Annotated in this window: 59 protein-coding genes and 1 tRNA gene (1 of these 60 only partly in view); 47 read left to right on the top strand and 13 right to left on the bottom strand. The window is 61.3% G+C overall.

What is annotated here, in order from left to right; genetic code table 11:
• Positions 1 to 227 (top strand): hypothetical protein (locus ACP7DW_RS14285; RefSeq protein ID WP_426055502.1); only part of this gene is annotated, 227 nt, incomplete at its 5' end.
• The gene (locus ACP7DW_RS14290) at positions 224 to 982 is read left to right on the top strand and encodes an rRNA pseudouridine synthase (RefSeq protein ID WP_426055501.1); all 759 of its coding nucleotides are present in this window, start codon (positions 224 to 226) and stop codon (positions 980 to 982) included. The genes ACP7DW_RS14285 and ACP7DW_RS14290, both read left to right, overlap by 4 nt.
• 87 nt (positions 983 to 1,069) lie before the next feature.
• On the opposite strand, the gene ACP7DW_RS14295 is transcribed toward ACP7DW_RS14290, so the two are convergent.
• The 5 genes from ACP7DW_RS14295 to ACP7DW_RS14315 form a co-directional block, all read right to left on the bottom strand.
• Positions 1,070 to 1,546: a group III truncated hemoglobin gene (locus ACP7DW_RS14295; protein ID WP_426055500.1), complete on the bottom strand. Its 477-nt coding sequence runs from the start codon at positions 1,544 to 1,546 to the stop codon at positions 1,070 to 1,072.
• Positions 1,547 to 1,609: 63 nt separating this feature from the next.
• Positions 1,610 to 2,155: an RDD family protein gene (locus tag ACP7DW_RS14300; protein ID WP_426055499.1), complete on the bottom strand. Its 546-nt coding sequence runs from the start codon at positions 2,153 to 2,155 to the stop codon at positions 1,610 to 1,612.
• Entirely contained in the window at positions 2,145 to 2,906 is a 762-nt protein-coding gene (locus tag ACP7DW_RS14305) for a DUF3106 domain-containing protein (protein WP_426055498.1), read from the bottom strand. The genes ACP7DW_RS14300 and ACP7DW_RS14305 overlap by 11 nt, the downstream gene beginning before the upstream one ends.
• Before the next feature lie 2 nt (positions 2,907 to 2,908).
• Positions 2,909 to 3,313 carry a DUF3619 family protein gene (locus ACP7DW_RS14310; RefSeq protein ID WP_035820561.1) on the bottom strand — a complete coding sequence of 135 codons (405 nt, stop codon included), beginning with the start codon at positions 3,311 to 3,313 and terminating at the stop codon, positions 2,909 to 2,911.
• Positions 3,310 to 3,879: an RNA polymerase sigma factor gene (locus ACP7DW_RS14315; RefSeq protein WP_034750048.1), complete on the bottom strand. Its 570-nt coding sequence runs from the start codon at positions 3,877 to 3,879 to the stop codon at positions 3,310 to 3,312. The genes ACP7DW_RS14310 and ACP7DW_RS14315 overlap by 4 nt, the downstream gene beginning before the upstream one ends.
• Positions 3,880 to 4,375: 496 nt before the next feature.
• Between ACP7DW_RS14315 and ACP7DW_RS14320 the strand changes: the two genes are divergently transcribed.
• The 9 genes from ACP7DW_RS14320 (at position 4,376) to ACP7DW_RS14360 (ending at position 14,050) form a co-directional block, all read left to right on the top strand.
• A complete protein-coding gene (locus ACP7DW_RS14320) occupies positions 4,376 to 6,106 on the top strand; it encodes an acetolactate synthase 3 catalytic subunit (protein WP_099763013.1) in 1,731 nt (576 codons plus the stop codon).
• Positions 6,107 to 6,108: 2 nt separating this feature from the next.
• Positions 6,109 to 6,600, top strand: coding sequence for an acetolactate synthase small subunit (gene ilvN / locus ACP7DW_RS14325; protein WP_010399754.1), 492 nt, complete (start codon positions 6,109 to 6,111; stop codon positions 6,598 to 6,600).
• Between the two features lie 74 nt (positions 6,601 to 6,674).
• Positions 6,675 to 7,691, top strand: a complete 1,017-nt coding sequence (gene ilvC / locus ACP7DW_RS14330; protein ID WP_096236700.1) for a ketol-acid reductoisomerase — start codon at positions 6,675 to 6,677, stop codon at positions 7,689 to 7,691.
• An 83-nt stretch (positions 7,692 to 7,774) separates the two neighbouring features.
• Entirely contained in the window at positions 7,775 to 8,224 is a 450-nt protein-coding gene (locus tag ACP7DW_RS14335) for a hypothetical protein (RefSeq protein WP_426055497.1), read from the top strand.
• Between the two features lie 178 nt (positions 8,225 to 8,402).
• Positions 8,403 to 9,629, top strand: coding sequence for an MFS transporter (locus ACP7DW_RS14340; RefSeq protein WP_426055496.1), 1,227 nt, complete (start codon positions 8,403 to 8,405; stop codon positions 9,627 to 9,629).
• A 207-nt stretch (positions 9,630 to 9,836) separates the two neighbouring features.
• The gene (locus ACP7DW_RS14345; RefSeq protein ID WP_426055495.1) at positions 9,837 to 10,592 is read left to right on the top strand and encodes an SIMPL domain-containing protein; all 756 of its coding nucleotides are present in this window, start codon (positions 9,837 to 9,839) and stop codon (positions 10,590 to 10,592) included.
• 100 nt (positions 10,593 to 10,692) lie between these two features.
• Positions 10,693 to 11,448: an SIMPL domain-containing protein gene (locus ACP7DW_RS14350; RefSeq protein ID WP_426055494.1), complete on the top strand. Its 756-nt coding sequence runs from the start codon at positions 10,693 to 10,695 to the stop codon at positions 11,446 to 11,448.
• Positions 11,449 to 11,605: 157 nt separating this feature from the next.
• On the top strand, positions 11,606 to 12,457 hold the full coding sequence (pssA, locus tag ACP7DW_RS14355; RefSeq protein WP_426055493.1) for a CDP-diacylglycerol--serine O-phosphatidyltransferase: 852 nt from the start codon (positions 11,606 to 11,608) through the stop codon (positions 12,455 to 12,457).
• A gap of 48 nt (positions 12,458 to 12,505) precedes the next feature.
• Entirely contained in the window at positions 12,506 to 14,050 is a 1,545-nt protein-coding gene (locus tag ACP7DW_RS14360; protein WP_426055492.1) for a 2-isopropylmalate synthase, read from the top strand.
• An 11-nt stretch (positions 14,051 to 14,061) separates the two neighbouring features.
• Here ACP7DW_RS14360 and bamE read toward each other — a convergent pair whose 3' ends face one another.
• Positions 14,062 to 14,559 (bottom strand): outer membrane protein assembly factor BamE domain-containing protein, encoded by a 498-nt coding sequence (gene bamE, locus ACP7DW_RS14365; protein ID WP_426055491.1) that lies wholly within the window; start codon positions 14,557 to 14,559, stop codon positions 14,062 to 14,064.
• Between the two features lie 185 nt (positions 14,560 to 14,744).
• Here bamE and rpsO point away from each other — a divergent pair, with 185 nt between their 5' ends.
• The 31 genes from rpsO to ispF all read left to right on the top strand — a co-directional run bounded on the left by rpsO (position 14,745) and on the right by ispF (position 42,959).
• Complete coding sequence (rpsO, locus tag ACP7DW_RS14370; protein ID WP_071076969.1) at positions 14,745 to 15,014, top strand: 30S ribosomal protein S15; 270 nt, start codon at positions 14,745 to 14,747, stop codon at positions 15,012 to 15,014.
• 221 nt (positions 15,015 to 15,235) lie between these two features.
• Positions 15,236 to 17,353 (top strand): polyribonucleotide nucleotidyltransferase, encoded by a 2,118-nt coding sequence (pnp, locus tag ACP7DW_RS14375; RefSeq protein WP_071076349.1) that lies wholly within the window; start codon positions 15,236 to 15,238, stop codon positions 17,351 to 17,353.
• Between the two features lie 204 nt (positions 17,354 to 17,557).
• The gene (locus ACP7DW_RS14380; RefSeq protein WP_426055490.1) at positions 17,558 to 18,253 is read left to right on the top strand and encodes a hypothetical protein; all 696 of its coding nucleotides are present in this window, start codon (positions 17,558 to 17,560) and stop codon (positions 18,251 to 18,253) included.
• Positions 18,254 to 18,262: 9 nt separating this feature from the next.
• The gene (locus ACP7DW_RS14385; RefSeq protein WP_426085159.1) at positions 18,263 to 18,559 is read left to right on the top strand and encodes a hypothetical protein; all 297 of its coding nucleotides are present in this window, start codon (positions 18,263 to 18,265) and stop codon (positions 18,557 to 18,559) included.
• A 121-nt stretch (positions 18,560 to 18,680) separates the two neighbouring features.
• Entirely contained in the window at positions 18,681 to 20,627 is a 1,947-nt protein-coding gene (locus tag ACP7DW_RS14390; RefSeq protein WP_426055488.1) for a methyl-accepting chemotaxis protein, read from the top strand.
• A 162-nt stretch (positions 20,628 to 20,789) separates the two neighbouring features.
• Positions 20,790 to 20,999, top strand: coding sequence for a hypothetical protein (locus ACP7DW_RS14395; protein ID WP_426055487.1), 210 nt, complete (start codon positions 20,790 to 20,792; stop codon positions 20,997 to 20,999).
• A gap of 230 nt (positions 21,000 to 21,229) precedes the next feature.
• Positions 21,230 to 21,991 carry a GIN domain-containing protein gene (locus tag ACP7DW_RS14400; protein ID WP_282406389.1) on the top strand — a complete coding sequence of 254 codons (762 nt, stop codon included), beginning with the start codon at positions 21,230 to 21,232 and terminating at the stop codon, positions 21,989 to 21,991.
• A gap of 62 nt (positions 21,992 to 22,053) precedes the next feature.
• Complete coding sequence (locus ACP7DW_RS14405) at positions 22,054 to 22,662, top strand: tetratricopeptide repeat protein (RefSeq protein ID WP_071076354.1); 609 nt, start codon at positions 22,054 to 22,056, stop codon at positions 22,660 to 22,662.
• Between the two features lie 71 nt (positions 22,663 to 22,733).
• Positions 22,734 to 23,714, top strand: a complete 981-nt coding sequence (locus tag ACP7DW_RS14410; protein ID WP_426055486.1) for an NAD(P)H-quinone oxidoreductase — start codon at positions 22,734 to 22,736, stop codon at positions 23,712 to 23,714.
• A 72-nt stretch (positions 23,715 to 23,786) separates the two neighbouring features.
• Entirely contained in the window at positions 23,787 to 24,536 is a 750-nt protein-coding gene (tpiA, locus tag ACP7DW_RS14415) for a triose-phosphate isomerase (protein WP_426055485.1), read from the top strand.
• Between the two features lie 28 nt (positions 24,537 to 24,564).
• Entirely contained in the window at positions 24,565 to 24,966 is a 402-nt protein-coding gene (secG, locus tag ACP7DW_RS14420) for a preprotein translocase subunit SecG (RefSeq protein ID WP_010399735.1), read from the top strand.
• A gap of 191 nt (positions 24,967 to 25,157) precedes the next feature.
• A tRNA-Leu gene (locus tag ACP7DW_RS14425) sits at positions 25,158 to 25,242 on the top strand.
• Positions 25,243 to 25,419: 177 nt separating this feature from the next.
• Entirely contained in the window at positions 25,420 to 25,779 is a 360-nt protein-coding gene (locus tag ACP7DW_RS14430; RefSeq protein ID WP_071076971.1) for an NADH-quinone oxidoreductase subunit A, read from the top strand.
• A gap of 3 nt (positions 25,780 to 25,782) precedes the next feature.
• On the top strand, positions 25,783 to 26,259 hold the full coding sequence (locus tag ACP7DW_RS14435) for a NuoB/complex I 20 kDa subunit family protein (protein ID WP_010399733.1): 477 nt from the start codon (positions 25,783 to 25,785) through the stop codon (positions 26,257 to 26,259).
• A 17-nt stretch (positions 26,260 to 26,276) separates the two neighbouring features.
• Entirely contained in the window at positions 26,277 to 26,870 is a 594-nt protein-coding gene (locus tag ACP7DW_RS14440; RefSeq protein ID WP_101482092.1) for an NADH-quinone oxidoreductase subunit C, read from the top strand.
• Positions 26,870 to 28,123: an NADH-quinone oxidoreductase subunit D gene (locus ACP7DW_RS14445; RefSeq protein WP_141170145.1), complete on the top strand. Its 1,254-nt coding sequence runs from the start codon at positions 26,870 to 26,872 to the stop codon at positions 28,121 to 28,123. Before ACP7DW_RS14440 ends, ACP7DW_RS14445 begins: the two co-directional genes overlap by 1 nt.
• Positions 28,124 to 28,135: 12 nt before the next feature.
• Positions 28,136 to 28,615, top strand: a complete 480-nt coding sequence (gene nuoE, locus ACP7DW_RS14450) for an NADH-quinone oxidoreductase subunit NuoE (RefSeq protein ID WP_071076360.1) — start codon at positions 28,136 to 28,138, stop codon at positions 28,613 to 28,615.
• On the top strand, positions 28,612 to 29,907 hold the full coding sequence (gene nuoF / locus ACP7DW_RS14455; RefSeq protein ID WP_071076361.1) for an NADH-quinone oxidoreductase subunit NuoF: 1,296 nt from the start codon (positions 28,612 to 28,614) through the stop codon (positions 29,905 to 29,907). Before nuoE ends, nuoF begins: the two co-directional genes overlap by 4 nt.
• 22 nt (positions 29,908 to 29,929) lie before the next feature.
• On the top strand, positions 29,930 to 32,263 hold the full coding sequence (gene nuoG, locus ACP7DW_RS14460; protein WP_426055484.1) for an NADH-quinone oxidoreductase subunit NuoG: 2,334 nt from the start codon (positions 29,930 to 29,932) through the stop codon (positions 32,261 to 32,263).
• Positions 32,263 to 33,345 (top strand): NADH-quinone oxidoreductase subunit NuoH, encoded by a 1,083-nt coding sequence (gene nuoH, locus ACP7DW_RS14465; RefSeq protein ID WP_071076363.1) that lies wholly within the window; start codon positions 32,263 to 32,265, stop codon positions 33,343 to 33,345. The genes nuoG and nuoH overlap by 1 nt, the downstream gene beginning before the upstream one ends.
• A 14-nt stretch (positions 33,346 to 33,359) precedes the next feature.
• The gene (gene nuoI, locus ACP7DW_RS14470; RefSeq protein WP_010399726.1) at positions 33,360 to 33,848 is read left to right on the top strand and encodes an NADH-quinone oxidoreductase subunit NuoI; all 489 of its coding nucleotides are present in this window, start codon (positions 33,360 to 33,362) and stop codon (positions 33,846 to 33,848) included.
• Positions 33,849 to 33,913: 65 nt separating this feature from the next.
• Complete coding sequence (locus ACP7DW_RS14475; RefSeq protein ID WP_071076364.1) at positions 33,914 to 34,546, top strand: NADH-quinone oxidoreductase subunit J; 633 nt, start codon at positions 33,914 to 33,916, stop codon at positions 34,544 to 34,546.
• Positions 34,543 to 34,851 carry an NADH-quinone oxidoreductase subunit NuoK gene (gene nuoK / locus ACP7DW_RS14480; protein WP_010399724.1) on the top strand — a complete coding sequence of 103 codons (309 nt, stop codon included), beginning with the start codon at positions 34,543 to 34,545 and terminating at the stop codon, positions 34,849 to 34,851. Before ACP7DW_RS14475 ends, nuoK begins: the two co-directional genes overlap by 4 nt.
• A 46-nt stretch (positions 34,852 to 34,897) precedes the next feature.
• On the top strand, positions 34,898 to 36,997 hold the full coding sequence (gene nuoL / locus ACP7DW_RS14485) for an NADH-quinone oxidoreductase subunit L (protein WP_426055483.1): 2,100 nt from the start codon (positions 34,898 to 34,900) through the stop codon (positions 36,995 to 36,997).
• A gap of 29 nt (positions 36,998 to 37,026) precedes the next feature.
• A complete protein-coding gene (locus ACP7DW_RS14490) occupies positions 37,027 to 38,526 on the top strand; it encodes an NADH-quinone oxidoreductase subunit M (RefSeq protein ID WP_426055482.1) in 1,500 nt (499 codons plus the stop codon).
• Between the two features lie 16 nt (positions 38,527 to 38,542).
• On the top strand, positions 38,543 to 40,045 hold the full coding sequence (gene nuoN / locus ACP7DW_RS14495; RefSeq protein ID WP_426055481.1) for an NADH-quinone oxidoreductase subunit NuoN: 1,503 nt from the start codon (positions 38,543 to 38,545) through the stop codon (positions 40,043 to 40,045).
• Positions 40,046 to 40,048: 3 nt separating this feature from the next.
• Positions 40,049 to 40,372, top strand: coding sequence for a DUF2818 family protein (locus ACP7DW_RS14500; protein WP_070288753.1), 324 nt, complete (start codon positions 40,049 to 40,051; stop codon positions 40,370 to 40,372).
• A 59-nt stretch (positions 40,373 to 40,431) separates the two neighbouring features.
• The gene (locus ACP7DW_RS14505) at positions 40,432 to 40,989 is read left to right on the top strand and encodes an NUDIX domain-containing protein (RefSeq protein WP_426055479.1); all 558 of its coding nucleotides are present in this window, start codon (positions 40,432 to 40,434) and stop codon (positions 40,987 to 40,989) included.
• Positions 40,990 to 40,997: 8 nt separating this feature from the next.
• Entirely contained in the window at positions 40,998 to 41,696 is a 699-nt protein-coding gene (locus ACP7DW_RS14510) for a hypothetical protein (RefSeq protein WP_426055478.1), read from the top strand.
• A 16-nt stretch (positions 41,697 to 41,712) separates the two neighbouring features.
• Positions 41,713 to 42,426: a 2-C-methyl-D-erythritol 4-phosphate cytidylyltransferase gene (ispD, locus tag ACP7DW_RS14515; protein WP_426055477.1), complete on the top strand. Its 714-nt coding sequence runs from the start codon at positions 41,713 to 41,715 to the stop codon at positions 42,424 to 42,426.
• A gap of 20 nt (positions 42,427 to 42,446) precedes the next feature.
• Entirely contained in the window at positions 42,447 to 42,959 is a 513-nt protein-coding gene (gene ispF / locus ACP7DW_RS14520) for a 2-C-methyl-D-erythritol 2,4-cyclodiphosphate synthase (RefSeq protein WP_426055476.1), read from the top strand.
• 187 nt (positions 42,960 to 43,146) lie between these two features.
• Here the strand turns inward: ispF and ACP7DW_RS14525 are convergent, their stop codons facing one another.
• The gene (locus tag ACP7DW_RS14525; RefSeq protein ID WP_426085217.1) at positions 43,147 to 44,004 is read right to left on the bottom strand and encodes a hypothetical protein; all 858 of its coding nucleotides are present in this window, start codon (positions 44,002 to 44,004) and stop codon (positions 43,147 to 43,149) included.
• Positions 44,005 to 44,771: 767 nt separating this feature from the next.
• Here ACP7DW_RS14525 and ACP7DW_RS14530 point away from each other — a divergent pair.
• Both ACP7DW_RS14530 and ACP7DW_RS14535 read left to right on the top strand, forming a co-directional pair.
• Positions 44,772 to 45,947, top strand: coding sequence for a PQQ-dependent sugar dehydrogenase (locus ACP7DW_RS14530; RefSeq protein WP_426055474.1), 1,176 nt, complete (start codon positions 44,772 to 44,774; stop codon positions 45,945 to 45,947).
• Positions 45,948 to 46,004: 57 nt separating this feature from the next.
• Positions 46,005 to 46,307, top strand: coding sequence for a hypothetical protein (locus tag ACP7DW_RS14535; protein WP_165829510.1), 303 nt, complete (start codon positions 46,005 to 46,007; stop codon positions 46,305 to 46,307).
• Between the two features lie 3 nt (positions 46,308 to 46,310).
• Here the strand turns inward: ACP7DW_RS14535 and ACP7DW_RS14540 are convergent, their stop codons facing one another.
• The gene (locus ACP7DW_RS14540) at positions 46,311 to 47,525 is read right to left on the bottom strand and encodes an MFS transporter (protein WP_426055473.1); all 1,215 of its coding nucleotides are present in this window, start codon (positions 47,523 to 47,525) and stop codon (positions 46,311 to 46,313) included.
• Positions 47,526 to 47,616: 91 nt separating this feature from the next.
• Between ACP7DW_RS14540 and ACP7DW_RS14545 the strand changes: the two genes are divergently transcribed.
• Positions 47,617 to 48,237, top strand: a complete 621-nt coding sequence (locus tag ACP7DW_RS14545; protein ID WP_152249853.1) for a TetR/AcrR family transcriptional regulator — start codon at positions 47,617 to 47,619, stop codon at positions 48,235 to 48,237.
• Here the strand turns inward: ACP7DW_RS14545 and ACP7DW_RS14550 are convergent, their stop codons facing one another.
• Complete coding sequence (locus ACP7DW_RS14550; protein WP_071076375.1) at positions 48,238 to 48,576, bottom strand: MmcQ/YjbR family DNA-binding protein; 339 nt, start codon at positions 48,574 to 48,576, stop codon at positions 48,238 to 48,240.
• A gap of 37 nt (positions 48,577 to 48,613) precedes the next feature.
• Here ACP7DW_RS14550 and ACP7DW_RS14555 point away from each other — a divergent pair, with 37 nt between their 5' ends.
• Positions 48,614 to 48,793 (top strand): hypothetical protein, encoded by a 180-nt coding sequence (locus ACP7DW_RS14555; RefSeq protein ID WP_426085218.1) that lies wholly within the window; start codon positions 48,614 to 48,616, stop codon positions 48,791 to 48,793.
• Positions 48,794 to 49,037: 244 nt separating this feature from the next.
• On the top strand, positions 49,038 to 49,694 hold the full coding sequence (locus ACP7DW_RS14560; protein ID WP_426055471.1) for a CCXG family PEP-CTERM protein: 657 nt from the start codon (positions 49,038 to 49,040) through the stop codon (positions 49,692 to 49,694).
• A gap of 96 nt (positions 49,695 to 49,790) precedes the next feature.
• Here ACP7DW_RS14560 and ACP7DW_RS14565 read toward each other — a convergent pair whose 3' ends face one another.
• The 4 genes from ACP7DW_RS14565 to ACP7DW_RS14580 all read right to left on the bottom strand — a co-directional run.
• Positions 49,791 to 50,768, bottom strand: a complete 978-nt coding sequence (locus ACP7DW_RS14565) for an FHA domain-containing protein (RefSeq protein WP_426055470.1) — start codon at positions 50,766 to 50,768, stop codon at positions 49,791 to 49,793.
• Positions 50,765 to 52,174: a S1 family peptidase gene (locus ACP7DW_RS14570; protein ID WP_426055469.1), complete on the bottom strand. Its 1,410-nt coding sequence runs from the start codon at positions 52,172 to 52,174 to the stop codon at positions 50,765 to 50,767. The genes ACP7DW_RS14565 and ACP7DW_RS14570 overlap by 4 nt, the downstream gene beginning before the upstream one ends.
• 69 nt (positions 52,175 to 52,243) lie before the next feature.
• Positions 52,244 to 52,897 (bottom strand): GTP cyclohydrolase II, encoded by a 654-nt coding sequence (ribA, locus tag ACP7DW_RS14575; RefSeq protein ID WP_298411538.1) that lies wholly within the window; start codon positions 52,895 to 52,897, stop codon positions 52,244 to 52,246.
• 219 nt (positions 52,898 to 53,116) lie between these two features.
• A protein-coding gene (locus ACP7DW_RS14580; protein ID WP_426055468.1) for a PhoX family protein crosses the window boundary here: on the bottom strand, positions 53,117 to 55,062 show its 3' portion. 292 nt of this gene lie beyond the right edge of the window; only the last 1,946 of its 2,238 coding nucleotides appear in the window; its start codon lies off the right edge, out of view; the stop codon is at positions 53,117 to 53,119.

Consider the following 55,062-nt stretch of genomic DNA (forward strand, 5'->3'; position numbering starts at 1 on the left):
AGGGCGGATACGGCATCCAGTTACCCGGTCTTGATATGCCTACCAAGATTTTGACAGCGGTCGATACCGTTCGCAATATCGCGAACGGCATGAAGGGAATAATACAAGGTCGGATTAGCGCGCAAGCGCGTAATCCGACAACCACTAGCGCACTCAACAAGAGGGGAGGAGCGGGTCGGTTACAATACCGGCTTTCTCCTCCTCTTGCTTTTTGCGCCTCCCCATGACCACACCAATTGAAATGCCCACCGTCCGCCTGGCCAAGCGCCTGTCCGAAGACGTGCCCTGTTCGCGCCGCGAGGCCGAGCTGTATATCGAGGGCGGGTGGGTCACGGTCGATGGCGTGCTGGTGGAAGAGTCGGGCGCGCGCGTGGCCGACAATCAGGCGGTGGTGCTGCTGCCGAACGCCACCCTGGAAGAAATGCCGCCCGTGACGATCCTGCTGCACAAGCCGGCCGGCGTCAACGGCGGTGTCGGCGCGGAAGGCAAGCCCGCATTGAGCTGCCTGCGTCCCGAAGAGATCTTCACGCCGGAAAACGTGCTACCCAGCTCCGTCACGCGCTTCCTCAAGCGCCACCTGATCGGCCTGACCATCACCAATCCGCTCGATACCATGGCGTCCGGCCTGCTGGTATTCACGCAGGATTTCCGCGTGGCCCGCAAGCTGGTCGACGAAGCGAAAACGGTGGAGCAGGAATTCATCGTGGAAGTGTCGGGCGACATCATGGAAAACGGCCTGGCGCTGCTCAATCACGGCTTGCCCTTCAATGGCAAGCCTTTGCCGCCGATCAAGGTCAGCTGGCAGAACGAGACGCGTTTGCGCTTCGCCCTGAAAAACGTGCAGCCGGGCCAGATCGCTCACATGTGCAAGATGGTGGGGCTGGACGTGGTCGCCATGAAGCGCTTGCGCATCGGGCGCATCCCGATGGGCGCCATGCCGTCAGGTCAGTGGCGCTATCTGCAAGGTTACGAACGATTCTAGGAACGCCTGAGCAAACCTACTGCGCGTCGCTATTTGCGGCCTGCGATGCTCACTGTACTAGAGTACAGTTGCGCTTCTTAGCCACAACTAGCTTCCGCTCGCTACGGTTTTCTCAGGCGTCGTGAGGCTGGCTGTTTCTTGCGGACTGCATTTGCTCGCGTGGCTTTCTGCAAAGCTTTTCCATAGCCGTTCGGCAATATTCAGAGCGATGGTGTCGGCCTTCTCTTGCAGGGCCACATTGCCCATGCTCTCGGTCGTGGCGAAAAACAGGGTCAGCCAGCGGCGGAACATGCACGGCGTCAGGTGTTCCATTTGCGCGTGCTGGGCCAGCGGTTTGCCGTGGTAGCGCATGGTGCCGCGCAGCAAGCCTGACCAGAAGTCGACCAGTGTTGCCAGGTGGGCATCCCAATCCTTGACCTCGGCGGCAAAGATGGGGCCCAGCATGGCGTCATCGCGCGCGGCCGCATAAAAGGTGTGGACGAGGTGCTTGACGTCGTCTTCGCTGCAGACTTCCTCGCGGTAGGGCGCGAAGCGTGTGTGGGGGAGGGGGGCGGTATTATTCATGGCATGCCATGATCGCAGAGCCCCCGCGGCGCTTCAATGACCCAGGTCAAGCCGCGTCAAAACTCAGGCGGCGACTTTCTTCGACTTCTTCACGGGGGCGGGCAATTGCACGATCTGCGTGCCCGCCAGCTTGTCGTGCAGGAATTGTCCATTGCCCGTGAACAGGGCCGTGGCCGACCAGGCCAGAATGCCCACGCCGATGGCGCCCAGGGCAGTCCAGTGCTGCAAATCGAATGCATACGACACCAGCAGGGCCGGCAGCAGCCACATCCATGAAAGGATGTAGCGGCAGGCGGCCACGCGCAGCGGCACGTGGGCGTGGCCGGGCAGAACGACTTTCAGGCGCCACGTCTTCATGGCCAGGGTTTGCCCTTCGCGGCTCCATTGATGGATGAAGTAAGCGCCCATGATGAGGAAGGCCAGGCACTGGCGCATGTGTTCCGTCAACGGCGTATGCGCGCCTTGCACGGCCAGTTCAAACAGCAGGAAGGGCAAGAACAGCACGGCCAGGGCCAGCAGCGACTCGTACACCATGGAAATCAGGCGGCGCTTGATCGTGGGATGGGAAGTGATGCTGGCGGCAGGCGTGCTATTGGTGCTATTTGGCATTGGTAGTCAGTGGGGCGGGCGTGGCAGGTGGCGTGACGGGCACGGTGGCGGGGGCCGCGGCGGGGTCGCTGGCCGGCACGGCGGTCGCTGCGGGAGCGGGCGGCAGGACGGGCGCGGCCACGGCAGGGGCGGCCGGCATGGCCGGTGGCACGATCACGGGCGGCTTGCTCGTGGTCGAATTGATTGCAGGCACTTTCTCCAGCGGTTTTTTCGGCACCAGTTCCGTCGCCAGCTTTTTCTTTTGATCTTCCGGCAATTGCTGGTACTGCTCCCACTGCGCGGTTTTTTGACCAGGATCAATCTTCTTCGTGCGCGTATAGTTTTCGCGCACCAGGCGGCGCTGTTCCGGCGTCAGCTTGATCCATTCGCGCATGCGTTCATGCACGCGGTTTTGTTCGTCGGGCGACATGGACGCAAAGCGGCTGGCGATATCGAGCCATTTCTGCTTGCGCAGCGGTTCGAGCTTGTTCCATTCGCCCGCCAGCGGCTGCAGGGCTTGCTGCTGCGCGTGCGACAGCTTGTTCCAGGAAGGGTTGTCGCTGGCCTTGGGCGGCGTGCCGCCCTTGCCGGCCGTGCGCGGAGAGCCTGGCTTGACGGCCGGGGCCGGCGCCACCACGGACGCTGCCGCCACGGCAGGGGCGGCGGGCGCGGCATGTTGTTGCGCGCCTACCCAGGCGGCGCCAGCCAGGGCGCAGGCGCCCAGACCGATGCCGCCAGCCAGCCAGGCTTTGCGTACGCTCAAGCGTGCCATGCTTATTGCTCGCGTTTCGTCAGGTAGGCGTTGAAGCCATGGTCCATATAGGCCGAGAGCGGCAATTCGTCCGACAGCACGGCGGCGTCGATTTCTGCCAGTTCGGCAATATGTTGTTCCTGCTCAAACTGATAGATGCCCACCAGGCCGCCGACCAGCAGCAGCAGCGGAATGATCACGCTCATGCGGCCCAACCACGACAGCGGCTCGACAAACAGGCTGCTGGCGATGCCGGCGAACACGTCCTTGCGCACGGCAACCGCGGCGGGCGCGTCCGCCTTCTTGCGCGACAGGGCCAGCTTGCGTGCCGCTGCCAGGCGATCGGTGGCCGATGCGGGCAGGTCGTCGAGTTTTTCGTTCAGTGCATGGCGCACTTTGTAAGCGAAATTGAGATCGTCGGTGTTCATAATTTTATTCCCTTGGCTTTCAGCGATTCGGCGAGCGTGTGGGTAGCTCTAGAGCAATGTGTTTTCACGCTACCTTCGGAGCAACCCATCGCTTCCGCTGTTTCAGCCACATCCATGTCCTGCCAGTAACGCATGAGGAAGGCTTCGCGTTGACGTGACGGCAGTTTTTGTACCTCTGCATCAATCAAATCAAGCATTTGCGCGCGTTCGACCTGGTCGGCCGACGATTCGGCGGCGCTGCTGCCCTGTTCCGATTCATACGTGTCAAGTATATCAAAATCTTCATGCTCGTCGCCCGAGGGCTTCATGCCGGAAAACAGGCTGACCCAGGTGTTGCGAACTTTTTCTCGGCGGAAATAATCAAGGATGGTGTTTTGCAAGATGCGCTGGAACAGCATCGGCAGCTCGGCGGCCGGCTTGTCGCCGTACTTCTCGGCCAGCTTGATCATGGCATCCTGCACGATGTCGAGTGCCGATTCTTCCTTGCGGACCGCGTACGCGGCCTGCTTGAAAGCGCGCCGCTCGACATTTTCTAGAAAGTCGGATAATTCTTTGTCTGTTGCCATGCGGTATGGAGATCTTAGCGGGCTGCGGGTGCGGTGGGCGAAATGGGGGCGGGTATGCTTTTTGCAACCCCGTGCATGCTAGCAAAAAATGTGCGTTTCCGCAGGGTTTTTGCACGTGGTGCGAGCAAAAATGCAGCGAGGCTGACATTTTCCTTGACCATAATGGTGCAACGCGATAACGTATGGGACGCTTTGAACACCCCAAAGCCCTATGGTCAGGTCGCGACCGGCACACAAGGCCATCCGCGGCAAGACGCGCTTTCATTTGTAGGCAGTTTGTTCTAACCCGTGCCACAAGCGCGAGCGGTTCGTACAGGCGCCACAGAAACTCCGGCCAAACGAGTTGCGTTAAGCGTTGTTTTGTAAGGTATCTATGGGTGCCCAAAGAAATGGCGTGACCGCATGAAAAGGGAAGCAGGAGCACTGTCGCGCACAGCGAACTTCGTCAGGAAAGAACATCCGATCAATCTCCAATGGACCTTGAAAGGAATGTTTCATGAATACCGAAGCAGCAGCAGGACCTATCACCGGCGCAGAAATTGTCGTGCGCTGTCTGGCTGAAGAGGGCGTCGAGCACGTCTTTGGATACCCGGGCGGAGCCGTACTCTACATCTACGACGCCATCTTCCAGCAAAACAAATTCCAGCATATCCTGGTACGCCACGAGCAGGCCGCGATCCACGCCGCCGATGCCTATTCGCGCAGCTCGAACAAAGTCGGTGTCGCCATCGTCACGTCCGGTCCGGGCGTCACGAATGCCGTCACTGGCCTGTCGACCGCGTACATGGACTCGATTCCCATGGTGGTGATCTCCGGCCAGGTGCCGAGCCACGCCATCGGACAGGATGCGTTCCAAGAATGCGACACGGTCGGCATCACCCGCCCCGTGGTCAAGCACAACTTCCTCGTCAAGGACGTCAAGGACCTGGCAGCGACGATCAAGAAAGCCTTCTTCATCGCCCGTACCGGCCGTCCGGGACCCGTGCTGGTCGATATCCCCAAGGATATCAGCATGCACAAATGCCATTTCGACTATCCGAAGGAAGTCGAGATGCGTTCCTACCGTCCCGTCGACAAGGGCCACTCGGGCCAGATCCGCAAGGCCGTGCAGCTGTTGCTGCAAGCCGAACGCCCGATGATCTACACGGGCGGCGGCGTGATCCTGGCGAATGCGGCTCCCGAGCTGAACAAGCTGGTCGACCGCCTGGGTTTCCCGTGCACCAACACCTTGATGGGCCTGGGCGGCTACCGCGCCTCGAGCGAGCAGTATGTCGGCATGCCCGGCATGCACGGCACCTACGAAGCGAACATGGCGATGCAGAATTGCGACGTGCTGATCGCCATCGGCGCCCGTTTCGATGACCGCGTGATCGGCAACCCGAAACATTTCGCCTCGCATCCGCGCAAGATCATCCACGTGGACATCGATCCCTCGTCGATTTCCAAGCGCGTCAAGGTCGATATTCCCATCGTCGGCAACGTCAAGGACGTGCTGATCGAGTTCCTCGCGCAACTCGACGCGGCCGAAGCCAAGCCGAACGTCAATGCGCTGAGTAACTGGTGGAAGCAGATCGCCGAATGGCGTGGCCGCGAATGCCTGAAATACCCGACTTCCGACCTGGTCATCAAGCCGCAATCGGTGGTGGAAAAAGTCTTCCAGATCACCAAGGGCGACGCTTTCATCACCTCCGACGTGGGCCAGCACCAGATGTGGGCCGCGCAATATTATGGCTTCGACAAGCCGCGCCGCTGGATCAATTCCGGCGGCCTGGGCACCATGGGGGTCGGCTTGCCGTACGCCATGGGCGTGCAGATGGCCAATCCGGACGCCACCGTCGCCTGCATCACCGGCGAAGGCTCGATCCAGATGTGCATCCAGGAACTGGCCACGTGCAAGCAGTACCACCTGACGCCGAAGATCATCATGCTCAACAACCGTTTCCTCGGCATGGTGCGCCAGTGGCAGGAAATCGATTACGGTTCGCGCTATTCCGAGTCGTACATGGATTCGCTGCCCGACTTCGAAAGGCTGGCTGAAGCCTACGGCCACGTGGGCATGAAAATTGAAAAACCGGGTGACGTCGACGGCGCCCTGAAAGAGGCGTTTGCCATGAAAGACAGGCTGGTATTCATGAATTTCATTACCGACCAGTCCGAAAACGTGTGGCCCATGGTGAAAGCCGGCAAAGGCCTGTCCGAAATGATGCTCGGTTCGGAGGATCTCTAATCATGCGCCATATTATTTCTGTCTTGCTGGAAAACGAAGCGGGTGCCCTGTCGCGCGTGGTGGGCCTGTTCTCGGCACGCGGCTACAACATCGAAACCTTGACCGTGGCGCCGACGGAAGACTCGACCCTGTCGCGCATGACCATCGTCACCAGCGGCTCGGACGACATCATCGAGCAGATCACCAAGCACCTCAACCGTCTGATTGAAGTGGTGAAGGTGGTGGACCTGACCGAAGGCCAGCATATCGAACGCGAGTTGATGCTGATCAAGGTCCGTGCCGTGGGCAAGGAGCGCGAGGAAATGAAGCGCACCGCCGACATCTTCCGTGGCCGCATCATCGATGTCACCGAAAAGACGTACACGATCGAACTGACCGGCAACAAGGTCAAGCTCGACGCGTTCATCGATTCGATCGACCGCGCCGCCATCCTGGAAACCGTTCGCACGGGTGGTTCCGGCATCGGCCGCGGCGAACGCATCCTCAAAGTATAAGAATATAAGCAGCTCTACGCGGCCCACGGGCCGCATTTAAAACAACAACGCATCATCAAATTATAGGAAATACCATGAAAGTTTTTTACGACAAAGACGCTGACCTCTCCTTGATCAAAGGCAAAAACGTTGCCATCATCGGCTACGGTTCGCAAGGCCACGCGCACGCACAAAACCTGAACGATTCGGGCGTCAACGTCACCGTCGGCCTGCGCAAGGGCGGCGCGTCGTGGACCAAGGTCGAGCAAGCCGGCCTGAAAGTGGCGGAAGTCAACGACGCCGTGAAAGCGGCCGACGTCATCATGATCTTGCTGCCAGATGAAAACATCGCCCAGGTCTACAACGAAAACATCGCCCCGTTCGCCAAGCAAGGCGCCGTGCTGGCCTTCGCCCACGGCTTCAACGTGCATTATGGCCAAGTTGTGCCGCGCGCCGACCTGGACGTGATCATGGTCGCGCCGAAAGCCCCGGGCCACACCGTGCGCGCCACCTACACCCAGGGTGGCGGCGTGCCCCACCTGATCGCCGTGTACCAGGACAAATCGGGCATCGCCCGCGATATCGCCCTGTCGTACGCGTCGGCCAACGGCGGCGGCCGTGCCGGTATCATCGAAACGAATTTCCGTGAAGAAACCGAAACGGACTTGTTCGGCGAGCAAGCCGTGCTGTGCGGCGGCGCCGTGGAACTGATCAAGGCCGGTTTCGAAACCCTGACGGAAGCCGGTTACGCGCCTGAAATGGCGTATTTCGAGTGCTTGCACGAACTGAAACTGATCGTCGATCTGATCTATGAAGGCGGCATCGCCAACATGAACTACTCGATCTCGAACAACGCCGAATACGGCGAATACGTGACCGGTCCTAAGGTTGTGACCTCGGCCACCAAGGATGCGATGCGTCAATGCCTGAAAGACATTCAAACGGGCGAATACGCGAAGAGCTTCATCCTGGAAAACAAGGCAGGCGCACCGACCCTGATCTCGCGCCGTCGCCTGACGTCCGAGCACCCGATCGAAGAAGTGGGCGCCAAACTGCGCGCCATGATGCCTTGGATCGCCAAGAACAAGATGGTTGACCAGTCGAAAAACTAAGCGGTTGTAGTTCTTCACAAGAAGCCGGCGCAAGCCGGCTTTTTTTATTACAATCAGGGCCATTCAACCATACCGTGAGCACCATGCTTGTTTTTTCTAAAGTTTTTGTCGGCAATCTTCATCTGGTCAAACGCCCCGTCCTGGTTGCCATCAGCTGCTGGTTTCTGGTCATCGGTTCGCTGTCAGCGCTGGTGTCGGCTTACCTCGGTCGCAACGATCCCGCGATGCTGGCCGCCATGGGGGACGGCGTGATTCCCGCCGAGGCGCAATACGCGATTTTGCTCTTCAGTCAGGGCATTACTCTGGTGGCGGCGCTGGCCATGCTGCAACGGCAGCGTGGCGCACGCACCGTGTATCTGGTGTGGGGCGTGATCGACATTGCGTTCTGCCTGGCGACCTTGCCGGTCAAGATGCACGTCTTGCCTGGCGCGCTCACGTTCGCCGTCATCTGCGCCTTGCTGTACAGTCCGAAATCGAATGCCTGGTTTTCGCCACGCAAGGCGGCCAATGATGCCTGCATGACGCCAGCCTGAGCACGGTTGTTTGAGCACGCACGTTTTTCGCCCGTCTCCTATATAATCCCGCCCTTCCTTTGCAGTTTCCTATGGACTGCATCTGTTTCGGTATCTGCCGACCGCAACGCGCATCACCGCTTTTGTCGCACGCCAGGCGCTAGTTTTTTAGCCGCCTGCGCAAGAAGAAGGACCCCCCATGACTGACCGTATCACCGCCACGGCGCCCTCGCAGGCTGCTGTTGACTCTTCCATTCCCATCCTGGCCTTGCTGGCCCTGGCCATGACGGCGTTTCTTGCCCTCCTGTCGGAAACCTTGCCGGCCGGCTTGCTGCCGCAGATCGCCCAGGGCCTCGGCATTTCCGAAGTCATGACGGGCCAGCTGGTGACCGTGTACGCCATCGGTTCCATCCTGACCGCGATTCCCCTGACGGCGCTCACCAGCACCTGGCGCCGGCGCAATGTCTTGCTGCTGGCCATCATCGGTTTTCTGATCTTCAATACGGCGACGGCCCTGGCGCCCAACTATATGGTCGCCCTGGCCGCGCGCTTCGTCACGGGCATGGCCGCCGGGCTGGCCTGGGGTTTGATGGCAGGCTATGCGCGCCGCATGGTGCGTCCCGAGCAGCAGGGCAGGGCGATGGCCATTGCCATGATCGGCACGCCGCTGGCCTTGTCGCTGGGCGTGCCGCTGGGTACCCTGATGGGTGGCGTGCTGGGCTGGCGCAGCATCTTTGGCATCATGTCCGGCCTGGCCGTGGTGCTGGTCGCGTGGGTGTTGCTGGTCGTGCCCGATTATCCGGGGCAAAAGCGTGGCGAACGGCTGTCGATCCGCCAGGTGTTCGTGACGCCGGGCGTGCGGCCGATTCTGTTTGTGATCGTCGCCTGGATGCTGGCGCATAACATTTTGTATACCTATATCGCGCCGTTCCTGGCGCCGTCCGGCTTGCGCCCCCGCGTCGACCTGGTGCTGCTCGTGTATGGCGTGGGTTCGCTGGCCGGTATCTGGCTGGTCAGCCAACTGATCGACCGCTGGCTGCGCCCGCTCGTGCTGGGCTGCATCGCCGCCTTTGCCCTCGTGGTGGTGGTGCTGGGGCTGGCGATGGACTCCCCCATCGTCATCTATGTCAGCATGGCCATCTGGGGCATCACCTTCGGCGGCGCCGGCACCTTGCTGCAGACGGCGTCGGCGGACGCGGCCGGCGATGGCATGGACGTGGCGCAGGCGATGGTGGCGACCATCTGGAACGTGGCCATCGCGGGCGGCGGCCTGGCGGGCGGCATGCTGCTCGACGGCTATGGCGCGGCATCGTTCCCGTGGGCCATGCTGGCCTTGCTGCTGGTGGCATTGACCATCGCCTGGCGCGCGCACCGCCACAGTTTCAAGCCGGGCCGGCGCAGCGGCGGCGCGGTGCTGGGTCACTAAAAACACTGTTATTTTGTGTGGCGGTGTGTTGAAATGTGAGCAGATGTGACTGGCAGGCGCATTTTGTGACGATTTGTTAATTTGCGCCACAGGAATGAATGAGGCGTTAGAATCTACACAGTTTGACAAGTTTCTCAGGCGAAAGGGATGGCAAAAGCGTCCCTTTCGCGGGCTGTCAGCCACATTAACTAGCTAGGAGTACCCCCCATGACCGTGATGAAATCCGTCCTTGTTGCCGCCGCAGCCACTATTGCCCTGAGCGCACAAGCGCAAACCTTGCCAACCTCCGGCACCCTGGTGGTCGTCCCCGCATTTGGCGAAGTCAAGCATGTCAATGACCAGGTGGTCGCTACCCTGGCCATCGAAGAACAGGACAAGGACAAGGCTGCCGCCGCGTCGCGAGTCAACCAGAAGATGAACAAGGGCATCGCCATCGTCAAGCAGGCTGACCCATCGGCAGCGCTGAAATCGTACGGCTACTACACCTATCCCGTGTATCCGGAAGAGCGCCCATTGCCGGCCGGCGCCGTGGCCAAGCCACGTTTGCCGACGGCCTGGAGAGTCGGCCAGTACCTGGAAGTGACGACGGCCAACCTGGCGTCCTTGCCAAAAACCGTATCGGCGGCGCAAGGCGTGCTGACCCTGAATGGCCTGAATTTCGGCCTGAAGCCGGAAACCATCCGCCTGCTCGATGACCAGCGCATCGCCGCCACGTACAAGAACCTCAATGAGCGCGTGGCCGCCATCGCCAAGGCCATGGGCCGCAATGTGTCTGACGCCGTGCTCGATACGGTCGACTTCGAAGGTTCGGGCAACTACGCCAACGAAAGCCGTGCTGCCGCCGCGCCGATGATGATGCGCAGCGCCAAGATGGCCGAAGACAGCACCGTGGCCGAACCGAGCTTCGAGCCGGGCGAAACCACGCTCGACATGCGTGTCGTCGGCAAGGTCAAGTTCAAGTAACGCTAGCGTGGAACTATTTCCGCACTAGCATGTTTTAAAACGATCATGGGGCTGTTGGCCCCATGATCGTTTTTGCCCCATTATTTTCCAGGAGAACACCATGACCGTCATGAAATCGATGCTGGCTGCGGCCGTCGCTACCGTTGCCCTGTCCGCACAGGCGCAAACCTTGCCCACCTCCGGCACCCTCGTGGTGGTGCCCGCGAACGGTGAGGTCGTGCATGCGAACGACCAGGTGACCGTCACCCTGGCCGTCGAAGAGCAGGACAAGGACAAGGCCGCCGCCGCTTCGCGCGTCAACCAGAAGATGAACCAGGGCGCGGCCATCGTCAAGAAAGCCGATCCGCAAGCCGTACTCAAGACCCAGGGCTACTACACGTACGCCGTGTACCCGGAAACGGCGCCGCTGCCGCCGGGTGTCGCCGCCAAACCGCGCGTGCCGACCGGCTGGCGCGTGGGTCAATACCTGCAGGTGACGACGACGAACCTGGCCGCCTTGCCGAAGACAGTTTCCGCAGCGCAAGGCGTGCTGACCCTGAACCGTTTGAACTTCGGCCTGGCGCCCGCCACCATCCGCAAGCTCGACGACCAGCGCATCGCCGCCGCCTACCAGAACCTCAATGAGCGCGTGGCCGCCATCGCCGGCGCCATGGGCCGCAATGTCAATGAGGCCGTGATCGACACCATCGATTTCGAAGGTTCGGGCAACTATGCGCAGCGCCCTAACATGGCAGGTGCACGCGCCATGAGCGCCGATGCCATGGGCTATGGCGGCAACCAGGTGGCCGAACCGAGTTTTGAGGCAGGCGAAACGACCCTGAACATGGGCCTGGTGGCGAAGATCCGCTTCAAATAAAGCTTGAATCGGCGTCAATATTGCCAGCTTGACGCCGCCGTGCTTTTCTTTGGCGGCAGCTCCTCTATAATGGCAACATCGGCAGGCGCATGCCGCGAGACGAATGCGCCTGCCATCTGGCACCGAATCCCCCGCAGCACACAAGATATGGAACAACATGGCAAACTTCCCCCGTCGTAGAGGCAAGAACGGCAATCCCGCAGTCTCCAAAGCGTCCCGCTTCAGCAAATTCGTGCGCCAGCCGGTGAGCGATGGCACTGGCAAGAAAACCCTGCGCCGCCGCGGCATCTATCTGTTGCCGAACGCCTTCACGACGGCAGCCCTGTTTTGCGGCTTCTACGCCATCGTCATGGCCATGAACCAGAAATTCGAACACGCGGCCTGGGCCATCTTCATCGCCATGATCCTCGACGGCCTCGATGGCCGCATCGCGCGCCTGACGAATACGCAGAGCGAATTCGGCGCCCAGTACGACAGCCTGTCCGACATGGTGTCGTTCGGCGCCGCGCCGGCGCTGGTGATCTATGAATGGTCGCTGCGCGGCATGGGCAAGCTGGGCTGGCTGGCCGCGTTCGTGTATTGCGCCGGCGCCGCCTTGCGCTTGGCCCGTTTCAACACGAACATCGCCGTGGTCGACAAGCGCTTCTTCCAGGGCTTGCCCAGCCCGGCGGCGGCGGCCATGGTCGCCGGTTTCATCCTGCTGATGAACGACCTGGAATTTGCCGGCAACCAGCTGGCCTGGGTCTCGTGGACCATCGCCCTGTTCTCGGGCCTGACCATGGTCACGAACGTGCCGTTCTACAGTTTTAAAGATGTGAATTTCCGCAAGTCCGTGCCCTTCATCGTGGTATTCCTGCTGGCATTGTTCTTCGCGCTCATTTCCATCGACCCGCCGAAAGTGCTGTTCCCGATTTTCGTCGCCTATGGCCTGTCCGGCTACGCCGTGTTTTTCTGGCGCATGGCGAAGGGCAAGCCCGTCAGCATCATCCAGACCGACCCCGAGCATTAATGCGCTGAGTCGGTAGCGTCGCCAGTCTTCAGCCAGCCAGGAGCAGCCATGAACACCAGCAACCGACTCATCATTTTTGATACCACCTTGCGCGACGGCGAGCAATCGCCGGGCGCCTCCATGACGCGCGAGGAAAAGCTGCGCATCGCAAAGCAGCTCGAACGCATGAAGGTCGACGTGATCGAGGCGGGCTTCGCCGCCGCCTCGCAGGGCGACTTCGAGTCGATACGGGCGATTGCCGGCGCCGTACGCGAGTCCACCATCTGCTCGCTGTCGCGCGCCAATGACCGCGACATCGCGCGCGCCGCCGAAGCGCTGGCGCCTGCCGAGCGCAAGCGCATCCACACTTTCATCGCCACCTCGCCCCTGCACATGCAGATGAAACTGCGCATGACGCCCGAGCAAGTGCTGACACAGGCGCAAAACGCCGTGCGCTACGCGCGCCAGTTCACGGACGATATCGAATTCAGCCCCGAAGACGGCAGCCGCTCCGACGAAGATTTTCTGTGCCGCGTGCTCGAAGCCGTGATCGCCGAGGGCGCCACCACCATCAATTTCCCCGACACGGTGGGCTATGCCGTGCCTGAGATCTTCGGCAATACCATCAAGCGCTTGCGCGAACGCATCCCGAACTCCGATAAAGCCATCTGGTCCGTGCATTGTCATAACGACCTGGGCCTGGCCGTGGCCAATTCGCTGGCCGGCGTCATGATCGGCGGCGCGCGGCAGATCGAGTGTACCGTCAATGGCCTCGGCGAGCGGGCCGGCAACACGGCGCTGGAAGAGGTGGTGATGGCGCTGCGCACGCGCGCCGCCTATTACAACTTGACGGTCGGCATCGACACGACGCAAATCGTGGCGGCCTCCAAAATGGTGTCGCAAATCACGGGCTTTGCCGTGCAACCGAACAAGGCGGTGGTCGGTGCGAACGCCTTTGCGCACGCCTCCGGCATCCACCAGGACGGCATTTTAAAGGCGCGCGAGACGTATGAAATCATGCGCGCCGAAGACGTGGGCTGGACCGCCAACAAGATCGTCCTCGGTAAACTGTCGGGCCGCAACGCCTTCAAGCAGCGGCTGCACGAGCTGGGTATCGCGCTGGAATCGGAGGCGGAAGTCAACGCGGCTTTTCTCCGCTTCAAGGAGCTGGCGGACCGGAAATCCGAGATTTTCGACGAAGACATCATGGCCCTCGTCAGCGAGGAACAGCAGGCGCAGGAGAGTGAGCACTACCGTTTCATTTCCCTGACGCAGCAGTCGACGACGGGCGCGGTGCCGCACGCGCGCGTGGAGTTTCTCGTCGGCGGCAAGCAACTCAGCTGCGAAGGGCAGGGCGACGGTCCCGTTGACGCCACCGTCAACGCCATCGAAAGCGCGGCCGCCAGCGGCGCGGAGCTGGTCTTGTTCTCCGTCAATGCCATCAGCACGGGCACGCAGTCGCAGGGCGAAGTGACGATGCGATTGTCGCGCGACGGGCGCATCGTCAATGGCGTGGGCGCCGACCCGGACATCATCGTCGCGTCGGCCAAGGCGTATTTGTCAGCCTTGAACAAGCTGCATGCTAAAGACGAGCGTATCGATCCCCAGCCGTGAAGGGGCGCTAACTACCAGAAAAATCGTCGCTCTTCCTTGGCCGGATCGGGGCCGTTCATCATCATGCGCACGATGCCGTCGTGGTCGAAGTGCACGTGCATCATGGAATCCCACACGCCCGATTCCTTGTAGCGGTAGGACCAGACGTGCAGTTTCGGCAGAGACAGGTACGATGTTTCCGTCGGGCGGCCCAGCGTGTGCAGCACGTCTTGCTGGGTCGACACGCCCACCTTGATGCGGGCAAAGCCCGGCGTGTCGAGCACTTGCTCGTAGGAAATGAGCTTGTCGTCGGGGCCGAAGCGGGCCATGTACGTGTACTGGCCGTACGGCCCCGTGGCGTATTCCAGTTCCGGGCCGGTGGGCAATTGATAGATATTCGTCGGCCGGCCCAGGCGCGCTTCCACGGCGGCGCGCGGCTCGCCCGCTTGCGGCGGCGGGACGTTCCAGCTGGCGCAGCCGGCCAGCCCGGCCAGCAGCACAGGCGTTGCTAATTTGAGCAGTTTTTTCATGGTTATCCTCCTGAAATGCGGGGAAATCCTATCATGCGCCGAGAAAAGAGCGCACGGCAGGATACAGACGGGCTTTTTTCCGATATACTTGCGCGTCTGGTTGGCAGCATAGGCCAGTATTTCAATCATCGTAGTTCACGGTGGATAGGGTTCAGACTCTGTGCACCGCATGTGAAAGGTTTATCATGACAGTAGAAAACATCAACAAAGCCGCTATTATCGCGGACAACGCACGTGGTCAAAACGACACCGGCTCCCCTGAAGTGCAAGTTGCACTGCTGACAGCTCGCATCAACGAACTGAACGGCCACTTCAAAGCCCACTCGAAAGATCACCACTCCCGCCGCGGCCTGATCATGATGGTCAACCGTCGTAAGAGCCTGTTGTCGTACCTGAAGTCGAAAGACGCTACCCGTTATCGCGACCTGATCGCTAAACTTGGTCTGCGCAAGTAATTTTTGCCGTACAAGGTTTATACAGAAATGCCTGCGCCAGTTCGCTGACGCGGGCATTTTGTCATTTGAATTCCGGATTTATGTCGGTAAGTAACGTATTCTCTTACCGATATCATGCTTTAAAAGTAAAGTAGTAAAGGCGGCAACGGTTTTTCCACCGCCTGTGGTGAGGTGAACGACAGCCCCTGAAAATCTGTCGGCAATTAGAAAAGGGATACCCCATGTTTAACAAAGTTACGAAAACCTTCCAGTACGGTCAACATCAAGTGACCCTGGAAACCGGCGAAATCGCACGTCAGGCATCCGGCGCAGTGCTGGTGTCGATCGAAGATACCGTCGTTCTGGCAACGGTGGTGGCACGCAAAGATGCCAAGCCAGGCCAGGATTTCTTCCCTTTGACGGTAGATTATGTCGAAAAAACCTATGCTGCCGGTAAAATCCCGGGCGGTTTTTTCAAGCGCGAAGGCCGTCCTTCCGAAAAAGAAACACTGACATCCCGTTTGATCGACCGTCCTATCCGTCCGCTGTTCCCGGAAGGCTACCTGAATGAAGTGCAAGTCATCATTCACGTGTTGTCGGTCAACCCTGAAATCGATCCGGACATCGCCGCCATGATCGGCGCCTCGGCTGCCCTGTGCGTCTCGGGCGTGCCTTTCAGTGGCCCGATCGGCGCTGCGCGCGTCGGTTACGCGAATGGCCAGTACATCCTGAACCCGACCGTCCAGCAACTGAAAACGTCGGAAATGGACCTGGTGGTCGCCGGTACCGAAACGGCCGTGCTGATGGTCGAATCGGAAGCGAAACAGCTGTCCGAAGAAATCATGCTGGGCGCCGTGGTCTTCGGCCACGACCAGATGAAAGTCGTCATCGACGCCATTCACGACCTGGTGCGCGACGGTGGCAAGCCGGAAGTGGAATGGGCGCCTGCGCCGAAAAACGAAGCACTGATCGCCCGCGTCGCGCATTTCGCCAACGCCAAGATCAATGACGCGTATCAAACCAAGGACAAGCAAGAGCGTACGGCCAAGCTGAAAGCGGCGACGTCGGAAGTGATCGCCGACCTGTCGGCTGAAGCGGCCGCCAACGGTGGCGCGTCCATCGACAGCGCCGAAGTGAACAACATCCTGTTCGACATCGAAGCGAAAATCGTGCGTACGCAAATCCTGGACGGCGAGCCACGCATCGACGGCCGCGACACGCGCACCGTGCGTCCGATCTCGATCCGCACCAGCGTGCTGCCACGCACCCACGGTTCGGCCCTGTTCACGCGCGGCGAAACGCAGGCGCTGGTCGTCGCTACCCTGGGCACCGCCCGCGACAGCCAGAAGATCGATGCGCTGATGGGCGAGTTCACCGATTCGTTCATGCTGCATTACAACATGCCTCCGTTCGCCACCGGCGAAACGGGCCGTGTCGGTACGCCGAAACGCCGCGAAATCGGCCACGGCCGCCTGGCCAAGCGCGCGCTGATCGCCGCCCTGCCAGCAGCTGAAGAGTTCAGCTACTCGGTGCGTCTGGTCTCGGAAATCACGGAATCGAACGGTTCCTCGTCGATGGCATCGGTGTGCGGCGGCTGCCTGGCACTGATGGACGCCGGCGTGCCGATGAAAGAACACGTGGCCGGTATCGCCATGGGCCTGATCAAGGAAGGCGGCAAGTTTGCCGTGCTGTCCGACATCCTGGGCGACGAAGATCACCTGGGCGACATGGACTTCAAGGTAGCCGGTACCCGCAACGGTATCACGGCGCTGCAGATGGACATCAAGATCATGGGCATCACCAAGGAAATCATGCAAGTGGCGCTGGCGCAAGCCAAGGAAGGCCGCGAGCACATCCTGGGCGAAATGCAAAAAGCCATGCCGCACGTCAAAACCGAACTGTCCGATTTCGCACCGCGTCTGATCACCATCAAGATCAACCCGGAAAAAATCCGTGACGTGATCGGCAAGGGCGGCGCCGTGATTCGCGCGCTGACCGAAGAGACGGGCACCCAGATCGACATTAGCGACGAAGGCGTGGTCACCATCGCTTCGGTCGACGCCGCTGCCGGCCAGGAAGCCAAGCGCCGCATCGAAGAACTGACCGCCTCCGTCGAAGTGGGCAAGACCTATGAAGGCACCGTGCTGAAACTGCTGGACTTCGGCGCCATCGTGCAAGTCATGCCAGGCAAAGACGGCTTGCTGCACATCTCGCAGATCGCCAACGAGCGCGTCAACGCCGTGGCCGACTACCTGAAAGAAGGCCAGCTGGTCCGCGTCAAGGTTCTGGAAACGGACGACCGCGGTCGTTTGAAACTGTCGATGAAAGCTGCTGAAGGCAACGAAGCGCCAGCCGCTTAAGTCAGACTGACTGCGGCCTAGGCCGCATGCTCAACAACCGCCAGCGCGCAAGCCCTGGCGGTTTTTTTTGCGCCGCGTTTGTGCTGGATCAAGGTAGATGGCGCTTTGCGCATCGGCCTTGATCCAGCTCGCATTGGCCAGTTGTACGCCTTGTAGATTCTGGAGGGGATCTTCCCCTGAACGAGTCTTCCAAGGAGATGCAGCATGCGCACATTCTGCGGGCTGGCCGCCGCCTTTCTACTTGCCGTCGCGCCCGGCGTCCGGGCCCAGTTGGACCGCGCACCGACGCCGGTGCCGCTGCCGATTCCCATTGCCGGCGCGTCCACGGCGATGCCGGCGCAGGATATCGACGCCTTGCGCGCCGTGCATGCACGCGAAATCAATGACCTCAGCACTTTCAAGACGGCGGGCTTGCCGCGGCAAGCTATCGACTCCTATCTCGATAGCGGACCAGGACAGCAGTTTCTGCGCGAACTGCGCGCCGCCGACCCGGCCGCCCCGGCCGAGACGATTTATGCGCGCGCGGTCGAGCAGCTCGCTTCCGGCAGCACCTTGCCGGACCTGCAAGCCATGTCGGCTGCATTGGTAAAAATCGTGCCGCATGGCCAGAATGTGTCGCCGTATTCGCCGTATTTCACCACCAGCGCGCAATTGCAGCTGGCATCTGGCCAGTGCGCCAGCCTGGCCGACTGTTTCGGCTTGCCCTTGAAGAGCGAGGCGCCGCTGTATGATGTGTACCAGATCATGCCCAAGGGCACGGTGAACGTGTTCGTCAGCCAGGTGGCGCCGACGGAAGAGCTGGGCGGGCTGGTGCGACGGCGTGGTGGGGCGCAACAATATCTGCTGCCGAACCGCAGCCTGTGGTCGGCGCCCGTGCTGATCGGCACGATCAGGAACTGAGGAGAGATGATGGATCAACAGCGTTTGCAAGCCTGCGCCGCCGAACTGGAACAGTTGCTGGCGCGCCTGGCGCTCGCCGACGGGGAGGTGGCCGACTTGCGCAGCGCGGTCGAGCCGCTGCTGGCCCTGGCTGGCAGCGGCGCCTTGAGCGCGCCCCTGCCATGGGGCGATATCCCCGGCGGGCGTTATTTTACGGAAGGCGGCTTGCGCCGCTACCCCGCACTGGAGCAGGCGTTTGCCCGCTTCCGTATCGAGGCCACGGGCGGTGAATCGCCGGCCTTGCGCAAGCTGCGCGGCGAGACTTGATTTATATATGGTATCAATTGTTGTTTCTGGGTAATTGAGAGTCAGTATTGCTTGACGACAAAATCTTATTCCCCGACCATGGTGCATCCCTCCCGATTTTCTCTTTTTTATTGGATGCACCATGTTGTCCTCCCTTAAGGCGCGGCTGATCGCCATCGCCGTTTCCATCGTCGTGCTGGCCATGCTGGCTGTGGCCATCGCCAATTTCTTCACTACGCGCTCCAGCACCCTGGCCGCGCTCGACACGCAGATGCTGCAGTTGTCGCACAGCCACGCGCAAGCGATCGCCGAGTGGCTGCGCTCCAAGCAAGCCGTGGTGGCTTCTCTCAAGCAGGGCGCCACGGCGGCCGATCCGCTGCCGGCCCTGAAGGCGGCCGAGCAGGCGGGCACGTTCGACATGGCGTATATCGGCTTTGCCGACAAGCACGCCGTCTTTTCGCAGGAGCGCCAGCGTGCCGCCGACTACGATCCCACAGCGCGGCCCTGGTACAAGCTGGCCTCTGAAACGGGCGGCCCCGTCATCACGGCGCCGTATATCGGCGCCAGCACGGGCAAGCTGGTGGTGACGTTTGCCGAGCCGCTGGGCGGCAAGGGCAGCGTGACGGGCGTGATGGCGGCCGATGTGATGATGGATGCCGTGGTGCAAAACGTCGCTTCGATCAAGCCGACGGCGTCCAGCTACGGCTTTCTCGTCGATGGCGGCGGCAAGATCATCGCCCATCCTGACGGCAAGCTGACCCTGAAACCGCTGGCCGAGCTCGATCCGGGCCTGAGCGCGCAGGCGCTGGCCGCTATTGAAAAGAGCGGCGACGGCGCCGCCATTCGCCTCGGCGAGCGTAACGGCATCTTGCATGTGAGTAAAGTGCCGGGCAGCGACTGGCTGCTGGCGACCGTGCTCGACCGCGCGGAAGCGACGCAAGCATTGAGCTCCATGCTGCGCGCCTCGGCCCTGACGGCCTTGCTGGTGCTGGCCCTGGCCGCCGCAGTCTTGAGTGCGCTGGTGGCGCGCGCCCTGCGCCGCCTGGGCCTGGTGCGCGATGCGATGGAAGCGATCGCCACGGGCGACGGCGACCTGACCAGCCGCCTCGACGCGCAAGGCACGGACGAACTGGCGCAGATCGCCAAGGCCTTCAATTTGTTCGTGGAAAAAATCGCCACCGTGCTGGTGCAGATCCGCAGCATCAGCGCCCTGGTGCGCAGCGAGTCGGCCGATATTGCCGCCGGCAACGCCGACCTGTCCTCGCGCACGGAAGCGCAGGCGGGCGCGCTGGAAGAAACGGCCAGCTCGATGGATGAACTGACCTCGACCGTCAAGCAGAATGCGGAAAACGCGCATGCGGCCAACGAGCTGGCCATGTCCGCCTCGGAAGTGGCGGCCAAGGGCGGGCGCGTGGTGCAACAAGTGGTGGGCACGATGGCTGGCATCCAGGAAAGTTCGCGCAAGATCGTCGACATCATCGGCGTGATTGACGGCATCGCTTTCCAGACGAATATCCTGGCCCTGAACGCGGCCGTCGAGGCGGCGCGCGCGGGCGAGCAGGGCAGGGGCTTTGCCGTGGTGGCGTCCGAAGTGCGCAACCTGGCGCAACGCTCCGCAGGCGCGGCGAAGGAAATCAAGGAATTAATCGGCGACTCGGTGGAAAAAGTCGATGCGGGTGGGCGCCTCGTCAATGAAGCGGGCCAGACCATGGATCAGGTGGTGGCCTCGGTGCAGCAATTGACGACCATCATGAGCGAGATCACGGTGGCCAGCCGCGAACAGGGCGCCGGCATCGGCGAGATCAATACGGCCGTCACGCACATGGATACCATGACACAGCAAAATGCGGCCCTCGTCGAGCAGGCTGCCGCTGCCGCGGAAAGCCTGCAGGAGCAGGCGGTGGACCTGGCGCAAGCCGTCGGCATGTTCCGCCTCGGTGATGCGGACCCTGCCGCGGCACCCGCGCCCGTGACGCGCCTCAAGGCGAAGCCGGCCGCTCCTGCGCCGCGCGCGCCAGCCCGCGCGCTGTCGCCGGCCAAGCCCGTCAAGGCAGCCAAGTCCGGCGCCGACGAGTGGGAAGAGTTTTAAGCGTACAGCAGTCGCGACGCTTATTCGGCACGTTTATCCGCGTTTTTGTCAGGCCAGCCTGCCAAAAGCGCAGTTCGTCGCAATCGGCGTGTCGGCCGGGGGCGGTATGGCTATAGTGACACCATACCGCAAGCCCACTGCCAGACACCCGAGGAGATTCACATGAACGTCGCTCAAAACATGGAAGTCATTGCCGTTGCCGCCGCCATCGTGTTCGGCGCCAGCTGCTACGCCATCGCCCCGGCCGCTCCGGCCCTGCAAGTAGCCAGTTCCACGGCCACCGTGGCCGCGCCAGCGGGCAAGGCTGCCATGCACGTGGTGGTGGTCAAGGCCAAGCGCCTGAGCGCCACCGAAAAAGCCCGTTTCGCATAAGACACCCATCAAAACCTACTGCGCGTCGCGATTTGCGGCTTCCGATGCTCACTGTGCATTCGCACAGTTCCGCTTCTCGGCCACAACTCACTGCCGCTCGCTACGGTTTTGTCAGGCGTCAAAGTCATTGCCAGTCATTTTCCGCGCTGCTAGAGTGCGAGGCGCGAGCAATGCAGGCGCCCCCGGCGGGCGGCCAGACAGAAAAAAACAAGATACCGAGGATGCACTACATGAAAAAGATACTGCAACTGGCGCTGCTGTTCCTGGCGACTTTTGGCCTGGTGCGCGGCGTGGCGGCCGAGACCCGCTTGCTGGAAATGCGCAACATCGACGCCCGCGTGGTGCGCGTCAAGCTCGACGGCGTGATGGAAGTGCGCATTCGCCAGGGCAACGTGGCGTCCTTGAGCATCACGGCCGACAAGCGCTACATCGCCGATGTCAGCACGGCGCAAAGCGGCGACACCTTGCACATCGAGACGGAAGTACGCGGCTTCAAGCTCGGCCCTTCGTCGATCCGCGCCGACCTGGTGCTGCCGAATTTGCGCGAAGTCAGCTCGGAAGGCTTTGGCAGCACGGACATCACGGGTTTCAAGGGTGAGGAACTGACCCTGTCGCTGGAAGGGGCGGGCAGCATCAAGCTGGTGGGCGACTACCGCAAGCTCAATGCCAGCCTGGGCGGCGTGGGCAGCATGCAGCTGTGGATCGGCAACAATGAGCGGGCCGAGCTGGACTTGCAGGGCGCCGGCTCGGTGGTGCTGGGCGGACGCGGGCGCACCCTGAAAGCCAGCCTGGGCGGCCTGGGCAGTCTGAATGCGCAGCAATTCGAAGCGGACGCCGTGAACCTGGAATTGAGCGGCCTGGGCAACGCCACGGTGAATGCCCATACGAATGCCAAGCTGAACCTGAGCGGACTCGGTTCGGTGGTGGTGTACGGCAAGCCGGCCAACCGCGATGTCAGCGTAGAGGGCCTGGGCAAAGTTAGCTGGAAGTAAAAGCATCCTGCCGCATGCCTTCGGCAGGACAAGAACAAGTAGTCAGACCACATCCCATTCCGATGAAAAAACTGATCATTACATTACTCATGCTGTTGACGATACAGCTACCCGCGCGGGCAGGCTTCGCCGAAGGCGCCAGCGCCTACAACAACAAGAATTACGCGCTGGCTTACAAGGAAATATTGCCCCTTGCTAAGACCGGTAACGCCGATGCCCAGCATTTGCTGGGCTTGATGTATTACATGGGACGGGGCTTGCCGCAGGATTACAAGCAAGCCATGTTCTGGCACCGCAAGGCGGCCGAGCAGGGCAAGGCCGACGCCCAGTACGTGGTGGGCGCCATGTATTACACGGGCAACGCCGTGCTGCAGGATCACAAGCAGGCCGTGGGCTGGTTCCGCAAGGCAGCCGAGCAGAACCATGCGGAGGCGCAGCAGGTGCTGGGCCTGATGTACCGCTACCACATGGGTGGCGTGCCGCAGGACAACGTCATCGCCTACATGCTGTGGAACCTGGCGGCGGCGAATGGCAACGCGAATGCGGCCGACCAGCGCGCCGCCGTGGTGCGCAAGATGACGCATGAGCAAGTCGAGGAGGGCCAGGCCCTGTCGGCGAAATGGAAGCCGGGCACGCCCTTGCCGCGCCAGTCGAAAACGGGCGCCGGTTAAGACGGGGCGGTGGTCTGCAGGGGCGCGCGGCTTGGCGTACAATCGCCGTTTTCCCTTCAGAGAGTCCCGCCATGCGTGCAGTTGCCATCAGCCAGCCAGGTCCCGCCGACGTTTTACAGATCGCCGAACGTCCCATGCCGCCATACAAGGCGGGCGAACTGCTGATCAAGGTGCACGCGGCCGGCATCAACCGTCCCGACGTGCTGCAGCGCCTGGGCAAGTATGCGCCGCCCGCCGGCGCGTCGGACTTGCCGGGCCTGGAAGTGGCGGGCGAAGTCGTCGATGGCGATTTCAGCAACACGACATTCAAGAAGGGCGACCTGGTCTGTGCGCTGGTGCAGGGCGGCGGCTATGCCGAATACTGCGCCGCCCCAAGCGGCCAGTGCCTGCCCCTGCCCAAAGGCTTGACGGCGCTGGAAGGCGCATCGCTGCCGGAAAACTTCTTCACCGTGTGGAGCAATGTCTTCGACCGCTGCGCGCTGGCCGATGGTGAAACCTTATTGGTGCAGGGCGGCACCTCCGGCATCGGCGTGGCGGCCATTCAATTGGCCGCTGCGCTCGGCCATCGCGTCTTCGCCACGGCCGGCAGCGACGAAAAGGCGCGCGCCTGCGAGGCGCTGGGCGCCGAACGGGGTATCAATTACCGCACGGAAGATTTCGTTGCCGTCGTCAAGGAATTGACTGATGGCAAAGGCGTCGACGTCATCCTCGACATGGTGGGCGGCGACTATCTGCCGCGCGAAATCGATTGCCTGGCCGACGACGGCCGCATCGGCCTGATCGCCGTGCAGGGTGGCACCAAAGCGGAGCTGGACCTGGGTAGCTTGCTGCGCCGCCGCCTGACGGTGACGGGTTCCACCTTGCGTCCCCGTACAGTCGCCTTCAAGGCCGCCATCGCGCAGCACTTGCGCACGACCGTCTGGCCGCTGATCGAGGCGGGCAAGATCAAGCCCGTGATCTATCAGACTTTCCCGTTGGAAAAAGCCAACGAGGCGCATGCCTTGATGGAGGCGAGCACGCACGTGGGCAAGATCATGTTGCAAGTTGCCTGAAACGGGGTGCTGCCTGTTTGACCGGCATCGGTGCCGGGGTTAGAATGACGGGTTATTAAAATTTAGGCTACTATGCGTCGCAAACTCGTCGTCGGAAATTGGAAAATGAACGGCAGTCGCACCTCGAACGCGGTGTTATTGTCTGAAATAGTGGCTGGCCTGGCTGCCTCTGGCGCCGCCAGCGCCGTCTGTGTGCCCGCGCCATATCTGGCGCAGTGCCAGGCGCAATTGGCAGGCTCGCCTCTCGGCTGGGGTGCGCAAGATGTTTCCGCGCACGCCAGCGGTGCCTACACGGGAGAAATCTCGGTCGCCATGCTGCAGGATTTCGACTGCAGCTATGTGGTGCTCGGGCATTCCGAGCGCCGCGCCTACCATGGCGAGAGCGATGCGCAGGTGGCGGCCAAGACGGTTGCCGCGCTGGCGGCGGGCATTACGCCTATCGTTTGCATCGGCGAGACGCTGGCGCAGCGCGAAGCGGGCCAGACCGACGCGGTCGTGGCGCAGCAGCTGGGCGCCGTGCTGGCGGCGATTTCCGCCGACGACGTGGCGAAACTGGTGCTGGCCTATGAGCCGGTCTGGGCTATTGGCACGGGCAAGACAGCCACGCCGCAAATGGCGCAGGACGTGCACCAGGTATTGCGCGCGCAACTGGCGACAAAGAATGCGGTAGCGGCCGCCGGCGTGCAGATCCTGTACGGCGGCAGCATGAAGCCGGAGAACGCAAAAGAATTGATGGCGATGCCGGATATCGATGGCGGTCTGATCGGTGGGGCGGCATTGAAGGCGGCGGATTTCCTGGCGATTATTCACGCCGCTGATTGAATTAATTTAAACTAAGAATGGAATTGCAATGAACATGATGTTCAATCTGGTAGTGGTAGTACAGGTTATTTCGGCATTGTCGATTATCGCGCTGGTGTTGCTGCAGCACGGCAAGGGCGCCGACATGGGGGCCGCGTTTGGTTCGGGTGCCTCGGGCAGCCTGTTTGGTGCGACGGGTTCGTCGAACTTCATGTCGAAGTCGACAGGCGTTGCCGCCGCGATCTTCTTCGGCGCCACCTTGGCCCTGTCGCTGATGGCCAATCAGCGCGCCACCACGGTGGGCGGCGGCGTGATGGATAAAGTCGTCAAGCCAGTGCCGGTCACCGGCGCGGGCGCGATCCCGACGACGCTGCCTGCGGCGCCAGCGGCCAGCGCTCCAGCGGCGGCGGCACCGGTTGCCAGCACCCCGGCCGGCGCGATTCCGAAGTAATTCTGTAGCAACTCGATACCTCATCGAGAGTAATTCTCATTACGAGCAGATTATTGCTCAATGTTTTGGCAGCGCGGCAGGAAAAAATCGTGGCGCGCTGGAAGATGTAAAAATTTATCGTTTTTATCTGTGTTTTGATGCATTTGTGCATTAACTTTAGCGGCAAAGCAGAGTAGAATACGGGCCTTACCGCCGACGTGGTGAAATTGGTAGACACGCTATCTTGAGGGGGTAGTGGCGCAAGCTGTACGAGTTCGAGTCTCGTCGTCGGCACCAGAAATCAGAAGCCAGCAACGGCGCACGAGCCATGGCTCGTACAAAGTTGCTGGCTTTTTTTACGAGGATGTGTCGTTCGATCCTGGTCTTAGCTTTGATTGGGGTCGTGCGTTAGATACGCTGCAAATGATCGCAGCGTCCTCATTTAACCGATCGTTCAATATAAGCTTATCAATCGTGAACCTCGAAAATTACTTCCCCGTCCTGCTGTTCATTATTATCGGCCTTGGTGTCGGTATCGCTCCCCAGCTCCTGGGGCGCCTGTTAGGCCCTCACAAGCCTGACGCAGCAAAACTCTCCCCGTACGAATGTGGCTTTGAAGCATTCGAAGACGCGCGCATGAAATTTGATGTGCGCTACTATCTGGTCGCAATCCTGTTTATTTTGTTCGATCTGGAAACGGCATTCTTTTTCCCATGGGGCGTTGCAATGCGCGACCTGGGCTGGGCCGGTTTCGTCACGATGATGGTGTTCATCGCTGAATTCGTGGTCGGATTTTGGTACATTTGGAAGAAAGGTGCCCTTGACTGGGAATAAGCCATGGCTATTGAAGGCGTATTAAGCGAAGGTTTCATCACCACCTCGGCCGACAAGCTGATCAACTGGGCGCGCACCGGGTCGATGTTCCCGATGACGTTCGGTCTGGCCTGCTGTGCGGTCGAAATGATGCATGTGGGCGCAGCCCGCTACGATATGGACCGTTTCGGCGTCGTGTTTCGTCCGTCGCCGCGTCAGTCCGACGTCATGATCGTTGCCGGCACCCTGTGCAACAAGATGGCGCCGGCCTTGCGCAAGGTCTACGACCAGATGGCAGAGCCACGCTGGGTCATCTCGATGGGTTCCTGCGCCAATGGCGGCGGGTACTACCATTACTCCTATTCGGTGGTGCGCGGTTGCGACCGCATCGTGCCCGTCGACGTGTATGTGCCTGGCTGTCCTCCGACCGCTGAAGCCTTGCTGTACGGCATCATGCAGTTGCAGAACAAGATCAAGCGTACCAGCACGATCGCACGCTAACCGGGCCGCTTCAGATTATGACAACACATTTAGAAGTATTGCAAAACGCCCTCGGCACTGCCCTGGGCGATCGCGTTAGCACCACGGTTGCACTGGGCGAAGTCACCCTGGTCGTCAAGGCCGAGGACTACCTGGCCGTGATGCAGACCTTGCGCGACGATCCGACCCTGCATTTCGAGCAGTTGCTCGACCTGTGCGGCGTCGACTACTCGACCTATGGCGACGGTAGCTGGGATGGCCTGCGTTTCGCGGCCGTCTCGCACTTGCTGTCGGTCAAGCACAACTGGCGCGTGCGCGTGCGCGTGTTCGCGCCCGATGACGATATGCCGCTGCTGCCGTCCGTGGTGAACATCTGGCGTGCCGTCAACTGGTACGAGCGCGAAGCGTTCGACCTGCTGGGTATCCTCTTCGAAGGCCACAACGACTTGCGCCGCCTGCTGACCGACTACGGTTTCATCGGCCATCCGTTCCGCAAGGATTTCCCCGTCTCCGGCTATGTCGAGATGCGTTACGATCCGGAACAAAAGCGCGTGATTTACCAGCCCGTGACGATCGAGCCGCGGGAAAACGTGCCGCGCGTGATCCGCGAAGAACATTACGGGATGAAATAATGGCTGAGATTAAGAACTACACCCTGAACTTTGGGCCACAGCATCCGGCCGCGCACGGTGTGCTGCGCCTGGTGCTGGAGATGGATGGCGAAGTCATCCAGCGTGCCGACCCGCATATCGGCCTGCTGCACCGCGCCACCGAAAAGCTGGCCGAACAGAAGACCTATCTGCAATCCGTGCCGTACATGGACCGTCTCGACTATGTGTCGATGATGTGCAATGAGCATGCGTACGTGATGGCCATCGAAAAGATGCTGGGTCTGGAAGTGCCGCTGCGCGCGCAATACATCCGCGTCATGTTCGACGAGATGACGCGCATCCTGAATCACCTGATGTGGCTCGGTACCCACGCGCTCGACGTCGGCGCCATGGGCCCGTTCCTGTATTGCTTCCGCGACCGCGAAGACTTGTTCGACGCCTACGAGGCGGTATCGGGCGCGCGCATGCACGCGGCCTACTACCGTCCGGGCGGCGTGTACCGCGACTTGCCCGATTCGATGCCGCAGCACAAGGCCTCGATCATCCGCAACGCCAAGGCGATTTCCAGGCTGAATGAAAACCGCCAGGGTTCGCTGCTGGACTTCATCGAAGACTTCGCACGCCGTTTCCCCAATTCCGTGGACGAGTACGAAACCTTGCTGACCGACAACCGTATCTGGAAGCAGCGTACCGTCGGCATCGGCGTGGTCTCGCCGGAAGATGCGCTGGCCATGGGCTTCACGGGCGCCATGCTGCGCGGCTCGGGCGTGCAGTGGGACTTGCGCAAGAAACAGCCGTACGAAGTGTACGACCTGATGGATTTCGACATTCCTATCGGCACCAACGGCGATTGCTACGACCGCTACCTGGTCCGCGTGGAAGAGTTGCGCCAGTCGAACCGCATCATCAAGCAATGCGTGGAGTGGCTGCGCAACAATGAAGGTCCTGTCATGACCAGCAACCGCAAGGTGGCGCCTCCGGGCCGCGTCGACATGAAGACCAACATGGAATCGCTGATTCACCACTTCAAGCTGTTTACCGAAGGTTTCCACGTGCCGCCAGGCGAGGCCTACAGCGCCGTGGAACATCCGAAGGGCGAGTTCGGCGTGTACCTGGTGTCCGATGGCGCCAACAAGCCGTACCGCATGAAACTGCGCGCGCCAGACTACGCTCACTTGCAGTCGCTCGACGAGATGGCGCGTGGGCACATGCTTGCCGACGCCGTGACCATCATCGGGACGCAAGATATCGTGTTCGGCAGTATTGACCGCTAAGAGGCAAAAAGTATGTTGTTATCAGAGCAATGCTATAAGAAAATTGACCGCGAGCTGGCCAAGTACCCGGCCGACCAGCGTCAGTCGGCCGTCATGGCCGCGCTGGCCCATGCCCAGGATGAACTGGGCTGGCTGGCGCCGGACACCATGAAGGAACTGGCCGATTACATCGGCATGCCGGCGATTGCCGTGCAGGAAGTGGCCACGTTCTACAATATGTACAACGTCAAGCCCGTGGGCAAGCACAAGATCACCGTGTGCACCAACCTGCCATGCGCCCTGTCGGGCGGCGTGCGCGCTGCAGAATACCTGAAGCAGAAACTCGGTATCGATTTCCGCGAAACCACCGCCGATGGCCAGTTCACCCTGGTTGAAGGCGAGTGCATGGGTGCTTGCGGCGATGCGCCGGTCTTGCTGGTCAGTAATAAAACCATGTGCAGCTGGATGTCGAACGAGAAAATCGACGCCATGCTGGAGGAACTCAAGAAATGACGTCACTCCACAACCGCCATATCGATCCATTGATCCTGAAGGATCTGGATGGCAAGAACTGGCATTTGCAAGATTATGTGAACCGCGGCGGCTATAGCGCCCTGCGGCGTATCCTGGAAGAGAAAATCACGCCGGAACAGATCATCGCCGACCTCAAGGCCTCGTCCTTGCGCGGCCGTGGCGGCGCGGGTTTCCCTACCGGCTTGAAGTGGAGCTTCATGCCGCGCCAGTTCCCGGGTCAAAAATACCTCGTCTGCAATACAGATGAAGGCGAACCGGGCACTTTCAAGGACCGCGACATCATTCGTTACAATCCCCATGCGCTGATCGAAGGCATGGCCATTGGCGCTTATGCGATGGGCATCACCGTCGGCTATAACTATATCCACGGCGAAATCTGGGCCGAGTACGCCCGTTTCGAAGAAGCGCTGGAAGAGGCGCGCGCCGCCGGTTTTCTCGGTGACAAGATCATGGGCAGCGAGTTCTCGTTCCAGTTGCATGCGCACCATGGTTATGGCGCCTACATCTGCGGCGAAGAAACGGCCCTGCTGGAGTCCTTGGAAGGCAAGAAAGGCCAGCCGCGCTTCAAGCCGCCTTTCCCCGCCTCGTTTGGCCTGTACGGCAAGCCGACGACGATCAACAACACGGAAACCTTCGCGGCCGTGCCATTCGTGCTGAACATCGGCCCAGAGAAATACCTGGCGATGGGCAAGCCGAACAACGGCGGTTCGAAGATCTTCTCGATCTCGGGCGACGTGGAAAAACCGGGCAACTACGAAGTGCCGCTCGGCACCCCGTTTGCGACCCTGCTGGAACTGGCAGGTGGCATGCGCGGTGGCAAAAAGATCAAGGCCGTGATCCCTGGCGGCTCGTCCGCGCCGGTGATCCGCGGCGACATCATGATGCAGACCGACCTGGACTATGACTCGATCGCGAAAGCCGGTTCGATGTTGGGTTCGGGCGCCGTCATCGTGATGGACGAAACACGCTGCATGGTAAAGGCGCTGGAACGCCTGTCCTACTTCTACTTTGAAGAATCGTGCGGCCAGTGTACGCCTTGCCGTGAAGGCACAGGCTGGATGTACCGCATGGTGCACCGCATCGAGCAGGGGCAGGGTCGTCCAGACGACCTGGACATGCTCAACTCGATCGCCGACAACATCCAGGGCCGCACCATTTGCGCGCTGGGCGATGCGGCCGCCATGCCGGTACGGGCCTTCATTAAGAATTTCCGTGAAGAATTTGAATATCATATCGAGCACAAGCATTGCTTAGTGCCCGCATATATCTAAGCTGCGTCAGGTAACGATCACCATGGTTGAAATCGAAATAGACGGCAAAAAAGTCGAAGTCCCTGCTGGTAGCATGGTGATGGACGCCGCCAACAAATTGGGAACCTACATTCCGCACTTCTGCTATCACAAGAAATTGTCGATCGCAGCGAACTGCCGCATGTGCCTGGTCGAAGTGGAAAAGGCGCCGAAGCCTTTGCCCGCTTGTGCGACCCCGGTCAGTGCCGGCATGATCGTGCGCTCGGCCAGCGATAAAGCTGTGCAGGCGCAAAAGTCGGTCATGGAATTCTTGCTGATTAATCACCCGCTCGATTGCCCGATCTGCGATCAGGGCGGCGAATGCCAGTTGCAAGACTTGGCAGTGGGCTACGGCAAGAGCGAATCGCGCTACAAGGAAGACAAGCGCGTCGTGCAGCCGAAGGAAGCCGGCCCGCTGGTGTCCATGCAGGAAATGTCGCGCTGCATCCAGTGCACCCGCTGCGTACGCTTTGGCCAGGAAGTGGCCGGCGTGATGGAGCTGGGCATGATCGGCCGCGGCGAACACTCGGAAATCGTGTCCTTCGTCGGCCAGACGGTCGACTCAGAACTGTCGGGCAACATGATCGACCTGTGCCCGGTCGGCGCACTGACCTCGAAGCCGTTCCGCTACAGCGCCCGTACGTGGGAACTGTCGCGCCGCAAATCGGTCAGCCCGCATGACGGCCTGGGCACCAACCTGATCGTGCAAGTGAAAGCTGGCAAGGTCAAGCGCGTCCTGCCGCTGGAAAACGAAGCCGTCAACGAGTGCTGGATCTCGGACAAGGACCGTTTCTCGTACGAAGCGCTGGACAGTGCCGAACGCCTGACTTCCCCGATGCTGAAACAAGGCAACGAGTGGAAAGAAGTCGATTGGCAGACGGCGTTGGAATACGTGGCGCACGGTTTGAAAAACATCAAGCATGAGCATGGCGCTGACGCCATCGCCGCGCTGGCCACCCCGCATTCGACCGTCGAAGAGCTGGTCCTGCTGCAAAAAGTCGCCCACGGTCTCGGTTCCGAGCACGTTGACTTCCGCCTGCGCCAGACCGACTTCGCGCTCGACGCTAACGTCAAGCCATGGCTGGGCATGCCGATCAGCGAATTTGGCCAGATCAAGCGCGCCTTCGTCATCGGCTCGTTCCTGCGCAAGGATCACCCCTTGCTGGCCACGCGTTTGCGCGCGTCCGTCAAGGGCGGCGCCAAGCTGTCGATCCTGCACGCGTCCGACGATGATCAATTGATCAGCATCGCCAACAAGATGATTGTCGCGCCGAGTGATTGGCTGGCGGCCTTGTCGGAAGTGGTCGTCGCTGTTGCCAAAGCCAAAGAAATCGCCGCACCAGCCGGTTTTGAAGCAGTTGTTGCTTCGGACGTGGCCGTCGCCATCGCCGCCAGCCTGATGGCTGGCGACCATGGCGCCGTGCTGCTGGGTAACGCGGCAACGCAACACCCGCAAGCGTCGCAACTGCACGCTGCCGCGCAATGGATCGCCGAACAGACGGGCGCCCAGCTCGGTTACCTGACGGAAGCGGCCAACACGGTCGGCGCGCACCTGGTCGCCAAGCCGCGCGCCAACGTGCAAGCAGCCTTTGCCGTACCGAAAAAAGCCTACGTGCTGCTGCACGCCGAGCCGGAACTCGATGCCGCCAATCCACAAGCGGCCCGCGCCGCCCTCGATGGCGCCGAGATGGTCGTGGCGATGTCGGCCTTCAAGCATGGCATGGAGTACGCCGATGTCTTGCTGCCGATCGCGCCGTTCGCGGAAACCTCGGGTACCTTCGTGAACTGCGAAGGCCGCGTGCAAAGCTTCAACGGCACCGTCAAACCGCTGGCCGATACCCGTCCAGCCTGGAAAGTGCTGCGCGTGCTGGGCAACATCCTGGGCCTGGCCGGTTTCGACTACGATACCTCCGAAGCGATCCGCGACGAAGCGTTTGGTGCCGGCGTGACCGATCTGTCGGCACAGCTGAACAACATCGCGAAAAATGCACCGGAAGCGGCAAGCTACGCACCGGCGTCGCCGGCACTGCAACGCATCGCCGACGTGCCGATCTACTTCGCCGACGCGCTGGTACGCCGCTCCGAACCTTTGCAACGCACGGTCGACGGCGCCGCGCCGCAAGCCCATCTGTCGCCAGCATTGGCCGAGAAGCTGGGCATCAAGGCAGGCGACAAGGTCAAAGTGGCGCAAGGCTCCGGCAGCGCCATCCTGGTGGCGGCAATCCATGCCGGCCTGCCAGCCAATGTGGTCAAAGTGTCGGCGGCGCATGCCTCGACGGCTAGCCTGGGCGGCATGTTCGGTGACATCACAGTTGAAACAGCAGAGGGGAAAATCTGATGGCTCTGCCTGAATTTGTAAACGTCATCAACAGCAGCGGCCAGGATTTGCTGGGCGGCTCCTGGCCGTTCTTCTGGACCCTGATCAAGATCCTGTGCGTGCTGTTGCCGCTGATGGGCCTGGTTGCCTACCTGACCTTGTGGGAACGCAAGCTGATCGGCTGGATCCAGATCCGCGTCGGCCCGAACCGCGTCGGTCCCTTGGGCTTGCTGCAACCGATCGCCGATGCGCTGAAACTCTTGTTCAAAGAGATCATCATCCCGTCCAAGGCCGCCAAAGGCCTGTTCGTGATCGGCCCGATCATGACCATCATGCCGGCCCTGGCCGCCTGGTCGGTCGTGCCCTTCGGCCCGCAAGCCGTGCTGGCCAACGTCAACGCGGGCTTGCTGATGCTGCTGGCGATTACCTCGATGGAAGTCTACGGCATCATCATCGCCGGCTGGGCCTCGAACTCGAAGTACTCGTTCATGGGCGCCATGCGCGCCTCGGCTCAGATGATTTCGTATGAAATCCCGATGGGCTTCGTGATGGTCATCGTGCTGATGGTCTCGGGCAGCCTGAACTTCATCGACATCGTTGGCGGCCAGCAAATCGGCTTCTTTGCCGACAAGGGCGTGAACTTCCTGTCGTGGAACTGGCTGCCGCTGCTGCCGATGTTCGTCATCTATCTGGTGTCGGGCCTGGCTGAAGCCAACCGTCACCCGTTCGACGTCGTCGAAGGCGAGTCGGAAATCGTCGCCGGCCACATGGTCGAGTACTCGGGCATGGCCTACGCCATGTTCATGCTTGCCGAATACGCCAACATGATCCTGATCGGCGCGCTCGCTTCGATCATGTTCCTCGGTGGCTGGTCCGCACCATTTGCCTTCCTCGAGTTCTGGGGTGGTTTCGGCGGCTTCTTCTGGCTGTTCGCCAAGACCTTCTTCATCGTCTCGGTGTTTATCTGGGTGCGCGGTACTTTCCCACGCTACCGTTATGACCAGATCATGCGCCTCGGCTGGAAAGTGTTTATCCCGTTGACGCTGGTCTACCTGGTCTTCGTCGCTGCCTGGATGCAGACATCCTGGAATATTTGGAAGTAAGAGAGTGCATACGAATGGATAAGGTAAAAGATTTCTTCAGCAGCCTCTTGTTAGGCGAGCTGATCAAGGGCATGGCGCTGACAGGCAAGTACATGTTTTCGCGCAAGATCACGGTGCAATTCCCGGAAGAGAAGACACCGATCTCGCCGCGTTTCCGTGGCTTGCACGCGCTGCGCCGCTACCCGAACGGCGAGGAACGTTGCATCGCCTGCAAACTGTGCGAAGCGGTTTGCCCGGCGATGGCCATCACGATCGAATCGGAACAGCGTGACGACGGCTCGCGCCGCACCACGCGTTACGATATTGACTTGACCAAGTGCATCTTCTGCGGTTTCTGCGAAGAGTCCTGCCCGGTCGATTCGATCGTCGAGACGCAAATCCTGGAATACCACGGCGAGAAACGCGGGGATTTGTATTACACGAAAGAGATGTTGCTGGCCGTGGGTGATCGTTATGAAAATGACATCGCCGCTGCGCGCGCCGCCGACGCACCTTATCGCTGATGGATGCGCCGTAGCCTCTGGCTGCGGCGCGCCCCTCGTTCATCTGTACGTCTATTGGGTTTTTTATGGACTTTAAAACAATTTTGTTTTACGCCTTCGCGCTGATCTTGATTCTGGCAGCGACGCGCGTCATCACGGCCCGTAATCCGGTCCACGCAGTACTGTTTTTGGTGCTGTCCTTCTTTTCCGCAGCGGGCATCTGGATGCTGCTGCAAGCTGAATTCCTGGCCATCGTGCTGGTATTGGTGTATGTCGGCGCCGTGATGGTGCTGTTCCTCTTCGTGGTCATGATGCTCGATATCAATATCGACCGCATGCGCGAAGGTTTCTGGGGCTACCTGCCTTTGTCGGTGACGGTGGGCGTGATCATCGTGCTGGAAATGGCCGCTGTCCTGTGGCACGGTTTCCGCAACTTTACGCCTAGCATCGCCCCGGTGAACGTCAACCTGGGCGGCACCAAGGAACTGGGCCTGCTGATCTACACGGAATATGTGTTCGCCTTCGAGATCGCTGCCGTCGTGCTGCTGGTGGCCATCGTTGCCGCGGTTGCACTGACCCTGCGCAAACGCAAGGACACCAAGCATTTTGCTCCAGGCGATGCCGTGCGCGTCAAGCGCAACGACCGCCTGAAGATCATCAAGATGGACGCGGTGGTCGAGCGTCCTGCGGCTGAGCCGGAAGTTAAGGAGGCACCATGACATTATCGCTCACACATTTTCTGGTCCTGGGCGCGATCCTGTTCGCAATCTCGATCGTCGGTATTTTCCTGAACCGCAAGAACATCATCGTATTGCTGATGGCAATCGAATTGATGCTGCTGGCGGTGAATATGAATTTCATCGCGTTCTCCCATTTCATGGGCGACGCGGCCGGTCAGATCTTCGTTTTCTTCATCCTGACGGTTGCCGCCGCTGAGTCGGCTATCGGTCTGGCTATTCTGGTGGTGATGTTCCGTAATCTGGATACCATCAACGTCGAAGACCTGGACAGCCTCAAAGGCTGATGTTTTTCAGACTCGATCTCTCGAATAATAACGATTAAGGTTCATCATGGCGGGGCAACTCCTCAACCCTAACCTCCTTCTTGCCGTACCGCTGGCGCCGCTGGCCGGTGCCGCGATTGCAGGTTTGCTTGGCACCCAGTTCCTGGGTAATTTGGTCGGACGCAAGACGTCGCATACCGCGACGATCCTGGGCGTACTGATTGCGTTCATCCTGTCCGTGCAGACACTGCTGGCAGTGATGGATGGCGCGACATTCAATGGCACGATCTATAACTGGATGACGATCGGCACCCTGAAGATGGAAGTGGGCTTCCAGATCGATTCGCTGTCGGCGATGATGATGTGCGTGGTCACCTTCGTCTCGCTGATGGTGCACATCTACACGATCGGCTACATGAAGGACGACGAAGGCTACAACCGCTTCTTCGCCTACATCTCGCTGTTCACGTTCTCGATGCTGATGCTGGTCATGGCCAACAACTTCCTGCAACTGTTCTTCGGTTGGGAAGCCGTGGGCCTGGTCTCTTACCTGTTGATCGGTTTCTGGTACCAGCGTCCGACGGCCATCGTGGCCAACATGAAGGCTTTCCTGGTCAACCGCGTGGGCGACTTCGGCTTCATCCTGGGCATCGGCTTGCTGCTGGCTTACGCCGGCACCATGAACTACCAGGAAGTGTTCGCCAAGAAAGACGAACTGGCGCTGTTGAGCTTGCCAGGTACCGACTGGGCCCTGCTGACCGTTGCCTGCATCTGCCTGTTCATCGGCGCGATGGGCAAGTCGGCGCAGTTCCCGCTGCACGTGTGGCTGCCTGACTCGATGGAAGGTCCTACCCCGATCTCGGCACTGATTCACGCCGCGACGATGGTGACGGCCGGTATCTTCATGGTCTCGCGCATGTCGCCGCTGTTCGAACTGTCCGACACGGCGCTGTCCTTCATCCTGGTGATCGGCTCCATCACGGCGCTGTTCATGGGTTTCCTGGGCATCATCCAGAACGACATCAAGCGCGTCGTCGCTTACTCGACCCTGTCGCAGCTCGGCTACATGACCGTCGCGCTCGGTTCGTCCGCGTACTCGGTGGCCGTGTTCCACCTGATGACGCACGCCTTCTTCAAGGCACTGCTGTTCCTGGGCGCCGGCTCCGTCATCATCGGCATGCACCACGACCAGGACATCCGCAACATGGGTGGCCTGCGCAAATACATGCCGATCACCTGGATCACGTCCCTGGTCGGTTCGCTGGCCCTGATCGGCACGCCGCTGTTCTCCGGTTTCTACTCGAAAGACAGCATCATCGAAGCCGTCGAAGCGACGCACATCTGGGGCGCTGGCTTTGCCCAGTTCGCCGTGCTGGCTGGCGTGTTCGTCACCGCTTTCTACTCGTTCCGCATGTATTTCCTGGTCTTCCACGGCAAGGAACGTTTCGGCCAGGCGCATGCGCACGGCCACGACGACCATCACGCACCGAAAGCGGCCCATGGCGCGCACGGCGATGCGCATGACGACCATCATGAAGAAGACGAAGACGACCACGCGCACCACGGTCTGGAACCTGGCCAGAAGCCGCATGAATCCCCATTCGTCGTGTGGTTCCCGCTGGTGATGCTGGCGATCCCGTCGCTGCTGATCGGTTACCTGACGATCGGCCCGATGCTGCATGGCGACTTCTTCAAGGGCGTGATTTTTGTGGGCGAAAACCATCCAGCAATGGAAGAGTTGTCGCATGAATTCCACGGCGCAATGGCGATGGCGATCCACGGCCTGTCGACGGCACCGTTCTGGCTGGCATTGTCCGGCGTGGTGGCAGCCTACTACTGCTACATGGTCAACCCGCGTGTACCGGCCTGGTTCTTTGCCAAGTTCCACGCGATCCACACCCTGCTGGACAACAAGTACTACCTGGACAAGTTCAATGAAGTCGTGTTCGCCGGCGGTGCCCGTTTGCTGGGTAATGGCCTGTGGAACTTCGGTGACAAGAAGCTGATCGACGGTTTCGTCGTCAATGGCAGCGCCAAGGTTGTCGCCTGGCTGTCCTCGCTGTCGCGAGTGTTGCAGACCGGCTACATCTATCACTATGCATTCGTGATGATCCTGGGCGTGCTGGGCTTCCTGATCTATTTCCTGCCATTCTGGCCCGCTAAGTAAGCTGACCTGATAAAAGAATACTGAGAACCATGATGCAGTCTACGATTTCTACACTACCTCCTTACCTGAGTCTGTCGATCTGGGTGCCGATCATTTGCGGCGTCCTGGTCCTGGCTCTTGGCCGTGACAGCAAAGCGGGCTTTACCCGCTGGCTGTCGCTGGCTGGCGCCGTGCTCAGCATGCTGTGCACCTTGCCGCTGATCCAGCATTTCGACAACGCCGCACACGGCATGCAATTCGTCGAAAAAGCACCTTGGATTGAAACTTTCAATATCTGGTACTCGCTGGGTATCGACGGCCTGTCGCTGTGGTTCATTCCACTGACGGCCTTCATCACGGTCATCGTCGTCATTTCGGCCTGGCAAGTGATCGAGAACCGCATCGCCCAGTACATGGGTGCCTTCCTGATCCTGTCGGGTCTGATGATCGGCGTGTTCTGCGCGCTGGACGGCTTGCTGTTCTACTTCTTCTTTGAAGCAACCCTGATCCCGATGTTCATCATCATCGGTATCTGGGGCGGTTCGAACCGCGTGTACGCGTCGTTCAAGTTCTTCCTGTACACCTTCTTCGGTTCGCTGCTGACCCTGGTTGCCATCATCTACCTGCGCAACGTGACGGGCAGCTTCGACATCCTGGCCTGGCACGCGTTCAAGCTGACGATGAACGAACAGATCTTCATCTTCCTGGCCTTCCTGATGGCGTTTGCCGTGAAAGTGCCGATGTTCCCGGTCCACACGTGGTTGCCGGACGTCCACGTGGAAGCGCCTACCGGCGGTTCCGCCGTGCTGGCCGCCATCATGCTGAAACTGGGCGCCTACGGCTTCCTGCGTTTTTCGCTGCCGATCACGCCGGACGCCAGCCACTACCTGTCGGGCTTCATGATCGCCTTGTCGCTGATCGCCGTCATCTACATCGGTCTGGTTGCCCTGGTGCAAACCGACATGAAAAAACTGGTCGCCTATTCGTCGATCGCGCACATGGGCTTCGTTACCCTGGGCTTCTTCATGTTCAACGACATCTCGGTGCAGGGCGGTATCGTGCAGATGGTCTCGCACGGCTTCATCTCCGGCGCCATGTTCCTGTGCATCGGCGTGCTGTATGACCGCATGCATACCCGCAACATCGCCGACTACGGCGGCGTCGTGAACCGCATGCCGAAATTTGCCGCCTTCTTCGTGCTGTTCTCGATGGCCAACTGCGGTCTGCCAGCGACTTCCGGCTTCGTCGGCGAGTTCATGGTGATTCTGGGCGCGGTGCAATACAACTTCTGGATCGGTCTGCTGGCTGCAACGGCACTGATCTGGGGCGCGGCGTACTCGCTGTGGATGGCCAAGCGCGTGGTGTTCGGCAAGATCAAGAACAAACACGTGGCCGAATTGACCGACATTAACAAACGTGAATTCTTCATGCTTGCTTTGCTGGCCATCGCCGTGCTCGTGATGGGTCTGTACCCAGCCCCGTTCACCGACACGATGCAAACTTCGGTTGCTGACCTGCTGCAGCATGTCGCCACCAGCAAGTTGCCTTAAATAGAAGACCGATAACATGACTAATGCACCTAATCTGGTACCGCTGTACGCGGAAATCTTTCTGCTGATCGCCACGTCGGCGCTCTTGCTGATCGATATGTTCTTGCCTGCGGCGAAGCGTTCGATCACCTATGCGCTGTCCTTGCTGACCCTGGCCGGCTGCGCCTTGCTGACCGTGGGCGACTTCAACGCGGGCACCACCGTCTACACGTTCCATAACATGTTCGTGTCGGACCCGATGTCGCAGCTGCTGAAACTGTTCTCGTACGGCGCCGTGGCGCTGACCCTGATCTACTCGCGTGCCTATGCCACCGACCGCAACATGCTGTCGGGTAACCTGGGCGGCGAGTTCTACGTGCTGGCCCTGTTTGCACTGCTGGGCCAGATGATCATGATCTCGGCCAACAACTTCCTGATCATCTACCTGGGTCTGGAACTGATGTCGCTGTCGCTGTACGCACTGATCGCTCTGCGCCGTGACAATGCCAAGGCCACGGAAGCGGCCATGAAATACTTCATCCTGGGCGCACTGGCTTCCGGTTTCATGTTGTACGGTATCTCGATGCTGTACGGCGCCTCCGGCACGCTGGACCTGGGCGAACTGCGCGTGGCGCTGGAAAACAGCAAGACCAACGGCACCATCATGGTCTTCGGCCTGGTGTTCCTGGTCGCCGGCCTGGCCTTCAAACTGGGCGTCGTGCCATTCCACATGTGGGTGCCTGACGTGTATCAAGGTTCGCCAACGGCCGTGACCTTGCTGCTGGGCGGCGCGCCGAAACTGGCCGCGTTTGCCATCACCCTGCGTCTGCTGGGCGAGGGCTTGCTGCCGATGGCGCATGACTGGCAGCAAATGCTGCTGGTGCTGGCCGTGATGTCGCTGGCCATCGGTAACTTCACCGCCATCGCCCAAACGAACCTGAAGCGCATGTTGGCGTACTCGACCATCGCGCAAATGGGCTTCGTGCTGCTGGGCCTGCTGTCCGGTACCGTCGATGCGCCGAACAACACGCTGAACGCGGCTGGCGCAGCCACCGCCTACGGCGCCTCGATGTACTACGTCATCACCTACGTGTTCACCACCTTGGGTACCTTCGGCGTGATCATGTTGTTGGCACGTAATGGTTTCGAAGCAGAAGAACTGGCCGACTTCAAGGGTCTGGGCAAACGCAGCCCGATCTTCGCGCTGGTGATGACCCTGTTCATGTTCTCGCTGGCCGGCGTGCCGCCGCTGATGGGCTTCATGGCCAAGTACTCGGTGCTGGCCTCCGTGCTGGCCACGGGCCAGCTGTGGCTGACCATCGCCGCCGTGCTGTTCTCGCTGATCGGCGCCTTCTACTACCTGCGCGTCGTGAAGATGATGTGGTTCGACGAGCCGACCGACACCAACGCGCTGGTCGTGCATGGCGACATGCGCGTCGTGCTGGCCCTGAACGGCGTGTTCGTCCTGGCCCTCGGTGTGATGCCTAACAGCATCCTGGCTGCCTGCGCGACGGCCATCACCAAGACCCTGGCGTCCTGACCGATGGATGTCACCGCCTCGAGCTGGCTGGTGATCGCCCTGGGTATCCTGGGCGCCAACCTGCCATTTCTGAATGAGAAACTGTTTGCCGCCGTGCCGCTGAAAAAAGCGGCGCAGGCGGAGCAGGGCTGGCGCAAGCCGCTGGCGCTGCGCCTGCTGGAGATGGTGATTCTGTACTTCATCGTCGGCGCCGTGGCGTTCGCGCTCGAAGCGCGCATCGGCAACGGTTTCCCGCAGACGTGGGAGTTCTATGCCATCACCGGCTGCCTGTTCCTGGTGCTGGCGTTTCCCGGCTTCGTGACTCGTTATTTGCGTAAACGCCGCTAGGCGCCATCGACCGAAAGCGGCGCCTCTGGCGCCGTTTTTTTATTGAACCAAGGAATTGCATGGATACGAATCTGATTGAAACCAGGGTGGACGGCGAGCTCGTCTACGAAGGCGGCTTCCTGCGCGTGCAGCGCGACCGCGTGACCCTGCCGGACGGCAAGATCACGGTGCGCGAATTCATCCTGCATCCGGGCGCCGTCGTGATCCTGCCGCTGCTCGACGATGGCACGGTGCTGATGGAACGCCAGTACCGCTATCCGCTGGACCGGGTCTTTATTGAATTCCCGGCCGGCAAGATCGATGCGGGCGAATCGCATCTGGCCTGTGCCCAGCGCGAGTTGCTGGAAGAAACGGGTTACACGGCCAGCGACTGGCAATTCGTCTCCACCATCCATAACGCTATCGCGTATTCGGATGAACACCTGGAACTGTTTCTGGCGCGCGGCCTGGTCGCCGGCGAGCGCCGCCTCGACGAGGGCGAGTTCCTGGAAACGTTTACGGCCACCGTGCCGCAGCTGCTCGACTGGGTCAAGGATGGCACCATCACCGACGTGAAAACCGTCATCGGCATCTTCTGGCTCGACAAGATCACCAGCGGCGCCTGGCAAGCGGCTTGATCCTGCGCATGCGTAACGCGATTTTCCTGCTGCTTGCCTGTGTCACCCTGGGTGCACAGGCGCAGCCGCGCACGCCGTTCCAGGTGCGCTGCGAAGACACGATCAGCAAGACGGTGTCCGTGCTGACGGCGCAGCAGAACGGCTACAGCATCGATACGCATCTGCCGTACAAGGCGCTGACCGTCATGAAGGGCACGGCGCGCGCCAATACCTGGGTGCTGGGCCTGACGAAGACCGATTCGCAGGTGCGGATCGCGCTGGCCGGCCCCATGCTGCAAGACCCGGCCAGTGGCTATGAATGCGTGGCGCCGCAGATTACCGTGAGCCTCACGTATGCGCCCGTGGTGATCTATATCGGCCGCGAGTTCGCCCCCGGTACTTGCGCGTATGATGAGATACTCGCGCACGAGCTGCGGCACATGAAGACCTATATGGAACACTTGCCGCGCGTGGAAAAGACCGTGCGCGCGGCGCTGGCCAGGCGGTTCGAGGCGCGGCCCCTGTACGCGCCCAGCGGCACGGCCAAGGCCGCGCTGGCGCGCGAGATCGACACGGGCTGGTTGCCCTACGTCAAGGCCGAGATGCGCAAGGTGGAAACCTTGCAGGCTGCCATCGATTCGCCGCAGGAATATGCGCGCCTGGGCAAGGCGTGCAATGGCGAAATCCAGAACATATTGGCGGGCAAGGTAGCGCCCGCCCAGCAGTGACAAGACAAGGAAGCGCATGACAGCAGCACCGAACACCGTCCGCTACTTTGCGCTGATCCCCGCCGCCGGCGTGGGCGCGCGCATGGAGGCGGGCAGCCCCAAGCAGTATTTACTGATCGCCGGCAAGCCCATGCTGCGCCACGCGCTCGACGCCTTTCTCGCCAGCCCCCTGATCGCGCATACCTACATCGTCGTCAGCGCCGAGGATGGCCTGATTGACACGGTCGTGCCCGAGCAAGGCGCAGGGGTTGGCATATCGGTGCTGCGCTGCGGCGGCGCCACGCGCATGGAAACGATCCTGAATGGCCTGCAGGCGCTGCACGGCAGCATAGCGGCGCATGACCAGGTGCTGGTGCACGACGCGGCGCGGCCCGGCCTGACGCCGGCGCTGATCGCCAAGCTCATTACCGAAGTCGGTGCACATCCGGCAGGCGGCTTGCTGGCCTTGCCCGTGGTCGACACCGTCAAGCGGGCGGGGCCGGGCAGCCTGTCGGCGCAGACGGTGCCGCGCGACGGCCTGTGGCTGGCGCAGACGCCGCAAATGTTCAGCTATGCCTTGCTGCACAAGGCCTTATCCGAAGCGCCCGATCCGCAAGCGATCACCGACGACGCCAGCGCCGTCGAAGCGCTGGGCCTGGCGCCCAGGCTCATTGAGGGCCACCCGCGCAACCTGAAGGTAACCCTGCCGCGCGACATCCACACGGCCGAGCTGTACTTGGCCCATCCTTGAATCCTGAACAGAAAGACCGCATGACGACCATCACCACTCCCGTATTGCCTTTCCGCATCGGCCAGGGCTACGACTGCCACGCGCTGGTGGAGCACCGCGACCTGATCATCGGCGGCGTGAAGATCCCCCATCACCTGGGCCTGCTCGGCCACTCCGACGCGGACGTACTGCTGCACGCGATTACCGACGCGCTCTTCGGCGCCGCCGCCCTGGGCGACATCGGCCGCCATTTCCCCGACACGGACGCGCAATTCAAGGGTGCCGATTCGCGCACCCTGCTGCGCGAAGCCGTGCGCCGCGTGCAGGCGACCGGTTATATTATCGGCAATATCGACGCCACCATCATCGCCCAGCGCCCGAAGATGGCGCCGCACATCGCCGCCATGTGCGCCAACGTGGCCGACGACCTGGGCGTGAGTGTGGGGCAGGTGAACATCAAGGCCAAGACGAATGAAAAGCTGGGGTATCTGGGGCGCGAAGAGGGGATTGCGGCGGAGGCCGTGGCCTTGTTGCTTGCAGCAGCTTTACCGTAGCAGTTCTTATCCGGTCGGTTCCTGCTTGCAGTACGGCGTCAAGGACATCGTTGCTGATGTCTGCCGATGTGCGTCTGCGCGCGGATTTTTTTGTCGGTAATCCAGCAAAAAGTTCCCGTGGCGGGCAAGAAATCCGCCGTTATAGAGGACGCCTTGATTTCACGCACATGTTGTCATTCAATCTTACTTACAAATTGCTCAAAGTTTTTGCCGTCGCCAAGGTTTGCCTGACCTGTTCCAGTTTTGGCAGTGGCGATGGGCCTGCAATCAGACGTTCACCAAAATCTGTGGCCCGCTCGGGCATTACAATCAACTTGACCAGACGTTGTTTGGCGTTCTGAATTTCCAGCGTGGTCCAATTGCTATCGCCGCTGACAAAACCCACCGAGAATTGACGCTGAACGGTGGCGCCTGAGGAAAAGCCTCCATCATTCTTGTACAGATCAAATTGTTCGCTCACGGCGGTGGGCTGGTCCGATCCATCCAGATAAAGCTCTGCACGCCATTTCAAACTGCTGTACCCAAATTTGCTGCCATTGCGTAGCGTGGTTCGAATAAGTGGCTGTAGTCCAAAAAAGTCTTTTTCGAGTGTGAACCTGCTGTCTGTACTGACGACCTTTTGAATTTCCTGTATTGCAGCGTTCCAGGCAGCAGCCTGTTTTTCCAGTTCCACAATTTCTGCCGGTGATTTTCCAAGAATATCTTGTACTTCGCCCTGAATTATCTTGCGCGGTGTTTGGTTAGGGTAGCGGTTGTTCAACGTATCAATCGACAAATCGGAGACCGCCCAGTCGAAGGCTTGCACCTGATTGTCGTCCATGTCCTTGACTGCGGCCGCCAACGATGCCTTATACGCCTCGCTTCCAGCACCCGTAAGCAGCGGCTTGTCCAAGCCCTTGGAGCAAGCGCTCAAGCTAAAAGCCAGGAACAGGGCCAATAGCGTTTTTGATATGTTGGGAAGCATTTGAAATACCTTGACTAGTGGATGTGGCCGAAGGCCGGTGAGGCGGCTCTGCTGCTTTCGCTTCTGCAGCGGATTTGCCAAATGCAAGCGTCCGGCACGCGTGGACTATCTGCGTTTTTAATGAGCGCTTTTGTACAAGGTGGTGCCACAGGTTCGGCAGGAATGCAGTTTTTTGCTGTCCGCCGCGCCTCGAAGTCCACGTACGTGGATGGAAGAACCGCTACACTTGTGGCATCTCAGAAAGCCGGGCTTGACCAGTTCTGGATGTTGCATCTGGTAGTCATCGTAGGTTGGATATTTGCCATAGTGTTCTCTATGCCAGTAATAATTAAATAGAAAAATACCGCCGATAGCGAGGGCGAAAAATACATAAAAAAGCACAAACATATCCATCCTGTGTCACCCCTGTAATTTTTAAATGCCGGAAGATATCTGCAGTATGCATATGCCTCAGAATATCCGCGCTTTCTGCGCCAAGCCGGGCTTGCGTATTGAATATGTGCGTATTCCAAGCAGACCCTGTGTACGGACGCAAGCAGGAAATTTGGCAATATAAATATTGCCTATAGAAAATAAAAGTTAACTTTAGCACATTCTGTAAAGTAGTACAAGAAATGCTGCGGCGCGGTATTTGAAGACCGTGCCCAGGGTATCGCGTGCTATCGCGCCGCCGGCGCAGGCGGATGGCGCCTTGAACAGCACGCCGCGCGCGAAGTGCCATCTGATTTATCGCTGATCGCATGAAAACGGCGGCCCGCCCGCTGTGTAATGTATGCTATTTTTAGAAAGCGGCACGATGGCAGAGACCATCCCGGCCGCCTTTTTTCATATAGACAGGAGAACTTCGGATGCCAATCATCAAGCGCACACGCCTTTCCACCGCTCTGTTGCTGGGGGCCTTCGCGGCGTCCGCTATGCCCGCCCACGCCGAACTGCCAGCCACGGGCGAGCCGCCTGCCGCGCAACAGCCATGGAAGGCTGTCACCGTGGCCGAGGGCGTGCGCCAGCCATGGGGCATCGCCTGGCTGGGCGAGGGGCGCGCGCTGGTCACCAGCAAGCAGGGCACCTTGCATCTGCTGAATGGCAAGAAGTTCGAGGATGTGGCGCTGGAAGGCATGCCCAAAGTCTTCACGGGCGGGCAGGGCGGCTTGCTCGATATCGTGCTGCATCCGCAGGATGCGGGCAAGCCGAACCCGCGCGTGTATATGACGGTGTCGACGGGCACGAATGACGCCAACCGTACGACCCTGGTGCGCGGCGTGTTCGACGGCAAGAAGGTGACGGGCATCCAGACCCTGTTCCAGGTCGCCAACGACAAGAGCGGCGGCCAGCATTTCGGCTCGCGCCTGCTGTGGCTGCCGGACGGCACTTTGCTGATGAGCGTGGCCGATGGCGGCAATCCGCCGCTGCGCATCGGTGACCGCCTGGCGCGCGAGCAGGCGCAAAACCTGGCCACGCATCAGGGCTCCATCCTGCGCCTGACGGAAGAGGGCAAACCGGCTCCCGGCAACCCGCTGGCGGCCAAGGGCGCCTTGCCGGAAATCTGGTCATATGGCCACCGCAACGTGCAGGGACTGGCGCTCGATCCTGTATCCGGCCGCGTATGGGCCACGGAACATGGCCCGTACGGCGGCGATGAGCTGAACCTGGTGGTGGCGGGCGGCAACTATGGCTGGCCCCTGCAAAGCTATGGCGCCGACTACAAGACGCACGAGCCCGTCGGCAAGCACGAAGTGGCCGGCATGCTCAATCCGAGCGTGGCCTGGGTGCCGTCGCCGGCGCCGTCGGGGCTGGCCGTCTACACGGGCGACAAGATTGCCGCCTGGCGCGGCAGCATCTTCAGCGGCGGCCTGGCGGCCAGGGATATCCGCCGTATCGCCGTCGATGCGAGCGGCAAGGTGACGGGGCAGGACCGCCTGGCCATCGGCGCGCGCGTGCGCGACGTGCGCCAGGGACCGGATGGCTACCTGTATGCGCTGACCGATGAAGACAACGGTCGCCTGCTGCGCATCGTGCCGCAGTAGCACGGCAGGCGCCCACTTCGCTTAAGATGGCGCCTTTACTTCCTTCAAGGTGGCGGCATGGCCCGTGATACTTATGCATACCGGCACGTCGCCGTCGAATCGCGCGCGATCCATGGCCGCGTGGAAATCCGCCCCGTGCCGGGACAGGCATTCTCTCCCGAACTGGCGGTGCAGTGCTCGCGCCGCCTGGTCGACCTGCAGCGCTACCCGCTCGGCAGCCGCTTTTTACTCTTTGCCAAGCTGACGGATCGCCTGGGCGGCACGCCTTTTCTGTACGCATATCATGGCGACGCGGATGTGCCGATGACGCCGGCCGACGTGACGAAATTCCTCGGCGAATTTCGCCGCGGGCGCATCTGATTCTTACGATGTGATGCAGGCCGCGCCAGCCTTGGCGCTGGTCTGCGGCTTGCCGAAGAGCGCGATCGTCAAGGCGCAGCCGAGGGCGAATACGCCGCCCACCACCATCGCGCTGGACACGCCCAGCCGGTCGACGGCCATGCCGCCGAGCAAGGCGCCCGACGCCAGCGACACTTGCACGATGGCGACAAACAGCGCGCTGCTGCCTTCCATCAAGTGCGGCGCCGCCTTGAACATCCACGTTTGCACGGCGATCGGCATGGCGCCGAAACCGAAGCCCCACACGGCCACCAGCAGCATCGCCGTCACCGAATGGCTACCCAGCGCGGCCAGGGCCAGGGTGGACAGGCCCAGCACGGCGCCCGTCAGCATCAGCGCGGCCCGTTCGTAGCGGCCGGCGGCCCAGCCGCCCAGCAGATTGCCGAGGAAGCCGGACGCGCCATAGACCAGCAGCATGGCGCTGACCGTGCCGGCGGCCAGGTGCGAAACCTGCGTGAGGAAGGGCGCGATATACGTGTAGGCGGCGAACTGGCCCGTGAACAGCATGGCTGTGGCGATCAGGCCCAGCCTGGCCTTGCGGATGCTGAAAATCATCGGCAGCTGGCGCAGGCGGATGGCCTGCGTCGGCGGCAGCCTGGGCAGCAGCAACAGCTGGCCGACGAAGACCAGCACGGCGATGGCGCTGGCCGCGCCGAACGCGACCCGCCAGCCGACCAAGTCTCCCACCAGCGCGCCGGCCGGCACGCCCGCCACCGTGCCCAGCGAGACGCCGGCGAAGATGATGGACATGGCGCGCGACGCATGCTGCGGCGCCACCAGGCGCGGGCCGATGGCGCTGCCGATGGCCCAGAAGCCGCCCACGCCCACGCCCAGCATGGCGCGGCCCAGCAGTATCCACGCATACGAGGGCGCCAGCGCCACCAGCAGGTTCGAAACGACCAGCAGGGCAGTGAGCGCCAGCAGCACGATGCGGCGGTCCAGGCGGCCCGAGCCGACGGTGACGAAGATGGCGGCAAACGCGGCAACGATGCCGGGCGTGGTGATCATCAGCCCCGCCTGGCCCTTGCTGATGGCCAGTTCGGCGGCCATGGCCGGCAGCAGGCCGACGGGCAGGAATTCGGAGGTGACGAGGGCGAAGGCGCCGATGCCGACCGACAGGACGGCCAGCCACGGCGCCACGGTGGTATCGTTGTCAGTGGCGTTGGAAGATGTATGCATGAGGGGTTCCTGAAAAGCCGGAGGTTTTTAACCGGTCGGTATATAATCAGGGCAGGCAGACATTGTTGTCAATAATTTTTTACCGAACGGTATGAAACAAGATAAAAAAGAGGAAGCCGTCAAGGCGAAGACGGGCCGGCCACGCACCTTTGACGCGGACGAGGCGCTCGATTGCGCCATGAAAGTGTTCTGGGAAAAAGGCTATGAAGGCAGTTCCCTGCCGGAATTGACGAAAGCCATGGGCATGAACCGGCCCAGCCTGTATGCCGTCTTCGGCAACAAGGAGCAGCTATTTCACAAGGCGCTCGAACGCTACAGCGACACGCGCATGCGGTTTTTCGATGCGGCGCTGGAACAGCCGACGGCGCGCCAGGTGGTGGAAGCCCTGCTGACGCAGTATGTCGATGCGCAAACCATGCCCGATGGCCCGCACGGCTGCATGGGCGTCAATGCAGCGCTCGCCTGCAGCGACGACGCCTTGCCGATCCGCGATGAATTGTTTGCGCGCCGGCTGCGCGGTGAAATCAAATTGCGCGACCGCTTGCGGCGCGCCAGGGAGGAGGGCGATTTGCCACCCGATTCCTGCCCCGAGCAGCAGGCGCGCTTTGTCGTGACTTTGTCGCAGGGCATGGCCATCCAGGCGGCGGCGGGCGTATCGCGCGAGCAATTGCAGCAGATGGTGGGCTTGCTGCTGCGCAATTGGCCGATGTAACTACCCGGTCGGGGCGATGGTCTTGGCCAGGTCGCTGGGCGCCTTGCGCCGCCAGGCGGCCGTCAGGGCGGCGGCCAGCATGTCCAGCTCGGCATCGGCCAGGCGCACCGTGATGCCGGCCAGGCGTTCGCCCCACCACAGCTTTTGACAGCCGGACGGCGTGATGACGGTGGCGATATGCGCCGCTTCCGCATCGAGCAGCACGTTGATGTGCTCGTCGTCGGGCAGGGTGGCAAAGATCTTCCCGCCCACGCGGAAGGCTGGACGGTCGTGGTGTTCTTCCTCGGTGGCGTCGGGAAATGACAGTGCCAGATAGCGTAGTTCTTCCAGGTCGACCATTTCCTCGTTCCCCCTTATCGGACAGATAGCTGCATGTATGCATTTTGCCATGCTGTTTCGCCCCGTGGTGCAGCGGCATGTGAAAAGAAATGCGCAAGATGCGACAGTGGCGGCGCCATCTGTGGCGTGGTCGCGACAATCGGGGCAGGCGATGATGCTTGTTATAATAGAATCTTTAGTGGTTAAAAGAAAAATACTTTTCTTAAAAGAAAATTAGGATAAAATAGCTTCATCGTCTTGCCCGACCCGTCAACCGTCTGAACCTGTCCCGGAAACCCGACCCCTTTCCTGGACGCTTGCAGCGCAGTCTAATTGCGTAGCAAGTCCGCGATCTTGCGCGGCAGTTCCAGCCCCCGACCGCTCATCTTTGCAGTCTCTAGCGCTCCCACCGACACGCCTCAGTGCAGCGTGCATTGAGTCCAAGCAACCGCATGCCTACTGAATAACTACTGGATATCATCATGAAAAATTTGCCTAAAATCGCCCTGTCCCTGATCGCTGTCGGTGTGTTTGCCCACGCGAACGCCAGCACCGTCACCGTGTCCACCGGTTTCTCGAACGCCAGCGCGCAAGCTTCGGCCGCCGCTTACCAGTCCGTGGTGAATACCGCCGTGGCTACGCCGGGCGCCGGTTATGGCACGACGACGATTGCCAGCTACAACAATGTCACGAACAGCAGCCTGTTCGGCAGTGGTTCGAACATCGCCTTCAAGTCGGTGGTCAATTTTGGCGTCAGCGCGGCCGATGCTGGCACCTGGAGCTTCCGTACCGGCGTCGATTTCGGCAAGGGCGGCGCCCTGTTCCTCGACGGCGTGGCGCTGGACTTCAAGAGCAACGACATGTGGTGGGCAGGCAACTACAACAATGGCAGCCAGTTCCTCAGCGGTTCGAGCTTGCTGGCGGCCGGCAACCATACCCTGAGCATCTATGGCCTGGAAAGCTGCTGCGATGGCGGCCAGCAAGCGCAGTTCAAGGCGGGCAACAGCAATTTCACCAGCTTTTCCAGCACCGATGGCCTGGTCTCGGCTGTGCCGGAACCGACTACCTACGCCATGCTGCTGATCGGCCTGGGCCTGCTGGGCTTTACGGCGCGCCGCAAGCAGCAAGCCAAGTTCTAAGTTTTATCGCCGACATCCGCGCCTGAGGGCGCGCGATAAAAAGCCCGCCGTGTCTTGACAGACCGGCGGGCTTTTTGCATGCGCGGTGTGCGTCGCTTACTCGTCGCCGTCGTCGTCCGCCTCGCCCCGGGTCGCCTTGCCCCGCTCGGCGTCGACGGCGCGCTGCAGGCGGGCCGCATCGCCGAAGAAGGCGTCCGTCGTGCGATCCGGGCTCAGACGCAGGGCCGGCGGGTAGATCACCGCCATGTAGGCCTCGTCGGCCAGGCGGCCGCTGATCTGCAGGTTGCTCAGCAAAATCAGGGTCGAGCCAAGGATGGCCAGCACGACGGCAACGAGGCCGAAGCGGCGCGGATGCTGGGGTTTGATCGTGCACAAATGGTAGTAGATCATGGTGCAGACGATGGCGACGAACATATGCCGCCCGTAGCGCGTCAGCACTTCCAGCGACAGTGCATACGCCGCCACATTGCTGCCCAGTTCCCACACTTCCATGGCCAGCAAGCCGCAGCCGATGATGAACAGGTGGCGGCCGAAGCGCGCCACATGGCCGAACAGGCGGTTCGCCACGGCCCAGATCGACGCCCACACGAGGCCGCCGGCCAGCGCGTAGGCGATGATCATCAGGTAGGAAATCGGCTCGAAGGCGTCCGCATCACTGAGCCAGTTGCTGAAGGCGGCCGAGGCGCCGATCATGGTCAGGCCGGCGACGGCGGGGCGCAAGCCTTCCCAGTCGTGCCTGGTGGTATCGCTCAGTTCGGGCGCAACAGGGTGGTCGCTGGCACGCACGCGCAGGCGCGTGTGGCCCAGGCGCACGATGCTGTTGCCGCTCAGGGCCACTTGCAGTTGCCGTTGGCCCCGGTGGATCACGCCATTCTGGCTGCCCAGGTCGCGCAGCAGCAGGCCGCCTGCGCCGTCGTCCTCGACGATGGCGTGGCGGGCTGCCGTATGCGCGTCGTCGAGGATGAAGTCGTTGTCGTAGCCGCGCCCGATGCGGATCGGCAGGGACGCGATGCGCTGGCGCTGCTGTACTTCGCCATTCTCGGCGAGGATTTCGATGAAGTACGGTGCTGTCATGGCTTGCGCGCCCCGATGGTGGAGGGGGCGCGCGACAGCGCTTCGAGGAAGGTGCGCGTGACGCGCATGCCGTTGGCATAGGACACGCCGCGCGCGTCGATGCGGCTTTGCAGGCTCATGAGTGGCGCATCGGTGCTGGCGGCCAGCAGGGCAAAGTCGTACAGGCCGGTAAACTTGCGGTAGGCGCGCACGCACAGCACGGCGCGCAGGGGCAGGGTGGCATTCTTGACGAACTGTTCGGTGCAATGGGGGCCAGTCAGGTGGGCGCTCTTGTAGCTGCCGAAACTTTCATTCTTGAACGAGGCGCTGGCCAGCTCGGAAAAGCGCAGCGCGCCCAGTTCGCTGCTGCGCAGGAATTCGTGGCGCATCGACACTTGCCCCGTCTGCAGGGCGCCGGAAATGAAGATGGCCGATTCCATGGCGCAGCTGGTGTTGTCGAGCATGTAGGGCTTGTCGGACTTCACGTTGGAGCGGCCCCAGCAGCGCATCTGGTCGGACTCGCGCACCGGCACGCGGTACGGGCCCATGGCTTTCAGGCTCAGGGGCGTGTCGAGCAGGCGCGCCAGCATCACTTCCTGGTGCGCCAGCAGCTGCGCCGTCACCAGCGGCTTGAAGTCTTTCGGCGCCTTGCCTTGCTGCGCCACCCTGCCCAGCAATTGCTGGGCATAGCGGGCCGGCACGAGAAAACTCACGAGTTCGCCATCGAGGCGTTTCGACACATTCACGCCGGCGACGTCGCCATTCGCCGTGACGCTGGGGCCGCCGCTCATGCCGGCATTGATCGGGCCCGTAAACATCAGCTGGTCGTAGAAGCTGCGCGTGACGACGCCGTTGTACGAGCCTTCCGAAATGGCGAAGCCCAGGTCCAGCGGATTGCCCATCGAGTACAGGTACTGGCCCTGGGTCAGCGGCGCCAGCGGCTCGGGCATCTTGAAGAAACCCGTGCCGTGGCGGTTCACGCGCAGTACGGCCAGGTCGTGCAGCACGTCGACGGCCAGCAATTCCACATTGCCGCGCTGGCCGCTGGTGTCGACCCATTCGCCCACATAGGTATCGGGGTCGAGCGCAAATTGCGACACGACGTGATAGTTGCTTACCACCAGGTCGCCCGTGCCGATCAAAAAGCCCGAGCCCACCGATGATTGCGTGCGGCCGTTTTTCAGCAGCACGCGTACTTGCAGGATGTCGGCGCGCGCGGCCGTGTACAGCTTTTGCGCGGCCGAGGAGGGCGGCGGCAGGGCCGCATGTTCGGTGGCGGCGGGCGCGGCGGTGGCCGGTGGCGGCTTGGCGGGGGGAGTCGCAGCGGTATGGGGCGCGGCGGGCGCAGGCGCCGGAGCCGGGGCCGCTTGGGCGCCTGCGGCAGCGCACAGGCCGGCCAGCAAGCAGGCGAAGTCAGATAATTTCATGCATCCTTTGTGCGTGAGCAGGAGCGAAGCGGGCGCGGCAACGGCGCAGACGCTGCGCCGGCCCGGGCATTACAGGGCGCCGTCTTCCAGCGCCGGCGCCGTTTCCGGCGTCATCATGTGACCGAGCTTGCTTTGCTTGGTGTTCAGGTAATGCTGGTTGAAGGCGTTGCGGTTGACCAGCAGCGGCACCCGTTCGGCCACCGTGATGCCCAGCGCTTCCATGGCGGCGATCTTGCGCGGGTTGTTCGTCATCAAACGCAGGCTGTGGATGCCGAATTGCGCAAACATGGGTTTGCACAAGGTGTAGTTGCGCGCGTCGGCCTTGAAGCCCAGCTGTTCATTCGCCTGCACCGTGTCGGCGCCCGCCTCTTGCAGGCGGTAGGCGCGGATCTTGTTGATCAGGCCAATGCCGCGCCCTTCCTGGCGCAGATACAGCAAAATGCCGCGACCTTCCTCGGCGATGCGTTTCAAGGCGCCTTCGAGCTGGGCGCCGCAGTCGCAGCGCTGGGAAAACAGCACGTCGCCCGTGAGGCACTCGGAATGCACGCGCGCCAGCACCGGTTCGCCGTTGCCGACATCGCCCAGCACCATGGCCAGATGCTCCTTGCCCGTGGCGTGTTCGACAAAGGCGTGCAGGGTGAACTGGGCCCACGGCGTTGGCAGTGCGCAGGAAGTCGTGTAATCCAATTCGCCTGTCGCCAGGAAGTCTGCGCCGCTTTGCATGGTTGTGCTCATATAGGTAATTGTCAAAAATAAAGGCGCGTGACACCACTGCGGTGCCGGCGCGCCTTGCCATCATACCAAAAAGCAGGGAAACGTTTTCCCTGGCTGCCTTTCGGTCGTTGCAATGTCTGGTGATGAACCTTACTTAGGGGCACTTCCTCCTTTTACAAGGTGAATGGCTGGCTTTGCCTGGCGGATGCCTCCGCCAGGTACCGGACATCAGCTGCCGATGCGTCCGCCGTCGTTCTTGGTGATCACGATGGTGGCCGAGCGGGGGCGCTTGCCGGCCCCATAGCCGGCGTTGGCTGGCCACTGGCTCGTGTACTTGGACGGATCGCCGATATTGGCCAGCTTGGTGTTTTCGCCCGGATGCTGGATGTTGACGAACATGGTCTTGCCATCGGGCGTTTCGCTGATGCCCGTGATTTCCGAGCCTACCGGCCCCACCAGGAAGCGCTTGAGCGTGTCGGCCGTGGGTTTCTTGCCGATGAAGGTGTCGACCGCCAGATTGCCGCCGGCCGCCGTGGCGTAGTTCAGGGTCGACTTGGCGCCATCGCCGACCTTGCCGGGGATGGCCGCCAGCATCATGCAGTTGGTGACATCCGTGTACGCGCCATCGTCGGTCTGGATCCAGCAGATGCCCGTGTAGGGGCTGAAGGCCAGGCCGTCCGGGCTCGAAAAGTCCTGCTCGGCCGTCAGGTTCGACAGGTTGATCTTGCTGGCGTCGGCGCCACTCTCGGCGCCGAACAGGTAGACATCCCAGGTAAAGCTGGTGGCCGCGGCCGCGCCCGTGCCTTCCTTGAAGCGGATGATGTGGCCGTTCGGATTGCCGTTTTGCGCGCTGCTGCCCTTCATGTCGGTGTAGGCGCGCGGGTTGGCGCTGTCCGGCGCCAGTTGCGACGAGCCGCTCGGATTGACGGTGCGGTTCGAGTTGTTGGTCAGCGTGTAGTAGATCTCGCCATTGGCCGGGTTGACCGAGCACCATTCCGGGCGGTCCATCTTCGTCGCGCCCACGGCGTCGGCCGCCAGGCGGGCATTCACCAGCACATCGGCCAGGTCGGCGAACTTGTAGGCGCTGTACGCCTGGATCAGCGCGTTCGACATGGCCAGTTCGATCCACTGGCCCGTGCCGTCGGCAGCCAGCTTGGCCACGTACAGCTTGCCCGAATCGAGGTATTTGTCGCCGGTGGCGATGCGGTCCGCCGGCGTCGCATCCGCGGCGGCCCAGACGGCCGTCGTGACGAATTTGTAGATGTATTCGTTGCGCGAATCGTCGCCCATGTAGACGGCCAGTTGCTGGCCCACGGCCGGCACGCTGAAAGCGGCGCTTTCGTGCGCGTAGCGGCCCAGCGCCGTGCGCTTGCGGATAGGGCGGGTCTTGTCGTACGGGTCCATCTCGACGATGTAGCCCATGCCGTTCAATTCATTGCGGTAGTCGTCGCTGCCGTTGGCGGAGGCGCCGATCTTGCTCAGATTCCAGCGCGCGTACTTGTCGTCGCTGCCGCCCGTTTCCCAGCCGTGGCGCGAGCCGGCGCCCTGGCTGCGGCCATAGCGGTTCAGCGAAGCGACGGACTTGTCGCCGCGCGCGGCGTTGTCGGTGGACGAGCGGGTGAAGTAGCCGGCCCAGTTTTCTTCGCCGGACAGGTAGCTGCCCCAAGGTGACTTGCCCGTGCCGCAGTTGTTGATGGTGCCGCGCGTCTTGGTGCCGGTCGGCGAATACTTGGTCACGACGAGGGCGTTGCCGCGCACGGGGCCGGCAAGCTCGATGTCCGTCAGCGGCGTGACGCGGCGGTTGAAGGCGGAATCGTTGACGGTGGCCCAGGCGCTGCCCGTTTTTTTGACTTCCACCACGCTCAGGCCGTGGACGGCCACTTCCTTGTCGACTTCGGCGGCGGGGCGCGGCAGCGTCGTGGTGCCGCCATTTACGTGCAGGAAGTGCGAGGACAGTGTTTCGTCCGTGGTCGCTTCGTGGTTCATCGCCAGCAAGCCCCGTTCGGCGCCGGATGCCAGTGGCGCGCCGGCGGCCGACAGGCCGTAGTATTCCATGCCGTCGTGGTGGTCGCCAGCGCGGTTGTCAAAATCGGTATCGCTGCCGTCGTTCTTGTAGGCTGGCGTGGCTGCGCGCAGCGAGTCGCCCAGTGCATACAGGGCCGTGGCCTTGTAGC

This window comes from Janthinobacterium sp. PSRC1-1, from assembly GCF_049897525.1.
Classification (GTDB): domain Bacteria; phylum Pseudomonadota; class Gammaproteobacteria; order Burkholderiales; family Burkholderiaceae_D; genus Janthinobacterium; species Janthinobacterium tructae.

Bases quoted from the DNA above. Each gene is read 5' to 3' on its own strand.
- ACP7DW_RS14475 (WP_071076364.1), top strand. From the start codon at position 33,914: ATGGACTTTAAAACAATTTTGTTTTACGCCTTCGCGCTGATCTTGATT.
- ACP7DW_RS14560 (WP_426055471.1), top strand. From the start codon at position 49,038: ATGAAAAATTTGCCTAAAATCGCCCTGTCCCTGATCGCTGTCGGTGTG.
- ACP7DW_RS14400 (WP_282406389.1), top strand. From the start codon at position 21,230: ATGAAAAAGATACTGCAACTGGCGCTGCTGTTCCTGGCGACTTTTGGC.
- ilvN (WP_010399754.1), top strand. From the start codon at position 6,109: ATGCGCCATATTATTTCTGTCTTGCTGGAAAACGAAGCGGGTGCCCTG.
- ACP7DW_RS14555 (WP_426085218.1), top strand. From the start codon at position 48,614: ATGCATTTTGCCATGCTGTTTCGCCCCGTGGTGCAGCGGCATGTGAAA.
- ACP7DW_RS14290 (WP_426055501.1), top strand. From the start codon at position 224: ATGACCACACCAATTGAAATGCCCACCGTCCGCCTGGCCAAGCGCCTG.
- pnp (WP_071076349.1), top strand. From the start codon at position 15,236: ATGTTTAACAAAGTTACGAAAACCTTCCAGTACGGTCAACATCAAGTG.
- ACP7DW_RS14440 (WP_101482092.1), top strand. From the start codon at position 26,277: ATGACAACACATTTAGAAGTATTGCAAAACGCCCTCGGCACTGCCCTG.
- ACP7DW_RS14380 (WP_426055490.1), top strand. From the start codon at position 17,558: ATGCGCACATTCTGCGGGCTGGCCGCCGCCTTTCTACTTGCCGTCGCG.
- ACP7DW_RS14345 (WP_426055495.1), top strand. From the start codon at position 9,837: ATGACCGTGATGAAATCCGTCCTTGTTGCCGCCGCAGCCACTATTGCC.
- ACP7DW_RS14565 (WP_426055470.1), bottom strand. From the start codon at position 50,768: ATGACAGCACCGTACTTCATCGAAATCCTCGCCGAGAATGGCGAAGTA.
- ACP7DW_RS14530 (WP_426055474.1), top strand. From the start codon at position 44,772: ATGCCAATCATCAAGCGCACACGCCTTTCCACCGCTCTGTTGCTGGGG.
- ACP7DW_RS14395 (WP_426055487.1), top strand. From the start codon at position 20,790: ATGAACGTCGCTCAAAACATGGAAGTCATTGCCGTTGCCGCCGCCATC.
- nuoK (WP_010399724.1), top strand. From the start codon at position 34,543: ATGACATTATCGCTCACACATTTTCTGGTCCTGGGCGCGATCCTGTTC.
- ACP7DW_RS14360 (WP_426055492.1), top strand. From the start codon at position 12,506: ATGAACACCAGCAACCGACTCATCATTTTTGATACCACCTTGCGCGAC.
- pssA (WP_426055493.1), top strand. From the start codon at position 11,606: ATGGCAAACTTCCCCCGTCGTAGAGGCAAGAACGGCAATCCCGCAGTC.
- secG (WP_010399735.1), top strand. From the start codon at position 24,565: ATGAACATGATGTTCAATCTGGTAGTGGTAGTACAGGTTATTTCGGCA.
- nuoN (WP_426055481.1), top strand. From the start codon at position 38,543: ATGACTAATGCACCTAATCTGGTACCGCTGTACGCGGAAATCTTTCTG.
- ACP7DW_RS14295 (WP_426055500.1), bottom strand. From the start codon at position 1,546: ATGAATAATACCGCCCCCCTCCCCCACACACGCTTCGCGCCCTACCGC.
- ribA (WP_298411538.1), bottom strand. From the start codon at position 52,897: ATGCAAAGCGGCGCAGACTTCCTGGCGACAGGCGAATTGGATTACACG.
- ACP7DW_RS14300 (WP_426055499.1), bottom strand. From the start codon at position 2,155: ATGCCAAATAGCACCAATAGCACGCCTGCCGCCAGCATCACTTCCCAT.
- nuoL (WP_426055483.1), top strand. From the start codon at position 34,898: ATGGCGGGGCAACTCCTCAACCCTAACCTCCTTCTTGCCGTACCGCTG.
- ACP7DW_RS14340 (WP_426055496.1), top strand. From the start codon at position 8,403: ATGACTGACCGTATCACCGCCACGGCGCCCTCGCAGGCTGCTGTTGAC.
- ACP7DW_RS14545 (WP_152249853.1), top strand. From the start codon at position 47,617: ATGAAACAAGATAAAAAAGAGGAAGCCGTCAAGGCGAAGACGGGCCGG.
- ACP7DW_RS14540 (WP_426055473.1), bottom strand. From the start codon at position 47,525: ATGCATACATCTTCCAACGCCACTGACAACGATACCACCGTGGCGCCG.
- ACP7DW_RS14305 (WP_426055498.1), bottom strand. From the start codon at position 2,906: ATGGCACGCTTGAGCGTACGCAAAGCCTGGCTGGCTGGCGGCATCGGT.
- ACP7DW_RS14535 (WP_165829510.1), top strand. From the start codon at position 46,005: ATGGCCCGTGATACTTATGCATACCGGCACGTCGCCGTCGAATCGCGC.
- ACP7DW_RS14385 (WP_426085159.1), top strand. From the start codon at position 18,263: ATGGATCAACAGCGTTTGCAAGCCTGCGCCGCCGAACTGGAACAGTTG.
- ACP7DW_RS14310 (WP_035820561.1), bottom strand. From the start codon at position 3,313: ATGAACACCGACGATCTCAATTTCGCTTACAAAGTGCGCCATGCACTG.
- ACP7DW_RS14500 (WP_070288753.1), top strand. From the start codon at position 40,049: ATGGATGTCACCGCCTCGAGCTGGCTGGTGATCGCCCTGGGTATCCTG.
- ACP7DW_RS14350 (WP_426055494.1), top strand. From the start codon at position 10,693: ATGACCGTCATGAAATCGATGCTGGCTGCGGCCGTCGCTACCGTTGCC.
- ACP7DW_RS14510 (WP_426055478.1), top strand. From the start codon at position 40,998: ATGCGTAACGCGATTTTCCTGCTGCTTGCCTGTGTCACCCTGGGTGCA.
- ACP7DW_RS14315 (WP_034750048.1), bottom strand. From the start codon at position 3,879: ATGGCAACAGACAAAGAATTATCCGACTTTCTAGAAAATGTCGAGCGG.
- ACP7DW_RS14445 (WP_141170145.1), top strand. From the start codon at position 26,870: ATGGCTGAGATTAAGAACTACACCCTGAACTTTGGGCCACAGCATCCG.
- nuoI (WP_010399726.1), top strand. From the start codon at position 33,360: ATGGATAAGGTAAAAGATTTCTTCAGCAGCCTCTTGTTAGGCGAGCTG.
- rpsO (WP_071076969.1), top strand. From the start codon at position 14,745: ATGACAGTAGAAAACATCAACAAAGCCGCTATTATCGCGGACAACGCA.
- nuoH (WP_071076363.1), top strand. From the start codon at position 32,263: ATGGCTCTGCCTGAATTTGTAAACGTCATCAACAGCAGCGGCCAGGAT.
- ACP7DW_RS14505 (WP_426055479.1), top strand. From the start codon at position 40,432: ATGGATACGAATCTGATTGAAACCAGGGTGGACGGCGAGCTCGTCTAC.
- bamE (WP_426055491.1), bottom strand. From the start codon at position 14,559: ATGAAAAAACTGCTCAAATTAGCAACGCCTGTGCTGCTGGCCGGGCTG.
- ACP7DW_RS14435 (WP_010399733.1), top strand. From the start codon at position 25,783: ATGGCTATTGAAGGCGTATTAAGCGAAGGTTTCATCACCACCTCGGCC.
- ispD (WP_426055477.1), top strand. From the start codon at position 41,713: ATGACAGCAGCACCGAACACCGTCCGCTACTTTGCGCTGATCCCCGCC.
- ACP7DW_RS14570 (WP_426055469.1), bottom strand. From the start codon at position 52,174: ATGAAATTATCTGACTTCGCCTGCTTGCTGGCCGGCCTGTGCGCTGCC.
- ACP7DW_RS14390 (WP_426055488.1), top strand. From the start codon at position 18,681: ATGTTGTCCTCCCTTAAGGCGCGGCTGATCGCCATCGCCGTTTCCATC.
- ilvC (WP_096236700.1), top strand. From the start codon at position 6,675: ATGAAAGTTTTTTACGACAAAGACGCTGACCTCTCCTTGATCAAAGGC.
- nuoG (WP_426055484.1), top strand. From the start codon at position 29,930: ATGGTTGAAATCGAAATAGACGGCAAAAAAGTCGAAGTCCCTGCTGGT.
- ACP7DW_RS14335 (WP_426055497.1), top strand. From the start codon at position 7,775: ATGCTTGTTTTTTCTAAAGTTTTTGTCGGCAATCTTCATCTGGTCAAA.
- ACP7DW_RS14490 (WP_426055482.1), top strand. From the start codon at position 37,027: ATGATGCAGTCTACGATTTCTACACTACCTCCTTACCTGAGTCTGTCG.
- ACP7DW_RS14410 (WP_426055486.1), top strand. From the start codon at position 22,734: ATGCGTGCAGTTGCCATCAGCCAGCCAGGTCCCGCCGACGTTTTACAG.
- ACP7DW_RS14405 (WP_071076354.1), top strand. From the start codon at position 22,054: ATGAAAAAACTGATCATTACATTACTCATGCTGTTGACGATACAGCTA.
- ACP7DW_RS14320 (WP_099763013.1), top strand. From the start codon at position 4,376: ATGAATACCGAAGCAGCAGCAGGACCTATCACCGGCGCAGAAATTGTC.
- ACP7DW_RS14550 (WP_071076375.1), bottom strand. From the start codon at position 48,576: ATGGTCGACCTGGAAGAACTACGCTATCTGGCACTGTCATTTCCCGAC.
- ispF (WP_426055476.1), top strand. From the start codon at position 42,447: ATGACGACCATCACCACTCCCGTATTGCCTTTCCGCATCGGCCAGGGC.
- nuoE (WP_071076360.1), top strand. From the start codon at position 28,136: ATGTTGTTATCAGAGCAATGCTATAAGAAAATTGACCGCGAGCTGGCC.
- nuoF (WP_071076361.1), top strand. From the start codon at position 28,612: ATGACGTCACTCCACAACCGCCATATCGATCCATTGATCCTGAAGGAT.
- tpiA (WP_426055485.1), top strand. From the start codon at position 23,787: ATGCGTCGCAAACTCGTCGTCGGAAATTGGAAAATGAACGGCAGTCGC.